This window comes from Pseudomonas sp. UBA6753, assembly GCF_002453565.1.
Classification (GTDB): domain Bacteria; phylum Pseudomonadota; class Gammaproteobacteria; order Pseudomonadales; family Pseudomonadaceae; genus Aquipseudomonas; species Aquipseudomonas putida_Z.
The window spans coordinates 1-51032 of the sequence record NZ_DKHD01000021.1; the positions used below are offsets into that span (position 1 = coordinate 1).

General features: G+C 64.7%; 53 protein-coding genes, 1 pseudogene and 1 riboswitch. Of the genes and pseudogenes, 22 read left to right on the forward strand and 32 right to left on the reverse strand.

Annotated elements, in window-relative coordinates; translation table 11 throughout:
* Window positions 1–182: 182 nt before the first annotated feature.
* A complete protein-coding gene (locus B2790_RS07875; RefSeq protein ID WP_085592015.1) occupies window positions 183–626 on the reverse strand; it encodes a winged helix-turn-helix transcriptional regulator in 444 nt (147 codons plus the stop codon).
* Between the two features lie 102 nt (window positions 627–728).
* Between B2790_RS07875 and B2790_RS07880 the strand changes: the two genes are divergently transcribed.
* Window positions 729–1934 carry an MFS transporter gene (locus tag B2790_RS07880; RefSeq protein WP_286918574.1) on the forward strand — a complete coding sequence of 402 codons (1206 nt, stop codon included), beginning with the start codon at window positions 729–731 and terminating at the stop codon, window positions 1932–1934.
* Here the strand turns inward: B2790_RS07880 and B2790_RS07885 are convergent.
* The 5 genes from B2790_RS07885 to B2790_RS07905 all read right to left on the reverse strand — a co-directional run bounded on the left by B2790_RS07885 (window position 1922) and on the right by B2790_RS07905 (window position 5908).
* Window positions 1922–2605 (reverse strand): OmpW/AlkL family protein, encoded by a 684-nt coding sequence (locus tag B2790_RS07885; RefSeq protein ID WP_046615944.1) that lies wholly within the window; start codon window positions 2603–2605, stop codon window positions 1922–1924. The two genes, B2790_RS07880 and B2790_RS07885, sit on opposite strands and share 13 nt — an antisense overlap.
* A 109-nt stretch (window positions 2606–2714) precedes the next feature.
* Window positions 2715–3227: a DUF3299 domain-containing protein gene (locus tag B2790_RS07890; RefSeq protein ID WP_025337514.1), complete on the reverse strand. Its 513-nt coding sequence runs from the start codon at window positions 3225–3227 to the stop codon at window positions 2715–2717.
* Between the two features lie 126 nt (window positions 3228–3353).
* Window positions 3354–4619, reverse strand: coding sequence for an ABC transporter permease (locus B2790_RS07895; RefSeq protein ID WP_274078670.1), 1266 nt, complete (start codon window positions 4617–4619; stop codon window positions 3354–3356).
* Window positions 4619–5329: an ABC transporter ATP-binding protein gene (locus B2790_RS07900; protein ID WP_137162874.1), complete on the reverse strand. Its 711-nt coding sequence runs from the start codon at window positions 5327–5329 to the stop codon at window positions 4619–4621. Before B2790_RS07900 ends, B2790_RS07895 begins: the two co-directional genes overlap by 1 nt.
* Window positions 5330–5908: a DUF2796 domain-containing protein gene (locus tag B2790_RS07905; RefSeq protein WP_286918575.1), complete on the reverse strand. Its 579-nt coding sequence runs from the start codon at window positions 5906–5908 to the stop codon at window positions 5330–5332. It lies immediately after the preceding gene.
* A gap of 130 nt (window positions 5909–6038) precedes the next feature.
* Between B2790_RS07905 and B2790_RS07910 the strand changes: the two genes are divergently transcribed.
* The gene (locus B2790_RS07910; RefSeq protein WP_286918576.1) at window positions 6039–6383 is read left to right on the forward strand and encodes a hypothetical protein; all 345 of its coding nucleotides are present in this window, start codon (window positions 6039–6041) and stop codon (window positions 6381–6383) included.
* 138 nt (window positions 6384–6521) lie between these two features.
* Here the strand turns inward: B2790_RS07910 and trxA are convergent, their stop codons facing one another.
* The 3 genes from trxA to B2790_RS07925 are packed head-to-tail and all read right to left on the reverse strand — an operon-like array spanning window position 6522 to window position 8550.
* A complete protein-coding gene (gene trxA, locus B2790_RS07915) occupies window positions 6522–7394 on the reverse strand; it encodes a thioredoxin (protein WP_025337519.1) in 873 nt (290 codons plus the stop codon).
* Window positions 7395–7425: 31 nt separating this feature from the next.
* Window positions 7426–8097, reverse strand: a complete 672-nt coding sequence (locus B2790_RS07920) for a class I SAM-dependent methyltransferase (protein ID WP_137162877.1) — start codon at window positions 8095–8097, stop codon at window positions 7426–7428.
* A complete protein-coding gene (locus tag B2790_RS07925; RefSeq protein ID WP_025337521.1) occupies window positions 8098–8550 on the reverse strand; it encodes a YbaY family lipoprotein in 453 nt (150 codons plus the stop codon).
* A gap of 106 nt (window positions 8551–8656) precedes the next feature.
* Here B2790_RS07925 and nrdR point away from each other — a divergent pair, with 106 nt between their 5' ends.
* The 12 genes from nrdR to B2790_RS07985 all read left to right on the forward strand — a co-directional run bounded on the left by nrdR (window position 8657) and on the right by B2790_RS07985 (window position 17450).
* Entirely contained in the window at window positions 8657–9121 is a 465-nt protein-coding gene (nrdR, locus tag B2790_RS07930; protein WP_003255402.1) for a transcriptional regulator NrdR, read from the forward strand.
* A 2-nt stretch (window positions 9122–9123) separates the two neighbouring features.
* Complete coding sequence (gene ribD, locus B2790_RS07935) at window positions 9124–10254, forward strand: bifunctional diaminohydroxyphosphoribosylaminopyrimidine deaminase/5-amino-6-(5-phosphoribosylamino)uracil reductase RibD (protein WP_286918577.1); 1131 nt, start codon at window positions 9124–9126, stop codon at window positions 10252–10254.
* 42 nt (window positions 10255–10296) lie between these two features.
* Complete coding sequence (locus tag B2790_RS07940) at window positions 10297–10962, forward strand: riboflavin synthase (RefSeq protein ID WP_003255399.1); 666 nt, start codon at window positions 10297–10299, stop codon at window positions 10960–10962.
* A gap of 18 nt (window positions 10963–10980) precedes the next feature.
* Complete coding sequence (gene ribBA, locus B2790_RS07945) at window positions 10981–12072, forward strand: bifunctional 3,4-dihydroxy-2-butanone-4-phosphate synthase/GTP cyclohydrolase II (RefSeq protein WP_016484697.1); 1092 nt, start codon at window positions 10981–10983, stop codon at window positions 12070–12072.
* Between the two features lie 92 nt (window positions 12073–12164).
* A complete protein-coding gene (gene ribE, locus B2790_RS07950) occupies window positions 12165–12641 on the forward strand; it encodes a 6,7-dimethyl-8-ribityllumazine synthase (protein WP_003255395.1) in 477 nt (158 codons plus the stop codon).
* Window positions 12638–13138, forward strand: coding sequence for a transcription antitermination factor NusB (gene nusB / locus B2790_RS07955; RefSeq protein WP_003255393.1), 501 nt, complete (start codon window positions 12638–12640; stop codon window positions 13136–13138). Before ribE ends, nusB begins: the two co-directional genes overlap by 4 nt.
* Before the next feature lie 18 nt (window positions 13139–13156).
* On the forward strand, window positions 13157–14125 hold the full coding sequence (thiL, locus tag B2790_RS07960) for a thiamine-phosphate kinase (protein ID WP_286918578.1): 969 nt from the start codon (window positions 13157–13159) through the stop codon (window positions 14123–14125).
* The gene (locus B2790_RS07965) at window positions 14122–14625 is read left to right on the forward strand and encodes a phosphatidylglycerophosphatase A family protein (protein WP_004376077.1); all 504 of its coding nucleotides are present in this window, start codon (window positions 14122–14124) and stop codon (window positions 14623–14625) included. The genes thiL and B2790_RS07965 overlap by 4 nt, the downstream gene beginning before the upstream one ends.
* Window positions 14626–14641: 16 nt before the next feature.
* Entirely contained in the window at window positions 14642–15385 is a 744-nt protein-coding gene (locus tag B2790_RS07970; RefSeq protein ID WP_286918579.1) for a substrate-binding periplasmic protein, read from the forward strand.
* 219 nt (window positions 15386–15604) lie between these two features.
* Window positions 15605–16222 carry a GTP cyclohydrolase II gene (gene ribA, locus B2790_RS07975; RefSeq protein WP_003260612.1) on the forward strand — a complete coding sequence of 206 codons (618 nt, stop codon included), beginning with the start codon at window positions 15605–15607 and terminating at the stop codon, window positions 16220–16222.
* Window positions 16219–16638 carry an MFS transporter gene (locus B2790_RS07980; RefSeq protein ID WP_075044459.1) on the forward strand — a complete coding sequence of 140 codons (420 nt, stop codon included), beginning with the start codon at window positions 16219–16221 and terminating at the stop codon, window positions 16636–16638. Before ribA ends, B2790_RS07980 begins: the two co-directional genes overlap by 4 nt.
* Window positions 16638–17450 carry a cobalamin-binding protein gene (locus tag B2790_RS07985; protein WP_286918580.1) on the forward strand — a complete coding sequence of 271 codons (813 nt, stop codon included), beginning with the start codon at window positions 16638–16640 and terminating at the stop codon, window positions 17448–17450. Before B2790_RS07980 ends, B2790_RS07985 begins: the two co-directional genes overlap by 1 nt.
* Window positions 17451–17582: 132 nt before the next feature.
* On the opposite strand, the gene dxs is transcribed toward B2790_RS07985, so the two are convergent.
* The 4 genes from dxs to ribB all read right to left on the reverse strand — a co-directional run bounded on the left by dxs (window position 17583) and on the right by ribB (window position 21641).
* Window positions 17583–19478, reverse strand: coding sequence for a 1-deoxy-D-xylulose-5-phosphate synthase (gene dxs / locus B2790_RS07990; protein ID WP_274078666.1), 1896 nt, complete (start codon window positions 19476–19478; stop codon window positions 17583–17585).
* Between the two features lie 188 nt (window positions 19479–19666).
* Window positions 19667–20554: a (2E,6E)-farnesyl diphosphate synthase gene (gene ispA, locus B2790_RS07995; protein WP_286918581.1), complete on the reverse strand. Its 888-nt coding sequence runs from the start codon at window positions 20552–20554 to the stop codon at window positions 19667–19669.
* Complete coding sequence (locus tag B2790_RS08000) at window positions 20551–20793, reverse strand: exodeoxyribonuclease VII small subunit (protein WP_003255380.1); 243 nt, start codon at window positions 20791–20793, stop codon at window positions 20551–20553. Before B2790_RS08000 ends, ispA begins: the two co-directional genes overlap by 4 nt.
* Window positions 20794–20990: 197 nt before the next feature.
* Complete coding sequence (ribB, locus tag B2790_RS08005) at window positions 20991–21641, reverse strand: 3,4-dihydroxy-2-butanone-4-phosphate synthase (RefSeq protein ID WP_137162882.1); 651 nt, start codon at window positions 21639–21641, stop codon at window positions 20991–20993.
* 80 nt (window positions 21642–21721) lie between these two features.
* Window positions 21722–21863, reverse strand: a riboswitch (FMN riboswitch).
* Between the two features lie 91 nt (window positions 21864–21954).
* Between ribB and B2790_RS08010 the strand changes: the two genes are divergently transcribed.
* The 4 genes and pseudogenes from B2790_RS08010 to B2790_RS08025 all read left to right on the forward strand — a co-directional run bounded on the left by B2790_RS08010 (window position 21955) and on the right by B2790_RS08025 (window position 25504).
* Window positions 21955–23160 (forward strand): RtcB family protein, encoded by a 1206-nt coding sequence (locus B2790_RS08010; RefSeq protein ID WP_286918582.1) that lies wholly within the window; start codon window positions 21955–21957, stop codon window positions 23158–23160.
* 374 nt (window positions 23161–23534) lie between these two features.
* Window positions 23535–23775, forward strand: a pseudogene (locus B2790_RS08015) (hypothetical protein).
* 156 nt (window positions 23776–23931) lie between these two features.
* A complete protein-coding gene (locus B2790_RS08020; RefSeq protein ID WP_085693275.1) occupies window positions 23932–24195 on the forward strand; it encodes a DUF3077 domain-containing protein in 264 nt (87 codons plus the stop codon).
* Between the two features lie 199 nt (window positions 24196–24394).
* Window positions 24395–25504: an NAD(P)/FAD-dependent oxidoreductase gene (locus B2790_RS08025; RefSeq protein ID WP_286918583.1), complete on the forward strand. Its 1110-nt coding sequence runs from the start codon at window positions 24395–24397 to the stop codon at window positions 25502–25504.
* A gap of 19 nt (window positions 25505–25523) precedes the next feature.
* Here B2790_RS08025 and B2790_RS08030 read toward each other — a convergent pair whose 3' ends face one another.
* From B2790_RS08030 to B2790_RS08110, 17 genes are all read right to left on the reverse strand, one after another.
* On the reverse strand, window positions 25524–26201 hold the full coding sequence (locus B2790_RS08030) for a c-type cytochrome (RefSeq protein WP_286918584.1): 678 nt from the start codon (window positions 26199–26201) through the stop codon (window positions 25524–25526).
* A gap of 9 nt (window positions 26202–26210) precedes the next feature.
* The gene (locus tag B2790_RS08035; protein ID WP_286918585.1) at window positions 26211–27158 is read right to left on the reverse strand and encodes a copper resistance protein B; all 948 of its coding nucleotides are present in this window, start codon (window positions 27156–27158) and stop codon (window positions 26211–26213) included.
* Window positions 27148–27492, reverse strand: a complete 345-nt coding sequence (locus B2790_RS08040; protein ID WP_286918586.1) for a hypothetical protein — start codon at window positions 27490–27492, stop codon at window positions 27148–27150. Before B2790_RS08040 ends, B2790_RS08035 begins: the two co-directional genes overlap by 11 nt.
* Window positions 27489–29249, reverse strand: coding sequence for a copper resistance system multicopper oxidase (locus B2790_RS08045; RefSeq protein ID WP_286918587.1), 1761 nt, complete (start codon window positions 29247–29249; stop codon window positions 27489–27491). Before B2790_RS08045 ends, B2790_RS08040 begins: the two co-directional genes overlap by 4 nt.
* Before the next feature lie 332 nt (window positions 29250–29581).
* Window positions 29582–30778, reverse strand: coding sequence for an ABC transporter permease (locus B2790_RS08050; RefSeq protein WP_286918588.1), 1197 nt, complete (start codon window positions 30776–30778; stop codon window positions 29582–29584).
* Window positions 30778–31989, reverse strand: a complete 1212-nt coding sequence (locus tag B2790_RS08055; RefSeq protein ID WP_286918589.1) for an ABC transporter permease — start codon at window positions 31987–31989, stop codon at window positions 30778–30780. Before B2790_RS08055 ends, B2790_RS08050 begins: the two co-directional genes overlap by 1 nt.
* Window positions 31989–32675: an ABC transporter ATP-binding protein gene (locus B2790_RS08060; RefSeq protein ID WP_039614639.1), complete on the reverse strand. Its 687-nt coding sequence runs from the start codon at window positions 32673–32675 to the stop codon at window positions 31989–31991. Before B2790_RS08060 ends, B2790_RS08055 begins: the two co-directional genes overlap by 1 nt.
* Window positions 32672–33823, reverse strand: a complete 1152-nt coding sequence (locus B2790_RS08065; RefSeq protein ID WP_286918590.1) for an efflux RND transporter periplasmic adaptor subunit — start codon at window positions 33821–33823, stop codon at window positions 32672–32674. Before B2790_RS08065 ends, B2790_RS08060 begins: the two co-directional genes overlap by 4 nt.
* Before the next feature lie 432 nt (window positions 33824–34255).
* Window positions 34256–34957 (reverse strand): XRE family transcriptional regulator, encoded by a 702-nt coding sequence (locus tag B2790_RS08070; protein ID WP_286918591.1) that lies wholly within the window; start codon window positions 34955–34957, stop codon window positions 34256–34258.
* Window positions 34958–35315: 358 nt separating this feature from the next.
* Window positions 35316–35843, reverse strand: coding sequence for an inorganic diphosphatase (gene ppa, locus B2790_RS08075; protein ID WP_003255365.1), 528 nt, complete (start codon window positions 35841–35843; stop codon window positions 35316–35318).
* 93 nt (window positions 35844–35936) lie between these two features.
* Window positions 35937–36752 (reverse strand): zinc-dependent peptidase, encoded by an 816-nt coding sequence (locus tag B2790_RS08080; protein WP_025337546.1) that lies wholly within the window; start codon window positions 36750–36752, stop codon window positions 35937–35939.
* A gap of 9 nt (window positions 36753–36761) precedes the next feature.
* Window positions 36762–37409, reverse strand: a complete 648-nt coding sequence (locus tag B2790_RS08085) for a DedA family protein (protein WP_025337547.1) — start codon at window positions 37407–37409, stop codon at window positions 36762–36764.
* Between the two features lie 250 nt (window positions 37410–37659).
* Window positions 37660–38118 (reverse strand): GNAT family N-acetyltransferase, encoded by a 459-nt coding sequence (locus tag B2790_RS08090; protein WP_003257044.1) that lies wholly within the window; start codon window positions 38116–38118, stop codon window positions 37660–37662.
* A gap of 108 nt (window positions 38119–38226) precedes the next feature.
* Window positions 38227–39045, reverse strand: coding sequence for an ethanolamine ammonia-lyase subunit EutC (gene eutC, locus B2790_RS08095; RefSeq protein ID WP_025337548.1), 819 nt, complete (start codon window positions 39043–39045; stop codon window positions 38227–38229).
* 8 nt (window positions 39046–39053) lie between these two features.
* Window positions 39054–40448, reverse strand: coding sequence for an ethanolamine ammonia-lyase subunit EutB (locus B2790_RS08100; protein ID WP_025337549.1), 1395 nt, complete (start codon window positions 40446–40448; stop codon window positions 39054–39056).
* Between the two features lie 46 nt (window positions 40449–40494).
* Window positions 40495–41943: an ethanolamine permease gene (gene eat, locus B2790_RS08105; RefSeq protein ID WP_025337550.1), complete on the reverse strand. Its 1449-nt coding sequence runs from the start codon at window positions 41941–41943 to the stop codon at window positions 40495–40497.
* 226 nt (window positions 41944–42169) lie between these two features.
* Window positions 42170–43690 (reverse strand): aldehyde dehydrogenase family protein, encoded by a 1521-nt coding sequence (locus tag B2790_RS08110; RefSeq protein ID WP_025337551.1) that lies wholly within the window; start codon window positions 43688–43690, stop codon window positions 42170–42172.
* 256 nt (window positions 43691–43946) lie between these two features.
* On the opposite strand from B2790_RS08110, the gene B2790_RS08115 reads away from it, so the two are divergent.
* The 4 genes from B2790_RS08115 to B2790_RS08130 all read left to right on the forward strand — a co-directional run bounded on the left by B2790_RS08115 (window position 43947) and on the right by B2790_RS08130 (window position 48246).
* On the forward strand, window positions 43947–45920 hold the full coding sequence (locus B2790_RS08115; protein WP_286918592.1) for a sigma-54-dependent Fis family transcriptional regulator: 1974 nt from the start codon (window positions 43947–43949) through the stop codon (window positions 45918–45920).
* Between the two features lie 66 nt (window positions 45921–45986).
* Entirely contained in the window at window positions 45987–47336 is a 1350-nt protein-coding gene (mpl, locus tag B2790_RS08120; protein ID WP_075044477.1) for a UDP-N-acetylmuramate:L-alanyl-gamma-D-glutamyl-meso-diaminopimelate ligase, read from the forward strand.
* Window positions 47333–47962, forward strand: a complete 630-nt coding sequence (ubiX, locus tag B2790_RS08125) for a flavin prenyltransferase UbiX (protein WP_013970698.1) — start codon at window positions 47333–47335, stop codon at window positions 47960–47962. Before mpl ends, ubiX begins: the two co-directional genes overlap by 4 nt.
* Entirely contained in the window at window positions 47959–48246 is a 288-nt protein-coding gene (locus B2790_RS08130) for a YceK/YidQ family lipoprotein (RefSeq protein ID WP_025337554.1), read from the forward strand. Before ubiX ends, B2790_RS08130 begins: the two co-directional genes overlap by 4 nt.
* A gap of 88 nt (window positions 48247–48334) precedes the next feature.
* Here the strand turns inward: B2790_RS08130 and B2790_RS08135 are convergent, their stop codons facing one another.
* Window positions 48335–48979 carry an oxidoreductase gene (locus B2790_RS08135; RefSeq protein WP_075044479.1) on the reverse strand — a complete coding sequence of 215 codons (645 nt, stop codon included), beginning with the start codon at window positions 48977–48979 and terminating at the stop codon, window positions 48335–48337.
* Window positions 48980–49006: 27 nt separating this feature from the next.
* The gene (locus B2790_RS08140) at window positions 49007–50740 is read right to left on the reverse strand and encodes a C13 family peptidase (protein WP_274078657.1); all 1734 of its coding nucleotides are present in this window, start codon (window positions 50738–50740) and stop codon (window positions 49007–49009) included.
* Between the last annotated feature and the right edge of the window lie 292 nt (window positions 50741–51032).

The following is a 51032-nucleotide window of genomic DNA, read 5'->3' on the forward strand; positions in this document are numbered from 1 at the left end:
CAACTTCTTGGGGGCAGTCCAAGAGCGAGTACGCGGTCCCTGTGGGAGCAACTGTCTTGTGCTGCCTGTACTGGCCCTATCGCCGGCAAGCCAGCTCCCCAAGTGATAGCCCATGGCTTGAGGTCAATGCGGTCGAGGTGGGAGCTGGCTTGCCGGCGATGGGCTGCGCAGCAGCCCCAGAATCACTCATGCCGCACCACTTTTCGCAGGCAGTCCCCGGCCGCCAGCACCCGCCCATCCCGGGCCCGCACCTGCAGTGTTTCCAGCGCCTGCCCCGTATCACCATCCACCAACTCCGAACGCACCTCGCCCGCCTCGAACAGAAACCGCTCCCCCCACTGCCTCAAGCCAACCACCACCGGGAATACCGATCGCCCTTTCTCGGTCAGCACATATTCCTTGTAGGCACTGCCATCCGACGCCGGCTGCAGCGTCAGCAGCCCGCTCTCCACCAGCCACTTCAGCCGTGAGGCGAGGATGTTCTTCGCCAGCCCCAGGTTCTTCTGGAATTCACTGAAGCGCCGCAGGCCATCGAAGGCGTCGCGCAGGATCATCAGCGCCCAACGGTCTCCCAGCACCTCCAGGGCCCGGGCGACGGGGCATTGCGCATTGTTTTCATCGAGCATGGACGGGGCCTTTCGTGATCATCTGGTTGCAGATTAAAACCACATTTGCTAAATAGCCAGCATGTGGTTTCAATTCGAAACCAGATTGACGAGGCCAGCCCGATGAACCCTGCACTGACACGCTGGATAACCCTGCTGCTGGCCATCACCAGCGCCATGGCCGTGGCGACTGTGTATTTCGCCCAGCCTCTGCTCGAGTCGATGGCCGCTGACCTGGGCGTGGCGCAGCAGCAGATCGGTTGGGTAGTGGGCGCGACCCAGGCGGGCTATGCCCTGGGGTTGTTGCTGATCGTGCCGCTGGGGGACCTGATAGACCGCAAGCGCCTGTTGCTCGGGCAGTTGCTGTTCTCGGCCCTGGCGCTGGTTGGGGTAGGCATGGCGCCCAACTGGGCGCTGTTGCTGCTGGCCCTGGCCATCACCGGGCTGATGGCGGTCATGGTGCAGGTGATGGTGGCGCATGCAGCGAGCCTTGCCGCCCCCGGCCAGCAAGGGCAGGCCGTGGGCACCGTCACCAGCGGCATAGTGCTGGGCATTCTGCTGGCGCGGCTGGTCTCGGGCGGGCTTGCCGACCTGGCTGGCTGGCGCAGCGTGTACCTGATTGCCGCAGGGCTGTTGATGCTGCTGGCCCTGGTGCTGTGCCGCAGACTGCCCGCGGGGCAACCGGTGTCGCTGCGGTCTGGCTACCGGGCGCTGATCGTTGCCCAGTTCAGGCTGTACCGGCACGACCGGCTGCTGCGTCAGCGCGGGCTGTTCGGCGTGTTGATCTTCGCTGCGTTCAGCGTGCTCTGGAGTGCCATGGTCATGCCTCTGAGTGCCGAGCCACTGGCGCTGAGCCATACCGAGATCGGTCTGTTCGGCCTGGCGGGTGTTGCCGGCACATTGGCGGCAGCGCGCGCCGGTCGCCTGGCCGACCAGGGGCTGGGGGAGCGCACCACCGGTCTGGCGCTGGTTCTGCTGGTGCTGTCATGGCTGCCCACGGCCTTCGTCGGGCATTCACTGATGGCCTTCGGGTTGGGTGTGCTGATGCTGGACTTTGCCGTGCAGGCGGTGCATGTCACCAACCAGAGCCTGCTGCTGGCCGGGCGTGGTGCAATGGCCAGCCGGTTGATCGGCGCCTACATGTGCTGCTATTCGCTTGGCAGTGGAGTGGGGGCAGTGCTGGCGAGCTGGGTGTATGCCCATTGGGGTTGGGCAGCGGTGTGTGGGCTTGGGATGGGCATCAGCGCGGTGGCGCTGGGGTACTGGCTATTGCTGCAACGCGCGAGGGCGGCCGAAGCCGCCCTGCAGTGTTCAGGTCAGAACTTGTAGCCAAGGCCGACCATGTACACCCACGGGTCGACATCGACGTCGACCTTGGTCTTGCTGTAGCCCAGTGCGCTCGGGCCGTTGACGCTGGCCTTGGTGTCGATGTCGACGTACCAGACCGATGCGTTGACCAGCAAGTTGTCGGTGATCATGTAGTCCATGCCCAGCTGGCCGGCGATGCCGACCGAGTCTTGCAGCTTCAGGTTGCTGAAGCCCTGCTGCTTGCGTGCACTACTGAGGTCTTCGTCGAAGAACAGGGTGTAGTTGATGCCGACGCCGGCATACGGCTGGAACTTGGAAGTCGGTTCCATCGGGTAGTACTGCAACGACAGGGTCGGTGGCAGCTGCTTGATGTCGGCGAGCTTGCCGTCCAGGCCGCCGCCCAGGCCTTTGACGCCGACGGTGTGCTTGAACGGGGTGGCAGCCAGCAGCTCGAGGCCGATATGGTCGGTGAGCATATAGGCGAAGGTCAGGCCCAGTTGGGTGTCGCTGTCCAGAGTCGCCTTGGTGCCCGAGACTTTGTTGCCGTCGAATTTCAGGTCGCCGCTGCTTTCGTTGGGAGCTGTGGTAATGGCACCTGCGCGGACGATGATATCGCCTGCCTGGTGGGCGTGGGCGACAGGGGCAGCGAGCGCCAGGGCCGCGAGGGCGGCGCTGAGCAAGGACTTGTTCATGGAAGCTCCCAGAGGACGTGAGTAATCGAGTAGTCCAATGGTACGGATGCCGTTAAACAGAAAGTTTGACCCAGCTCAAAGAAGCGTCGTCACGAATTCGAAACAGTTCTCATCTCAGCTCATAAGCGTATATTTTCTCGGCTTCCATCTGGTAGCCGGCATCGGCCAGTTCGCTGCTGGAGGCTCTAACCTGCAGCTTTCCCTCGATCCAGTAGGGCTGGTAGAGGTCTTCTACGCGCACGCCCATTTCGCTGAAGATGTGCACGATCTGGTTCGAGGGTGGTGGTGGCACGTGGATGCACGCGCCGTAGTAGGGGACCAGCAGGAATTCGGTGGTGCGGCCTTCTTCGCTCACCTCCAGCGGCACGATGTAGCCGGGCAGTTTGATCTGCTGGCCGTCGAGGCTTTTTACCACCGGGGCGTCGGGTGCCTGCTGGCGCGCCGGTGGGGCGGACTCGGCGGACAGGGCGTTGCTGAGCTGCGACATGTCGTGCAGCGGCGCGAGTTGGGGCGGGATGACCGGGGCGCCTTCGGGGATGAGGGCGGGCCAGTCAAGTTCGCGGGGTTCCGAGGCCCACAGAGGCATCGCTACTGTGAGCAGCAGGATCAGCAGCGTATGCAGTGCTGGCCTCTTCGCGGGCATGCCCGCTCCCACAGGGTTCACCACAGGCTTCGAACCTTGTGAAAGGCCTGTGGGAGCGGGCGCGCCCGCGAAGAAGGCAGTGAGGTATTGGATCATTGCACGCCCTCAGAGGTGAATGGACAAGCCATCGGCCAACGACTGCCGATAGGCCCGCCACGCCGGCACGCTGCCCATCAACAGTGCAGCTCCCAGGATGATAGCCAGCAACGTCCATTCATGAGCGCTCGGCATGGCCAGCGGCAAATACAAACCATAGTTGGCTTGCACATACCCCTGTGCCAGGGCGATTCCCGCATACAGCAAGCCAAGCCCGGCAGCGATCCCGACCGCCGCCAGCGACAGTGCCTCCAGCACCAGCAGCCCTGCGATATGCCACGGCCTGGCGCCAACCGAGCGCAATATCGCCATCTCCCTGCGGCGTTCGTTGAGGCTGGTGAGAATCGCCGTAAGCATGCCGATCAGGCCAGTCAGCACCACGAACAGCGACACCACGAACAACGCCTGCTCCGCGGTGCCCATCAGGCTCCATAGCTCCTGCAGGGCTACCCCGGGCAGGATCGCCAGCAACGGCTCGCTGCGGTATTCATTGATCTCCCGCTGCAGGCTGAATGTCGCGATCTTGCTGTTCAGGCCGAGCATGAACGCAGTGATGGCGGCAGGCTGCAGGTCCATGGTCCGTGCCTGCTCGGCGCTGATACGCCCGGCGCCACGGGCCGGCACACCGTTGTGCCAGTCGATGTGGATGGCTTCCATGCCGCCCAGGCTGATATGCAGCGTGCGGTCGACCGGCGTACCGGTGCGCTTGAGCACACCGACCACGGTGAACGGTTTGTCATCGTGCTTGACCAGGCTGATCGCGGCCACGCCGTGGGCAAGCACCAGCTTGTCGCCCAGCTTGTAGTGCAACGCCTCGGCCACTTCGGCACCCAGCACTACCTCGAACGGATCATCGGCAAACGCGCGGCCCTGGTTCAATTCCAGGTGCTGGCGGCGGCCGTACTGGTAATGGCTGAAGTAGTCGCCGGTAGTGCCCATCACTCGATAACCACGGTGCGAGTCGCCCAGCGAGATGGGGATGGCCCATTTCACCCGCGGGTCCTTGGCGTAGTGCTCATAGCTGTCCCAACGGATGTTGTTGGTGGCGTTGCCGATGCGGAACACCGAGTACAGCAGCAGGTTCACCGAGCCGGAGCGGGCGCCGACGATCAGGTCGGTACCGCTGATGGTGCTGGCGAAACTGGCCCGGGCCTCGGTACGGACCCGTTCCACGGCCAGCAGCAGGCACACCGACAGGGCGATGGCGAAGGCGGTGAGGAATGCGGTGAAGCGGCGGTTGGCCAGGCTGGCCAGGGCAAGGCGGAGCAGGTACATCAGGCCTCCCGGGGCTTGGCGGCACGGTTGAGTTCGGCCAGCGACAGGTGGCGGTCGAACAGCGGCGCCAGGCTCTGGTCGTGGCTGACGAACAGCAGGCTGGCACCGGCGGCGCGGCATTCATCGAACAGCAGGCGGATGAACGCTTCGCGGGTGTCGGCATCCAGCGCCGAGGTCGGTTCGTCGGCGATCACCAGTTCGGGTTGGCCGATCAGTGCGCGGGCGGCAGCGACCCGTTGCTGCTGGCCGATCGACAGGCTGTCGGCGCGGCGGGCGAGCAGGGTGGGGTCGTCCAGGCCCAGGTGGGCCAGCAGCGTGCCGGCTGCCTGGTCGACACTGCCATGGCGCTGCTCGGCGCGGGCCTTGCGGCTGCGCGAGAAGCGGCAGGGCAGCTCGACGTTTTCGCGTACCGAGAGGAACGGCAGCAGGTTGAACTGCTGGAAGATATAACCGGTGTGGTCGACCCGGAAGCGGTCACGGGCGCCTTGGCCCAGGCGGCCGAGGTCCTGGCCGAGCAATTGGATGCGGCCCTGGCCCGGTACGTTCACCCCGCCCAGCAGGCCCAGCAATGTGGTCTTGCCACTGCCGCTGGGGCCCTTGAGAAACAGGGCCTCGCCAACCTCCAGGCGGAATGCCGGAATATCCAGCAGCGCTGGCTGGCCGGGCCAGGCGAACACCAGGTCATGCAGTTCGATCAACGGCTGGCGCATTCAGAACGCGACCGCGGCCTTGGCCGGTGTGGTTTCCACGCCTTTCTGGCCATTGGGGCCGATCAGTTGAACGGTGATTTTCTGGGTAGCCGGGAATGCCTTGAACAGCGGAGCGAGGTCCACCTGCGTCAATTTGTCGGGGTTGGCGCAGGTCAGCTGGTAATGGGCGCCGATGTCGCTGTGCTGGTGCTCGTGCTCGTGCTCGTCACCATCGTCGTCGGCTTTCGGGGCATCACCGAACAGCGGGCTTTCCAGTTCCTGCTGGTCTTCCTTGCAGCCAGCGGCAGCGGGCAGGCCGAACAGCTTCAGTGGCTGCCCCAGCTGCTGGCGCACAGCCGCGACCTTGGCCTTGTCGGCGTCGCTGTTGGCGGCGTGTTCGAAGCCGACCAGGTTCATTGCCGGGCTGTCCAGCTCCAGCTCCAGGGTGTTGCCATCGAGCACGGCGTTGAGCTTGGCCACGCCATGCTCGTGGGCGCCGAGGGTGCCGTGGGCGTGGTCGTGATCATGGTCATCATCGTGGGCTTGGGCCACGGCCAGGGGCAGCAGGGCGAAGGGCAGGGCGAGCAACAGGCGACGCATGGACGACTCCGGAGCGGGCGGGAAGATTGGGTTATGTTATAACAACTTTTCCGGATGCTGCCAGCCTGCGTGGCGCAGGTTTCATGTTGGGGTAGGATGGTGGCATTGACTTGGGTTCAGGGAATGCGGCATGAGAATTCGTGGACAGATTGGTGACTGGCCTGTGGATCTGACCTTCGAGCTGGCGCCTGAAGAGTGGGCGCAACTGGGGCGGCAGATCGAATTGCCCGCGGTGGCGCAGAATGCAGCAACGGAAACCGTGGCGACAACTCGTCAGGATGACGGGCAATGGACTGCGGCACGTGAGGTGTTGCGCTTGGCGGGGCAGATGAGCGGGCCGGAATTGCTGGACCGGCTGGAAGGGCTGGCCGGAAGTACGGCGGCGGGTAAACGGCTGCTGGTGCGCTTGCGGCATAGCAGTGAAGTCAAGGTGGAAAGTGGCGTGGACGCGCCGGTGTATCACTGGGTGGGATAAATCTGTATTGCCTGTGCTGGCCTCGTTCGCGGGCTTGCCCGCTCCCACAGGTATACCACCGGTATTGAATTCAGTGCGTACCCTGTGGGAGCGGGCGTGCCCGCGAACGAGGGCAAAGCCCTCGCAATAGGCCTCAGGTCAGAACATCGCCGCCGACAACTTGCGACGATACACGCCGACCAGCGGGTGATCACCGCCCAGCAGCTCGAACACCTGCAGTAACGCTTTCTGCGGCAGCCCGTTCTCATAACCACGGTTACGCTGGAACAGCTTCAGCAACCCTTCCAGCGCCGCTTCATACTGCTGGCGCGCCAGTTGCTGGATGCTCAGCTGATAGGCCGCCTCGTCATCCTGCGGGTTCTGTGCCAGGCGGCTTTTCAGGTCGGCCACTTCCGGCAGGCTGGCTGCCTGGCGCAGGAAGGTCAGCTGGGCCTTGGCGCCGGCCAGCGCGGCCTTGTGCTCGTCGGTCTTGACCGCATCCAGCACCACCTGGGCTTCACCCAGCTCCCCGCGCTCGGCCAGGCAACGGGCATACAGGATCAGCGCCTCGGCATTGCTGTTGTCCTCACCCAGCAGTGCCTGCAACAGTGCTTCGGCCTCGGCAAAACGGCTTTCGGCAAACAGCCCCTTGGCCTGCTCCAGCGGCGATGCGCTGGGGGCGGCGGGCAGTTGCACGTGTGGCTCGAGCATGGCGCGGATCGCCGATTCTGGCTGCGCACCGGCAAAGCCGTCCACCGGCTGGCCGTCCTTGAACAGCACCACGGTCGGCAGGCTGCGGATGCCGAACTGGGCAACCACCTGTTGCTCCACGTCACAGTTGATCTTGGCCAGCAGCAGCTCGCCCTGGTAACCCTCGGCGATCTTCGCCAGCAGTGGCATCAGTGCCTTGCACGGTGCGCACCACTCGGCCCAGAAGTCCACCAGCACCGGTTTGTGGAAGGAGTTCTCGATAACCAGTTGCTGGAAGGTGGCATCGGTAGCGTCGAAAATGTAAGGCGTGTCTTGGGTCATCGCGACTCTCGCAAACTCGTGGATAACACCACTATAAGGTGTCGCGGCTGGCGTGGTACAGGCTGACCCGGCGGAATTCGTGCGGCTCGGCCAGGTCCGGCAGGGTCAGCGCTTCCAGCACGCCCAGCTGCTGGTACAGCGGGTGGCTGAAGTCGCGTACCCGCGAGTCGGCCACCAGCGCCTGGCGCCCGCGGCCGAGGAAGGCATCCAGCAGCGGCAGGTTGGCGCGGTCGTACAGCACATCGGCAACCAGGATCAGATCGAAGCGGTCGTCTTCGGCGAAGAAATCGCTGCTGTAGCCCAGTTCCACCCCGTTCAGCGCGGCATTCGCGCGGCAGGCATCGAGTGCCAGCGGGTCGAGGTCGCAGGCCACCACTTCCAGCGCACCGGCACGGGCGGCGGCAATACCGGCGATACCGGAGCCAGCGCCAAAGTCCAGCACGCGCTTGCCGGCTACCCATTCCGGGTGCTCGGCCAGGTAACGGGCCATGGCCAGGCCGCTGGCCCAGCAGAAGCTCCAGTAGGGCGGTTCTTCAAGAATGCGCTGGGTCTCTTCGCTGCTGAAGGCGCGGTCCATGTTCTGGTCGTCGATCAGCCACAGCTTGAGGTCGCAGCCGGGCAGCTCGCTGACGACAAGACGCGCTTCGCCGATCAGACTGCTGAGGGCCTGTTGCAGGGGCTGTTGTAGGGAGACTGGCGCCACTTACGGCGCCTTCTCGAAACGCAGCGGGCCGATGGCCTGGGTCTGGGCCTGGGTAATGCGCACCGGCGGCAGGTGCATGATCAGCTGGCCAGAGCTGCTGGCGCGGCCGCGCAGCTCTACCCGGGCACCGGCGGGGAAGGCCTCGGGGTTGAAGCGCAGTTGGTAGGGCAGGGCCTGGCCGGTGCCGGTCAGGTTGCTGCTGGCCAGCAGGCGTTGTGGGCGGTCGCGTTCATCGATGACCAGCAAGGCCAGCTCCACGTCGGCACCGGCCGGGATTGCCAGCAAGGTGCCGCTCAGCTCGCGCTGGTAGGCCGGCAGCGGGCCCAGTACTGCGGCCGGCTTGGCCGTGCGGGCTGGCGTGGGTGCCGGAGGGGTGTCGGGCTTCGGCCTGTCGCTGCCGCAGGCGGCGAGCAGGGCGGCGCAGCACAGCACGACGAGCGCTCGGTAGTGCATGGGGTAGTCCTTCACGGGCAGATTTCCCATGGATGTTAACCCCTTTGGCTTGTCTTGCCAGTGGGATGCGCTACCATGGCCCTCCCTTTTTTTGTTGCCTGCCACCATGCACTGTCCCTTTTGCGGTGCCAACGACACCAAGGTCATCGACTCTCGCCTCGTCGCCGAGGGCGAGCAGGTGCGCCGCCGCCGTGAATGCGTCGCCTGCGGCGAGCGCTTCACCACCTTCGAAACCGCCGAGCTGGTGCTGCCCCGGCTGATCAAGCAGGACGGTACGCGCCAACCCTTCGACGAAGAAAAACTGCGCGCCGGCATGCAGCGGGCACTGGAAAAACGCCCGGTCAGCGTCGAGCGCCTGGAAGCTGCGCTGGCGCATATCAAGAGCCGCCTGCGTGCCACCGGCGAGCGTGAAGTCAAATCGCTGGTGGTGGGTGAGATGGTCATGGCCGAGCTGCGCAAGCTCGACGAAGTGGCCTATATCCGTTTTGCCTCGGTTTACCGCCGCTTCCAGGACCTCGACGAGTTCCGCGAAGAAATCGACCGCCTGGCTCGCGAGCCGGCTAAAGAGTGACCATGTCCAGCCAAGCTGCCATCCTCGACGCCCACTACATGGCCCGCGCGCTGGAGCTGGCGCGCAAGGGCCTGTACACCACCCACCCGAACCCGCGCGTAGGCTGCGTGATCGTGCGCGATGGCGAGGTGGTCGGTGAAGGCTGGCATGTGCGCGCCGGCGAGCCGCATGCCGAAGTGCATGCCCTGCGACAGGCTGGTGAGCGTGCCCGTGGCGCCTGTGCCTATGTCACCCTCGAGCCGTGCAGCCACCATGGCCGCACGCCGCCGTGCGCCGAAGCGCTGGTCATGGCCGGGGTAGCACGGGTGGTAGCCGCCATGCAGGACCCCAACCCGCAAGTGGCGGGGCAGGGCCTGCGGCGCTTGGCCGAGGCCGGTATCGAAGTGGCCAGCGGCGTGCTCGAGGCCGAGGCCCGCGCACTCAACCCCGGTTTCCTCAAACGCATGGAACATGGTCTGCCGTTCGTTCGCGCCAAGCTGGCCATGAGCCTGGATGGCCGCACCGCCATGGCCAGTGGCGAAAGCCAGTGGATCACCGGCCCGGCCGCCCGTTCGGCGGTGCAGCGCCTGCGCGCCCGCTCCAGCGTGGTACTGACCAGCGCCGCCAGCGTGTTGGCCGATAACGCGCGGATGACCGTGCGCGGCACCGAGCTGGGCCTGGACGCCGAAACCACCGCCTTGGCACTCAGCCGCACACCGCTGCGCGTGCTGGTCGATGGCCGCCTGCGCCTGCCGCTGGATGCACCGTTCTTCCAGGCTGGCCCGGCGTTGGTGGTGACCGCTGTCGCAGATGACCCGCGCTATGCCGCTGCCGGCCACGAACTGCTCAGCCTGCCGGGTGACAATGGCCAGGTAGACCTGCCGGCGCTGCTGCAGGCCCTGGCAACCCGTGGCGTCAACGAAATCCTGCTGGAAGCCGGTGCCGGCCTGGTCGGCGCCTTCGCCCGGCAAGGCCTGATCGACGAGTACCAGCTGTTCGTCGCCGGCACTTTCCTCGGTTCCCAGGCCCGCCCGCTGCTGGACTGGCCACTGGACAAGATGAGCGAAGCGCCGCGGCTGAAAATTACCGAAATGCGCGCAGTGGGCGATGACTGGCGGGTCACGGCCATCCCCCTGCCGGCGCCCGGCGTATAATGCCAGGCTTGCCCCGCGCAAACCGTTTTTGAGGAAGACCCCATGTTCACCGGCATCATCGAATCCATCGGCACCATCCGCAGCCTGACCCCCAAGGGTGGCGACGTGCGCGTCTACGTCGAAACCGGCAAGCTCGACCTGGGTGACGTCAAGCTCGGCGACAGCATCGCCGTCAACGGCGTGTGCCTGACCGCCGTCGAACTGCCGGGTGACGGCTTCTGGGCCGACGTCAGCGTCGAAACCCTCAAGCGCACCGCCTTCATCGACCTCAAGAGCGGCAGCAAGGTCAACCTTGAAAAAGCCCTGACCCCCACCACCCGGCTGGGCGGGCACCTGGTCAGCGGCCACGTCGACGGGGTCGGCGAAATCATCTCGCGCAGCGATAACGCCCGCGCCATCCAGTTCCGCGTGCGTGCACCGAAGGAACTGGCCAAGTACATCGCCCACAAGGGTTCGATCACCGTCGACGGCACCAGCCTGACGGTCAACGAGGTCAATGGCGCCGAGTTCGAGCTGACCATTGTCCCGCACACCCTGTCCGAAACCATCATGGCCGACTACCGTGCAGGGCGTCGGGTAAACCTTGAGGTCGACCTGCTGGCCCGTTACCTGGAGCGTCTGCTGCTGGGTGACAAGGCCGCCGAACCGAGCAAGGGCAGTGGCATTACCGAAAGCTTCCTGGCCGCCAACGGCTTCTTGAAATCCTGATTGAGAAGGGGGTGCCGCGTGGCGCTCAACAGCATCGAAGAACTGGTCGAAGACATCCGCCAGGGCAAAATGGTCATCCTCATGGATGACGAAGACCGCGAAAACGAAGGCGACATCATCATGGCAGCCGAGTGCTGCCTGCCCGAGCACATCAACTTCATGGCCAAGCACGCCCGTGGCCTGATCTGCATGCCGATGACCCGCGAGCGTTGCGAAACGCTGAAGCTGCCGCTGATGGCGCCGCGCAACGGCTCGGGCTTCGGCACCAAGTTCACCGTGTCGATCGAAGCCGCCGAAGGTGTCACCACCGGCATCTCCGCCGCTGACCGTGCCCGCACCGTGCAGGCGGCCGCTGCCAAGGACGCCAAGGCCGAAGACATCGTCAGCCCTGGCCACATCTTCCCGCTGATGGCCCAGCCTGGCGGTACCCTGGCCCGTGCCGGCCACACCGAGGCCGCGTGCGACCTGGCGCGCATGGCCGGTTTCGAGCCGAGCGGCGTGATCTGCGAAGTGATGAACGACGACGGCACCATGTCGCGCCGCGCCGAGCTGGAAGTGTTCGCCGCCGAGCACGGCCTGAAGATCGGCACCATCGCCGACCTGATCCACTACCGCATGATCCACGAGCGCACCGTGCAGCGCGTCTCCGAGCAACCGGTGGAGAGCGAGCTGGGCGAGTTCAACCTGGTCACCTACCGCGACGCGGTGGAAGGCGACGTGCACATGGCCCTGACCCTGGGCAAGATCTGCGCCGAAGAGCCGACCCTGGTGCGCGTGCACAACATGGACCCGCTGCGCGACCTGCTGCTGGTCAAGCAACCGGGCCGCTGGAGCCTGCGCGCCGCCATGGCCGCCGTGGCCGAGGCCGGCAGCGGCGTGGTATTGCTGCTGGGCCACCCGCTGGACGGCGACGTGCTGCTGGCGCACATCCGCGAAAGCGCGGGCGATGCACCCGCCAAGGCACCGACCACCTACAGCACCGTGGGTGCCGGTTCGCAGATCCTGCGTGACCTTGGTGTGCGCAAGATGCGCCTGATGAGTTCGCCGATGAAGTTCAACGCGATATCCGGATTCGATCTGGAAGTTGTAGAATACGTGCCCTCCGAGTGACTTGAGGCGGCAGTGACGCCCTCCAGCTCGAGTCCATACCCCTGTCGAGGCCGCCAGCATGCGGCCTCGCTCTTGAAGATGAGAATATCGGAATGACCCTGAAGACCATCGAAGGTACCTTCATCGCCCCCAAAGGTCGCTATGCTTTGGTGGTTGGCCGCTTCAACAGCTTCGTCGTCGAAAGCCTGGTAAGCGGTGCCGTTGACGCCCTGGTACGCCACGGTGTCAGCGAAAGCGACATCACCATCATCCGTGCCCCGGGTGCATTCGAAATCCCGCTGGTGGCACAGAAGGTCGCCCAGCAAGGCGCCTACGACGCGATCATCGCCCTGGGCGCCGTGATCCGTGGTGGTACCCCGCACTTCGAATACGTGGCGGGCGAATGCACCAAGGGCCTGGCCCAGGTGTCCATGGAGTTCGGTGTTCCGGTGGCCTTCGGCGTACTGACCGTCGACTCCATCGAACAGGCCATCGAGCGTTCCGGCACCAAGGCCGGCAACAAAGGTGCTGAAGCAGCCCTGTCCGCTCTGGAAATGGTCAGCCTGCTGGCGCAGTTGGAGGCCAAGTGATTAGCGACGAAAGCGATCGTTTCAACCCGCGCGATCCAAAACCTGCGGATGCCGGCAAGCCATCGAAGAGCGCCAAGCGCCGCGAAGCCCGCAAGCTCGCGACCCAGGCACTGTACCAGTGGCACATGGCGCAGCATTCGCTGAACGAGATCGAAGCGCAGTTCCGGGTCGATAACGATTTCACCGATGTCGACGGTGCCTATTTCCGCGAGATCCTGCATGGGGTCCCGGCAATCAAGGGCGAAATCGACAAAGCCTTGGTGCCGTGCATGACCATCGCACTGGAAGAGCTCGACCCGGTCGAGCTGGCCGTGCTGCGCCTGTCCACCTGGGAACTGATCAAGCGCGTTGACGTGCCGTACCGCGTAGTGATCAACGAAGGCGTGGAACTGGCCAAGGTCTTCGGCGCCACCGACGGCCACAAGTTCGTCAACGGCGTGCTGGACAAGCTCGCCCCGGCCCTGCGCGAAGCAGAAGTCAAGGCGAACAAGCGCTGATCCTGGCGCTTGCGGACCATGGGTGAGTTCGAGCTGATCAGCCATTACTTCGCCGCCGCGCCCTGTGCGCAAGGCGGTGAAGGCGTGGCCCTGGGCATCGGTGACGACTGCGCCCTGCTGAGCCTTCCCGCCGGCGAGCAACTGGCGGTGTCCACCGACACCCTGGTTGCCGGAGTGCATTTTCCGGCGGTGTGCGACCCCTGGTTGCTCGGCCAGCGATCGCTGGCCGTGGCGGCCAGCGATCTGGCTGCCATGGGCGCCACCCCCATCGGTTTTACCCTCGCCCTGACCTTGCCCGAGGTCAGCGCCGACTGGCTGCAAGCCTATGCCAGCGGCCTCAACCGCGTGGCCGGCCACTGCCAGCTGAGCCTGATCGGTGGCGATACCACCCGTGGCCCCCTGAGTATCACCATGACCGTGTTCGGCCGGGTTCCGGCGGGGCAGGCGTTGCGCCGTGACGGCGCTCGCCCGGGCGACCTGCTGTGCGTTGGTGGCGAGTTGGGTAACGCGGCGGGTGCCTTGCCGCTGGTGCTGGGCCAGCGCCAGGCTGATGCCGTGCTGGCGCAACCGTTGCTCGACCATTACTGGTCGCCATCGCCACAGTTCGCCCTGGGCCAACTGCTGCGCGGGCGTGCCACCTCGGCGCTGGATATTTCCGACGGCTTGCTGGCCGACTGCGGGCATATCGCCAAGGCCTCCCGTGTGGCGCTCGAGGTGAACCTGGAGCAGGTACCGGTGTCAGCCGCTCTGCATGGGTTCCTCGGTGCCGAGGCGGCCGTGCAGGCGGCGCTGACCGGTGGCGACGACTATGTGCTGGCGTTCACCTTGCCGCCAGCCGAGCTTTCATCCCTGCAGGCACAAGGCCTGGCGGCGTTCCATGTCATCGGGCGGGTGCTCGAAGGGCAGGGTGTCAGCCTGCGCGACCGGCAGGGCCAGGACATCACCCCGCGGCAACGCGGCTATCAACATTTTAGGGAGACACCGTGACCGATCACCCCAACCAGGTGCCTGCGGAGTTCGTTCCGCCTTCGGTCTGGCGCAACCCGTGGCACTTCATCGCCTTCGGTTTTGGTTCCGGCACCTTGCCCAAGGCGCCGGGCACCTGGGGCTCGCTGGTGGCCATACCGTTCATCCCGCTGTGGCAGATGCTGCCCGACTGGGGCTATTGGCTGTTGCTGGGCGTGAGCATGCTGTTCGGCTTCTGGCTCTGCGGCAAGGTCGCCAATGACCTGCGCGTGCACGACCATGAAGGTATTGTCTGGGACGAGATCGTCGGCATGTGGATAACCCTCTGGCTGGTGCCGGAAGGCTGGCAGTGGCTGCTGGCGGGGTTCCTGATGTTCCGCTTCTTCGACATCCTCAAGCCGTGGCCGATCCGCTGGGTCGACCGCCATGTGCATGGGGGCGTCGGGATCATGCTCGACGATATCCTGGCCGGCGTGTTTGCCTGGCTGGGGATGCAGGTTCTGGTGTGGGCGGTTGCCTGATACAGGGAGCGTGTGAATGGCCATGAGGACGGTGCTGCTGGCAATGCTGCTGAGCGTTGCCCCGTGGGCGGCGGCTGCCGAAGGTGTGCCGAAGCAGATCCACCTGGTCAGCGAAGAGTGGCTCGACTACACCAACGCCGACGGTACCGGGGTGGCCTGGGACGTGCTGCGCAAGGTGTTCGAGCCGGCCGGGGTCAAGGTGGTGACCCAGAGTGCGCCTTACAGCCGTGCGATCGGGCTGGTCAAGCGTGGCGAGGCTGACGCCTGGGTAGGCTCGTACAAGGACGAGAACGACGACAACCTGTACCCGCGCTGGCACTTCGACATGGACCACATCTACGCCCTGGGGCTGGTCAGCAAGCCTGTGCCTACCCAGCAGACCATAGGCCATTACCGCCTCGCCTGGGTGCGTGGCTACGACTTCGGCAGCTACCTGCCCAATGTGCATGACTTTCGCGAAGTCCAGCGCCGCGAAGGCATTTTGCCGATGCTCGAGCATGACCGCGTGGACTACTACATCGATGCGCTGACCGAGATCGATTACGTGCTCGGCCAGACCTCCCAACCCGAGCGCTTCCGTCGCACCCATGTGGCCGAGCTGCCGCTGTACCTGGCCTTTGCCCGCAACGACCAGGCCAAGGCCCTGCGCGACCTGTTCGACAAGCGCATGGCCGATCTGGTACGCAGTGGCGAGCTGAAGCCGATCTTCGAGCACTGGCAGCAGCCGTATCCGTTCAGCCCGAATAGCAAACCGCATTGACCTGTGGGAGCGGGCGTGCCCGCGAAGAATCTACCGCGGTGGGAGGCACCGGCTACGCCGGTGTTCGCGGGCATGCCCGCTCCCACAGGGTTGAGTACAGACCTCTGCTAAGCATCGAACTTTTCGATCTTAAGCCACGGTATTCAGCCAGCCCACATCCCCCAACCTGCTGATACAATCGGCGCACGAGAAATTTTCAACTTATTCCAGGAGCACAACGTGCCCGTCGTCTTTGTTGCCGCCTCTAAACTCCCGACTCCCTTCGCGACCTTCACCATGCATGGCTTCCTCGACGAAGCCACTGGCCGTGAGCACGTGGTGCTCAGCCTGGGTGACATCGCGGACGGCCAGCCGGTGCTGGGGCGCCTGCACTCCGAGTGCCTGACCGGCGATGCCCTGTTCAGCCAGCGCTGCGACTGCGGCTCGCAGCTGGAAGCCGCGCTGCAGGCCATCGCCCGTGAAGGCCGTGGCGTGCTGCTGTACCTGCGCCAGGAAGGCCGTGGCATCGGCCTGCTGAACAAGATTCGCGCCTACGAGCTGCAGGATGGTGGCGCCGATACCGTCGAGGCCAACGAGCGCCTGGGCTTTGCCGCCGACCAGCGCGACTACGCCATGTGCCTGCCGATGCTGGAGCACCTGGGCGTGAAGTCGCTGCGCCTGATGACCAACAACCCGCGCAAGGTCAAAGCCCTGACCGACATGAACATCGTCGTCGCCGAGCGCGTACCACTGCACACCGGGCACAACCCGCACAACCGCTACTACCTGGCAACCAAGGCCGGCAAGCTGGGCCACATGCTGGGTAACGAGCACCAGGGCGAGGTGCCTCAGGCGTGACCCGCGCCGAGGTCAAGCGGCGCCTGGCGCTGGCCTGGTGGCAGTACCTGGCGGTGGGCCTGGTGCCGCTGCCAGTGATGGCCTGGGCCTTCGGTGGCGGTGATGCGCTGGCCTCGGTGCTGGCCATGCCACTGTTCATTGCCGGTGCGGCGACCATGTTCCTCAGCCTGCCGCGCTTCGGTGCCTACAAGCGCGCCCTCATCGCCACATCCAAGGTGCTCGGCACTGGCGAAGAGCCTGCCGCCTGGATCGAACTGGCGCGGGTGCGGCGCCTGGCCATGCTGTATGCCTGCTTCCCGGCCTGGGTCGCCGCCTTGTCGGTGCTGGTCGGCCTCGAGGCGGTGCCGCAGATCCTGCTGGCGTTGTCCACCGCAGTAGTGCTGTACCTCTATCGCATTCCACGCCAGCTCGGCTGATGCGCCTGCTGCCTGGCCTGCTGGCGCTGTTCGCCTGTTCCGCACTGGCCGCCGAACCCCTGCGGGTGGTCAGCCTGGCCCCATCGATGAGCGAGATCATGCTCGAACTGCAGGCCGATGACCTGTTGGTAGGTGTGCTCGACGGTGGCGAACGGCCGGCGGCGCTGCACGAGCTGCCCTCGGTGGGGCGCCAGGGGCAACTGGACCTCGAACGCCTGCTCAGCCTGCGCCCCGACCTGTTGCTGCTGTGGCCGGGCAGCGTGCCGCCGGCCCAACGTGACCAGCTCAAGCGCCTGGGTATCGCAACGTACAGCGCAGAACCTCATGACATCGACCAGCTGATCGAGCAGATCGAAGCCATCGCCGAACGTATCGGCCGTGCCGAACAGGGCCATCGGTATGCCCAAACCCTGCGTGACCGGCTGCGGCAGCTGCGCCAGCAGTATCGACGGGACGAGCCCCTGCAGGTGTTCTACCAGGTCTGGGACCGACCGCTGTATACGCTCGGTGGCCGGCAGGTGGTCAGCGATGCCCTGGCCGTTTGCGGCGCGCGTAATGTCTTCGCCGATCTCACCCAGCCGGCGCCGCAGGTGAATGTGGAGTCTGTGCTGCTGCGCAACCCGCAGGTCATTCTGGCGGGTGATGAGGCGCAGTTGGCGAGTTGGAAGGCCTGGCCGCAACTGCGTGCGGTTGCCGATGATCGTTTACTGGTGGTGCCCGACAAAGGCCTGGAGCGGCCTAGTGGGCAGATGATCGAAGCTACGGCGCGCTTGTGTGCGCTGCTCGAGTCTAAAGCGCCAACGCCCAGGTGAGGTTCTGCGAGGGCTGCGCCCTCGATCGCTGGCAAGCCAGGCTCCCACAGGGATAGCGCATGACTGGAGGCTGGCGCGGTCGAGGTGGGAGCTGGCTTGCCGGCGATTGGGCCGCAAAGCGGCCCCCGGGGATTACAGGCCGAGCCTGGCCATCCGAGCCTTCACCGAAGCCCCGATCCCGGCCGCATCAAGCCCACACTCAGCCAGCATCTGCGCAGGCTTGGCATGCTCGACATAGATATCCGGCAACCCCAGGTGCAGCAGCGGTTTCACGATCGCCTGGCTAGCCAGGAACTCACCCACAGCCGCACCGGCACCGCCCATGATGGCGTTTTCTTCGATGGTCACCAGCAGCTCATGGCTTGCGGCCAGTTCCAGCACCAGTGCCTCGTCCAGCGGTTTGACGAAGCGCATGTCGACCACGGTAGCGTTGATCTGCTCAGCCACCTGCATGGCCTCGGCCAGTTGCACGCCGAACACCAGCAAGGCGACTTTTTCGCCCTGGCGACGGACCACGCCCTTGCCGATTTCCAGCGGTTCCAGGTCACCGCTGATCGGCGCGTTCGGGCCAGTGCCACGCGGGTAGCGCACAGCCGCCGGGCCGTTGTACAGGTGGCCGGTGCTGAGCATCTTGCGCAGCTCGTTCTCGTCGCTTGGGGTCATCACCAGCATGCCCGGGATGCAGCGCAGGTACGACAGGTCGTAGCTGCCCGCATGGGTCGGGCCGTCTTCGCCGACCAGGCCGGCGCGGTCGATGGCGAACAGCACGTCGAGGTTCTGTACCGCCACGTCGTGGATCAGCTGGTCGTAGGCGCGCTGCAGGAAGGTAGAGTAGATCGCCACCACCGGCTTGCTGCCCTCGCAGGCCATGCCGGCCGCCAGGGTCACGGCATGCTGCTCGGCGATCGCCACGTCGAAGTAACGCTCCGGGTAGCGCTCGCTGAAGTCGACCAGGTCGGAGCCTTCCTTCATCGCCGGGGTAATGCCCACCAGGCGGTTGTCGGCGGCAGCCATGTCGCACAGCCACTGGCCGAACACCGCCGAGTATTTCGGGCCGCTGGCTTTCTTCGGTGCGGCGGGTTTGTCGGCCGGCTCCAGCTTGGTGATGGCGTGGTAGCCGATCGGGTCGATCTCGGCCGGGGCGAAGCCCTTGCCCTTCTTGGTTACCACGTGCAGGAACTGCGGGCCCTTGAGGTCACGCATGTTGCGCAGGGTGGCGATCATGGTCGGCAGGTCGTGGCCGTCGATCGGGCCGATGTAGTTCCAGCCCAGTTCTTCGAACAGCGTGCCCGGCACCAGCATGCCTTTGGCGTACTCCTCGGTGCGGCGGGCGATTTCCCAGGCGCCCGGCAGGCGCGACAGCACTTTCTTGCTGCCTTCGCGCATGCTCGCGTAGGTGCGGCTGGAGAGGATCTTGGCCAGGTAGTTGGACAGGCCGCCGACATTGCGCGAAATCGACATGTCGTTGTCGTTGAGGATCACCAGCATGTCGGCGTTGACTTCCTGGGCGTGGTTCAACGCCTCGAAGGCCATGCCGGCGGTCAGCGCGCCGTCGCCGATCACCGCTATCGACTTGCGGTCGCTGTTCTGCAGGCGGGCGGCAATGGCCATGCCCAGTGCGGCGCTGATCGAGGTGCTGGAGTGGCCGACGCCGAAGGTGTCGTACTCGCTCTCGCTGCGGCGCGGGAATGCGGCGATGCCGTCCTTCTGGCGCAGGCTGAGCATGCGGTTACGGCGCCCGGTGAGGATCTTGTGCGGGTAGGCCTGGTGGCCCACGTCCCACACCAGCCGGTCGTCGGGGGTGTCGAAGACGTAGTGCAGGGCGATGGTCAGCTCGATGACACCCAGGCCGGCACCAAAATGCCCACCGGTCTGACCCACGGTGTAGAGCAGTTCCTGGCGCAGTTCGTCGGCCAGGGTCTCCAGGTCGGCTTCGGCCAGCCGGCGCAGGCCGGCAGGCGTGTCAGCGCGGTCGAGCAACGGCGTGACCGGGCGTTCGCGGGGGATCTCTTGAAACGTCGTGGGCATCAGGCGAGTCGTTATAGGTGTGTGAAGACGCGGCAGTTTACCCCATTGTAGGAAATACTGCCCATTCAGACGGGTGTCGCATGGGGCTGCTGTGCAGCCCTTCGCGGGCAAGCCCGCTCCCACAGGTGCAGCGCTGTCCTGTAGGAGCGGGCGTGCCCGCGAAGGGCCGCACAGCGGCCCCAATCAAATCAGTTGCGGCGTTCGACGATGTAGCGTGCCAGCGCTCGCAGCGGCTCGGCCTTGTCGTCGAACCCACTCAGTGCGACCAGCGCCTGGTCGCGCAGTTCGATCGCATAGGCCTTGGCCGCTTCCAGGCCCAGCAGTGCCGGGTAGGTCGGTTTGTCACGGGCGATATCGGCCCCCTGGCGTTTGCCCAGGGTGGCGGTGTCGCTTTCCACGTCGAGGATGTCGTCCTGCACCTGGAACGCCAGGCCGATGGCCTGTGCATAGGTCTGCAGGGCATCCAGTTGCGCCTGTTCGGCGCGGGCGCTGGCCAGGGCGCCGAGGCGCACGCTGGCTTCGATCAGCGCACCGGTCTTGTGCCGGTGCATGAACTCCAGCGCCTGCTGGTCCAGCTTCAGGCCAACCGAGCCCAGGTCGATGGCCTGGCCACCGACCATGCCTGCCGGGCCGGCAGCCTTGGCCAGGGCCTGGACCATGGCCAGGCGAATGCTGTCGGCCTGCGGGCTCAGGTGCGGGTCGAGCAGGGCGCTGAAGGCCAGGCTCTGCAGACCGTCGCCGGCGAGGATCGCGCAGGCTTCATCGAAGGCTTTGTGGGTGGTCGGCTGGCCGCGGCGCAGGTCGTCGTCATCCATGGCCGGCAGGTCGTCATGCACCAGCGAGTAGGCGTGGATCAGTTCCACCGCACAGGCAGCGCCGTTGGCTTGTTCGGCCGGGGCGCCCAAGGCTTCGCAGGCCGCGTAGGCCAGCAGCGGACGAACGCGTTTGCCACCGTTCATCACGCTGTAGCGCATGGCGGCGTAAAGGCGTTCGAGTTCCTTGGTCGGGGCGACGAACAACGGTTCGAGGGCGGCGTCGACCCGCGCCTGGCAGCTGGCCTGGTAGGTGCCGATCATGCTTCCGGCTCCGCGTCGAAGGGCTGTGCTGCCAGTTCGCCGTCGCGTTCCAGCAGGATCTGCACCTTCTGTTCGGCCTGGGCCAGGGCGCCCTGGCAATCGCGGGTCAGGGCGATGCCTTGCTCGAAGGCGGCCAGCGACTCTTCCAGCGACAACTCGCCGTTCTCCAGGCGCTCGACCAGTGCTTGCAGGTCTGCGAGGGATTGCTCGAAATCGAGGGAGGCTTTTTTGCGGGCCATGGCGACTGTCTCGGTGGCATTCAGAACGGCGCGACACTAGCAGAGCGGGGCGGGGGGAGCAAACTTCAGGGGCAACGCTGTTGGTTTCAAGGGCCTTTTCGCGGGCTTACCCGCTCCCACAGGTTCACCACAGGCCTTGAAGACTGTGATGTTCCTGTGGGAGCGGGCAAGCCCGCGAATGGCCCCAAGGTAGCCTGTCAGGCTGGCTCTGCTTCCAGCTCCAGCATGGCCTCACGGTACCGCGCCAGTTCCTCGATGGTCAGCACCGGCAGATTGTATTGCCGCGCATACACCGCCACCTGTTCGCCACGGGCCATCGTGCCATCGGGGTTCATCAGTTCGCACAGCACTGCCGCCGGGCGCAACCCGGCCAGGCGTGCCAGGTCCACCGAGCCTTCGGTGTGGCCACGGCGGGTCAGCACCCCGCCATTGCGGGCGCGCAGCGGGAACACATGCCCCGGGCTGACGATATGGCGCTGCTCCGCGGTGGAGCGCAGTGCCGCGCCAATGGTGGTGATGCGGTCCTGGGCGGACACCCCGGTGGTAATGCCTTCCGCCGCCTCGATGGTGACGGTGAAGCCGGTGCCATGGCGGGCCTGGTTGTTCTGCACCATGGGTGCCAGTTGCAGTTCGTCGACGGTGGCCTCGTCCAGGCACAGGCAGACGATGCCGCTGCAATCGCGAATCATCATGGCCATGGTCTGCAGCGAGATGTTCTCGGCGGCGGCGATGATGTCCGCTTCGTCCTCGCGGTCGTCGTCGTCGAGCAGCAGTACAGGGCGCCCGGCCTGGAAGGCGGCGATGGCAGCGCTGACATTGGGGAATTGCGGGTGGTGCCTGGTGGACATGAAACGCTCCTCGTGAATGATCGATGAACGTCTCGGGGCGAACAAAATGCGCGCGCAGGGGCGCCCGGATGGCCCCTGCCTGACGCCTTCTTTCATCCGGACTATGACCGTCGGCTCTGGAGTCTCACCAGATCTGCTGACCCCCGGCATGGCCGGGGCGCTCGCGGGCTCATCTTTCGATTTACCGCCGGTGGGGACTTTCACCCCGCCCTGAAGACCCGCCAAGCATACAGCACATTGCCACCTCGCTGGCAACCCACGGCTCTACGACCTTTGGCGGTATCATTCGGCTATGCATTCGAGGAACAGCCCCATGGACATTCTCCAGGTTGCCGGCGGCAAGCCGGTCAAGTTGTGGACCGACGGCGTACCGGTGGAAGACGACGCCCGCAAGCAACTGCTCAACACGGCCAGGATGCCGTTCATCTTCAAGCACCTGGCAGTGATGCCGGACGTGCACCTGGGCAAGGGCTCGACCATCGGCAGTGTGATACCCACGGTTGGCGCGATCATCCCCGCCGCGGTGGGGGTGGATATCGGCTGCGGCATGATCGCCGCGCGCACGTCGCTGCACGCCCGCGACCTGCCGGACAACCTGCATGGCCTGCGCAATGCCATCGAGCACGCCGTGCCGCATGGCAAGACCTTCGGCAAACGTGACCAGGGCGCCTGGGCCGATGTGCCGGCCAAGGCGGACAAGGCCTGGGGGCAGTTGGCCGGGCGCTTCAAGGCCATCACCGACAAGTACCCGCGCCTGGAGAAGACCAATAATCGCCATCACCTGGGGACGCTGGGCGGCGGCAACCACTTCATCGAGGTGTGCCTGGACGAGGCTGACCGCGTCTGGTTCATGCTGCACAGCGGCTCCCGGGGCGTGGGCAATGCCATCGGCAACCTGTTCATCGAACTGGCCCAGGCCGACATGCGCCAGCACCTGGCCAACCTGCCGGACAAGGACCTGGCGTATTTCGAGGAAGGCAGCCGCCATTTCGCCGACTACGTCGAAGCAGTGGAGTGGGCGCAGGACTACGCCAGGCAGAACCGCGAGCTGATGATGCTGGCGGTGGTCGGTGCGGCTCGCAAGGCGCTGGGCAAACCGTTCGAGGCCAGCCTGGAAGCGGTGAACTGTCACCATAACTATGTGCAGCGCGAGCAGCATTTTGGCCGAGAGGTGCTGGTGACGCGCAAGGGGGCGGTGTCGGCGCAGAAAGGGCAGTTGGGCATCATTCCCGGCTCGATGGGGGCCAAGAGCTTCATCGTGCGAGGGCTGGGCAACGAGGAATCTTTCTGTTCCTGCAGCCATGGTGCCGGCCGGGTGATGAGCCGGACCAAGGCCAAGAGCCGCTTCACCGTGGAAGACCAGCGGCGGGCCACGGTGCATGTGGAATGCCGCAAGGACAAGGAGGTGATCGACGAGATCCCCATGGCCTACAAGGACATCGATGCGGTGATGCGCGCGCAGCAGGAATTGGTGGAGGTGGTGCACACCTTGCGGCAGGTGGTGTGTGTGAAGGGCTGACGGTTTTACCGAGATGTCCCTTCAATCGAGCCGCGGTTTGACTTCTGATAATCAGATTTTTCCCGTTGCGCGTAGGCCATTTCTGAAATAGCTTCCTAGCGCCCTTGAGCCATTGCGGTGGTGTTCCTGGCGGACTAGTGTGGCCCAGTCGTTGCCAAATCAGCGACCGGGCCTGCAAGCCTGTCCAGAGCAAAATGCCGATCACCGATGCCAATGGCATGCCATTGCGCGCGCTTAATGGTGGCTGCGTACGGGAGGTTTTCGAACCTGCCGGATTTTGCTCTCTGCCGGTCTTGCAGACCCGTACGTGGCTGCCACCCATCACACTGCAAGTCATGAGTGGCAGCTCTAGCCAACCTATAGAGAGTGTCAACATGCTTAAGATTGTCCCCGATCCACCCCACGATATTCATTCCCTTGAAGACACCCTGATCCACCACGGACTACGCGCTGTGCGCTGCGACCGTTGTGCATCAGGCCATGCTGCTGCAGCCCAAGTCGCCGGCGTCGGTTTTGATGATGACGTCGATGCATGAACTGGAGACGCTGCGGGCTTTGCTGGAGTCGGCATTGATTCAGGTGCAGACGCCCGCTGGGCCCAGGACTTTGCACTAGGGCCTAAGCAATGTGTTGCCTGTTCCGGCCTCTTCGCGGGCTCGCCCGCTCCCACAGGATCTTCACGGTACTCAAGACTTGCACAGTACCTGTGGGAGCGGGCGTGCCCGCGAAAGGGCCAGAGCAAGCAGTCGAGAACTTTCAGGGGATTCAAAAATGACCACAGAAGACACCCATTTCACTGTCGGCAAGACCACGTTCTACCAAGGCGAACATGGCACCCACCCACTGTTCCGCATCGAGCCCGGTATCCCCTGCCGCGATGCCCGCGAACAATCTTCGGAGTTGATGGGCTATGTCCGCGAACTGACCATCACCGGCCTGATGGATGAGAAGCCGATGATGATCTGGGCTGCGCACTACCTGAGTGCGATGGCCAAGGCGCTGATGGATGATGCTGAGTTGGGTATGAAGCAGTGAGTATTTGCCTTCAGGTTGTGTGAAGGCCGCAAGGGGTTCGCCTTGGCAATTTCAGCGCCTATGAGACCGAGCGCCGCCCGCGCGGCGCTCGGTCTCATAGGCGCTGCAAACCTGTCGGTATACACCTGATCGCCCGCTTGATTAGAGTGGCGCCTGGGGTAATACAGGCCAGTCCAGCCTTTCGGCAAGCGAGGTGCAGGTGAGCGTTGATATCGAGTGTGTGGTGGTCGGGGCCGGTGTGGTCGGCCTGGCGGTGGCGCGCGCCTTGGCCCAGGCTGGCCATGAAGTGCTGGTGGTGGAGGCGGGCGAGGGCATTGGCGTCGGGGTCAGTTCGCGCAACTCCGAGGTGATCCACGCCGGCCTGTATTACCCCGATGGCAGCCTCAAGGCGCAGCTGTGTGTCGAGGGCAAGCAACGCCTGTATGCCTATTGCGACAGTCGGGGCGTTGAATACCAACGCCTCGGCAAACTGATCGTCGCCACCGATGCGGCCCAGGTCGAAGGCTTGCAGCGCCTGCTGGAGCAGGGCCGGCGCAATGGTGTCGATGACCTGCAATGGCTCGACGCCGACCAGGCGCGTGAGTTGGAGCCGGCGCTGTCATGTGTCGCCGCGCTGTGGTCGCCGTCCACCGGCATCATCGACTCCCACGGTTTGATGCTCGCCCTGCTGGGTGACGCCGAGGCTGCGGGCGCCACCTTGGTACTGCATACCCCACTGCTTGCCGCGCGGGTGATCGAGGCCGGTTTCAGCCTGGACATGGGCGGTGCCGAGCCGATGAGCCTGACCTGCCAGCGGCTGGTCAACTGCGCCGGGTTATCGGCAGTTGAAGTCGCTGGGCACATCACCGGCCTCGACCCGGCCCATGTGCCCCAGGCCTATTTATGCAAAGGCAGCTATTTCAGCCTGAGCGGTCGTGCGCCATTTCGGCACCTGGTGTACCCCGCACCGGAACACGCCGGCCTGGGCGTGCACATGACCCTCGACCTGGGCGGCCAGGCGCGCTTCGGCCCGGATGTGGAGTGGGTGGAACATATCGACTACCCGGTAGACCCCCGGCGCGGCGACAGCTTCTATGCCGCCGTACGGCGCTATTGGCCCGACCTGCCCGACGCCAGCCTGCAACCGGCCTACAGCGGCATCCGCCCGAAAATCAGCGGCCCGCTGGACCCGGCGGCGGACTTTGTCATCAGTACGCCCGCCGAGCATGGTGTGCCGGGGCTGGTGAACCTGTTTGGCATCGAGTCACCGGGGTTGACCAGTTGCCTGGCATTGGCGGATCGCGTGCTGCGTACCCTGCGTGACAACTGAAGGCAATGCGAAGCTGCCTTCAGTCTTTATGCATGTGCTGTTTGCCATCGCGATGAGTATGGGCCTTTGAATGCCCCTCATCATGCTGGCCTGCGCCCGAGGCCTGCTCACCATGGTGGTCAGGCACGTTGCCGCGGTGCTGGCCTTCATGGTTGTGCATTTCACTTTCGCCACCACCATGCTGGTGGCCGCCACTGGCCGCGACCATCGTTTTGTATTGTTCGGCGTTCAACTGGGGTAACTGGTCCAGGAAGGCGACGATGCCCCAGATGTATTCATCGCCCATGCTCTTGCCCCAGGCCGGCATGCCGGAGGCCTTGATGCCGTGCTTGATGATCCAGAACGCCGCAGCGGGGTCGCCACCAATCCCGCTTTTGGCCAGGTTGGGGGGCGATGGATACAGTGCCTGGCTGAGCTCGGTCTTCTCGACGCCAGGGGCAAGGTGACAACCGATGCACATGGCGTTGTAGTTACCGGCGCCGGTACCAATCAGCGCTTCATCTTTCAGGTCCGGCACCTCGATGTCCCTGGCCCGTACGGCGATCGATCGGTCCCGTGCCATGGCCAGAAAGGCATGCACGGCGGGGAAATGGGGATCATCGGCCCCGACGTTAACCAGGCCGGAGTACGCAGCACCCAGTACGGCCACGCTGGCCACTGCGCCTGCTGCTACAAGCGTTGTTATTGTTCTTTTCATGTCTGGTTCTCAAAACCACATGCGGATACCGGCCACGAAACGCGCTTCATCCACATCACCACCCTCGTCGCGGATGAAATCGGCGGTTTTGCCGTAGGAGCGGTTCCAGGTGATGCCGATGTAGGGGGCGAACTGGCGGACTATTTCATAGCGCAGGCGCAGCCCGACTTCGGTATTTGCCAGGCCGGAACCGACGCCGCGCACAGGGTCGTTCTTGCCATAGAAATTGGCTTCAGCGGTCGGCTGCAGGATCAGGCGGTTGGTCAGCAGAATGTCATAGTCGCCTTCCAGGCGCGCGGCAGTCTGGCCGTTCTCGCCAATGAACGCGGTGGCTTCGGCTTCGAAGTCGTAAAGCGCCATGCCCTGGATACCGAACGCCGCCCAGGTCTGGGGGGATTCAGGCTTGAAGTCCTGGCGCACCCCGGCAACCACATCCCACCATGGGCTGATCGAGCGGCCGTACAGCAGCTGCAATTCGGCATCCTCGGTGACACCGTTGGTACGTTCACCTTCGGAGCGGACCCACAGCCGGTTGATATCGCCGCCTATCCAGCCAGAAGCATCCCAGGCCAGCGTGCTGCCTTCATCGGCATCCTGGTATTCGAGCTGGTCCAGCAGGAAGAAGCTGTTGATAGCACTGTCGTGCATCTGATGCCCGCCCAATGGGGGGAAGGCTGCCTGGCGGTCGGCATCGGTCAGCACCGGGATCGGGGTACGGCTGGTCGTCGGCGTATCCGCCGTGCCGTGGTTCATTTTCGAATGGTCCATGGCTTCATGGTTCATGGCTCCATGATCCATGGACCCATGATCCATGCCCGGCATGCTGCCATGATCCATCTTGCCGTGGTCCATCATCGAATGGTCCATTTCTTCAGCGGCGAAGCTGGGCACAGCGCCCAGCACGCCGAGCGAAACGGTCAATGCCAGCAGCGATGGACGTGCCAGGCTATTGAGCATCTTTCCCTGCCTCAGCTTTGTCGCTGCCATGCGATTCCATCATCTTGCCGTGGTCCATGCCTTGCATCGAGCCATGGTCCATTCCTTTCATGGCGTCATGGTCCATACCCTTCATCGAACCGTGGTCCATGCCCTTCATGGCGCCATGATCCATGCCCTTCATCGAACCATGGTCCATGCCTTGGGCGCCCTTGGCTTTTGCGCCATCGGCAGGCTGCTGGTTGTCGCCGGACCACGACGGCGGGGCATATACGGCAAACAGGCCGGCCATCACGGCAGAAAGGAAAAACGCGCTTCGTTTCATTGGTTTGCTCATCTCGGAACTCCAGTTCATTCGTCCACACGGACTTCGCGGAACATGCCCATTTCCATGTGGAACAGCAGGTGACAGTGATAGGCCCAACGTCCTAAAGCATCTGCAGTGACGCGGTAGCTTCGTTTTGAGCCAGGCGGCATGTCGATCGTGTGTTTGCGCACCATGAAGTTGCCGTTCTCATCCTCCAGGTCGCTCCACATGCCATGCAGGTGGATGGGGTGGGTCATCATGGTGTCGTTGACCAGGGTGATGCGCAGGCGCTCGCCATACTTGAGGCGCAGTGGCTCGGCATCGGAAAACTTGATGCCGTCGAAGGACCAGGCGAACTTCTCCATGTGGCCGGTGAGGTGCAGCTCGATTGTGCGACCCGGCGCGCGGCCGTCCGGGTCCGGGAAGGTGCTGCGCAGGTCCGCATAGGTCAGCACACGGCGGCCGTTGTCACGCAGGCCGATGCCTGGATCGCCCAGTTTTGGTGTCGGGGTCATGGTCTGCATGTCGACCAGGGGGTTGTTGGTCTCGGAGTCTGGGTGGCTCTGCATGGGCGCGCTGGTACCAGCCATGTCGCCATGGTCCATGCCGGCCATGCTGCCGTGATCCATGCCTGCCATGTCGCCGTGATCCATACCGGCCATGCTGTCGTGGTTCATTCCGCCATGGTCCATGCCCATATCGCTCATGGAAATGATCGGCCGTGGATCGACAGCTGGAACAGGGGCTTGCAAGCCTTCGCGAACAGCCAGGGTGCCCCTGGCATACCCGGTACGGTCCATGGATTGAGCGAAGAGGGTGTAAGCCTGCTCGCTTTCGGGCTCGACGATGACATCGTAGGTTTCGGCAACGGCGATGCGGAACTCGTCGACCGCAACGGGTTTGACATGCTGCCCATCCGCCGCGACAACAGTCATCTTCAGGCCGGGAATTCGCACATCGAAATACGTCATGGCCGAGCCATTGATGAAGCGCAGGCGGATTTTCTCGCCCGGCTTGAACACGCCCGTCCAGTTACCGTCCGGGGCCTGGCCGTTCATCAGGTAGGTGTAGGTGTAACCGCTCACGTCAGCGAGATCGGTGGGGCTCATTTTCATCTCGGCCCACATCTTGCGGTCGGCTACCGCGGCGGACCAGCCCATTTCGCTCACATCGTTGACGAAATCGCCCACCGTGCGCTTGTGGTAGTTGTAGTAGTCGGACTGCTTCTTGAGCTTGGACAGCACCCGTGCAGGGTCTTCATCCGTCCAGTCGCTGAGCATGACCACGTAGTCTCGGTCATAGGTGAATGGCTCAGGCTCCTTCGCATCGATGACCAAGGCGCCATAAACCCCGACCTGCTCCTGGAAACCGGAATGGCTGTGGTACCAGTAGGTGCCGTTCTGCTGGACCTTGAACTTGTACTCATACATGCCGTCTGGGGCGATGCCATGGAAGCTCAGGCCCGGCACGCCGTCCATGTTCGCCGGCAGGATGATGCCGTGCCAGTGGATGGAGGTGTCCTGCTGCAAGCGGTTGCGCACACGCAGCGTGACGGTATCGCCTTCGCGCCAGCGCAGGATGGGCCCGGGAATGGAGCCGTTGATGGCCATCGCTGTACGTGCAGTGCCGGTAATGTTGACCGGCAGCTCACCGATGTAGAGGTCGAAGTCGGTGCCGCTCAGCACATTCGGTTGGCCGGGGCTGGTCACGGCCCAGACCGGCGTGCGCCACAAGCCCAGCCCGCCAAGCAGTCCGGTAGCGGCCAGGCCTTTGACGAAGGAGCGTCTGGTGGTTTTGCTTTGCATGCCGTTGCGTCCAGTCAGTCGAAAAGTTGCTGGTGTTCAGGCGGTTGAACGCCCCAGCCCGTGGGGCGAGAAGCCCCACAATCTTCCCTAACGCTAGCGGACCTGCGCTGTCAGCTGGCTGAGCTTCAGATTACTTTTCTGTCAGCTTGTGGTGGGTATGACTGATGAAGCGCATGGCATGCAGAATCTGGGGCCGCTTTGCGGCCCTTCGCGGGCGCGCCCGCTCCCACAGGGATGGCGCTGTAGCCAGGAGATGCGCAAGTCCTGTGGGAGCGGGCGTGCCCGCGAAGGGCTGCAAAGCAGCCCCATCAAGGGGCTCTTTGGCCTGGCCGCTACTCGATGTGCAGTGCCGCCACCGGATGCAAGCGGGCCGCCCGCACGGCCGGGGCCAGGCCGGCGAGAATGCCGAGCACTGCCGCCAGCAGCAGCGCCAGCAGCAGAAACAGCGGTTGCAGCGCCAAGGGCAGGCTCGGCATGGCCAGGTGCAGTAGCCCCAGCAGCATGCCCATCAACAGCAGGCCAAGCAGGCCGCCGGCCAGGGACAGCAGCGTCGCTTCAGCGAGAAACAACCCAAGTACCTGCCGCGGACTGGCGCCAATCGCCCGCAACAGGCCGATTTCTGCCGTGCGCTCGCCCACAGTGGTCGTCATGATGGTGAGAATGCCGACGGCGCCGACCAGCAGCGAAATGCCCCCCAAGGCACCAATGGCCAGGCTCAGGGTGCCGAGAACGCGGTTGAAGCTGCGCAGCATGTCGTCCTGGGTGGTCAGGCTGAAGTCCTCCGCACCGTGTCGTTCGCCGAGCACCTCGCGAATCTGCCGGCTCAACGCCCGTGAAGTGGTACCGGCGCCAAACACCACATGGGCTTTGACCACCCCGGTGCGGTTGAACAGGCTTTCCGCCCAGTCCACCGGGATGTAGGCGATATCGTCGAGGTTGAAACCGAGCAACTGGCCTTTCTCCGCCATCACGCCGATCACCCGGAAACGTACGCCGCCGACGCGGATCAGCTCACCCAGCGGGTTGCGCGCCCCGAACAGCTCGGTACGCAGCTGATGGCCGAGCACCACATAGGGCGGCGAACGGCCGTCACGGGCCGGGGGCAGGAACTCGCCCAGGCTCAGTTGCATGCGCCAGGCCTGCGCCATCTGATGGCCGCCACCGAGAATGTCGCTGCGCCGGCTCAGTTGACCGAACTGGATATTCCCGCTGCCCTGAATGATCGGCACCGCCGCCTCGACATGCGGCAAGCGCCGCAGGGCGTCGGTGTCACTGATGGTCAAGGGTCGCACGCTGCCGAGCAGGCCGCCGAGGCCGCTGGTCTGGGTCTTGCCCGGGCGCACGGTGATGATCCGCGTACCAAACTGCGAGAAGTTCTCCAGCACATAGCCGCGCACGCCTTCGCCTATGGCCGTGAGCAGCGCCACGGCGGCTATGCCGATCGCTACCCCGAGCAGGGTCAGCAGGCTGCGCAGCGGGCGGCAGGTCAGCGCCGAGCTGGTCAGCCGGAAACCATCTTGCCAGCGCATCAGTGCGCCCCCGGCGGGCGTAGCGCCGCCACCGGCTCCAGCGCCGAGGCCCGAGCGGCCGGCAGCCAGGCGAACAGCAGCGCCGTGCCGAGTGCCAGCAGCACGGCGCCAGCCCGCGCCCACCAGGGGGCATAGAGCGGCAGATGGAACGCCAGGCGCCCCAGCCAGAGCAAGGTTTCGGCCAGCAGCAGCCCTGCCAGTGCCCCTGTCAGGGCCAACAGCGCCGCCTCACCGAGGAACAGCAGGCGCAGCTGCGCCGCCGTCACGCCTATGGCTTTGAGCAGGCCGATCTCGGCGCTGCGCTGGCTTACTGCAATCCAGGTCACGTTCATGATCAGGATGCCTGCCACCAGCAGGCTGATCGCGGCAATGCCAGCCACCGCCAGGGTCAGCACCGCGAGTATCTGGTCGAAGGCGCTGAGCAGGCTGTCCTGGCTGACCAGGGTGACGTCCTCCTCACCCTCGTGGCGCTCCTTGAGCGCGGCGAGTATCAGCTGCTTGCTACGGTCGAGAAAGCTCGGACCATGCACCTCGACAAACACCCGCGACAAGCCCTCGCTATTGAACAAGGCCTGGGCGCTGGCCACCGGGATGATCAACATCTCGGCGAAATCCATCCCCAGCGATTCGCCCCGCTCATCGAGAATGCCGACCACCCGGAAGCGCCGGTCGCCAGCGCGCAACCATTCCCCCAGGGCCGGGCGAGCCCCGAACAGCTCGCGCCGGAGTTTGCCGCCGATCACGCAGACGGCCTCGGCCTGCTCAGGGTCCAGCGTCGGCAGGGGCTGGCCTTGTACGACCGCCAGTTGGCGAATGGCGAAGAAGTCCCGGGTGGTGCCCAGCGTCAGCACCTCACGATTGCGGTTGCCGACTATCACCTCCATCTGCCCGGCCTGCTGCGGCGCGACCCGGCGGATGCCCGGCAACCGGGTGATGGCCTGGACATCCTGCAAGGTCAACTCGTGTGGCGTCAGGCCGGTGAGCGGCGGCATGCGCCCGGTGGTTTCCTTGCGCCCCGGGAAAACGATGAGGATGTCGCGCCCGAGCAGCGAGAACTCGTTCAGGACGAAGGCCCGCGCGCCCGCGCCAAGACCGGTGAGCAGGTTGACCGCGACCACCCCGATAGCGATGGCCAGCAGTAGCATCAGGCTGCGTGAGCGATGCCCACGCAAGGCACCTAGCCAGAAACCCAGGGTATCGGCAGCGCGCATCAGGCCAGCGCCCACTGCGGCGCAATACTGTGGATCCGCCCGTCACGCATGTGCAGCTGGCGCTGTGCACGGGCGCCCAGGTTGGCATCGTGGGTTACCACTATCAGGGTCAGCCCCTCGCCGTTGAGCTCCTCCAGCAGGCTGAAGACCTCTGCGCCGGCCTGGCTATCGAGATTGCCGGTGGGTTCGTCGGCCAACAGCAGCGCCGGTTGCATGACCATCGCCCGGGCGATCGCCACGCGTTGGCGCTGGCCACCGGACAGCTCGGCCGGGCGGTGGGCAATGCGCTCGCCCAGCCCCAGGCGTGCCACCAATTGGCTGCTGCGCTTGCGCCGTTGCGCCGCACCAATGCCGGCGAGGACCATCGGTAGCTCGATGTTTTCCAGCACCGTCAGCCGTGCGATCAGGTGGTAGGACTGGAACACGAAACCTATCAGCCGGCTGCGCAACTGGGCGCGGCGCGCCTCGCTCAGCGCCGCCGTGGCCTCGCCCTGCAGCCAGTATTCGCCGGCGCTCGGCGCGTCGAGCAGGCCGAGGATGTTCAGCAAGGTCGACTTGCCCGAGCCCGACGGGCCCATCACCGCCATGTAGTCACCGGCGGCGATGTCCAGGTCCAGGCCATCCAGCCCCATCACCTGCTGTTCGCCCAACTGGAAGCTGCGGCTGCCGCCGCGCAGGCGGATCATTTCTCGGTCTCCGCGGCATCCACCGGGATCACCGCCACGGTATCCTTGAGCCCTTCCTGCTCGTGGCTCGCGACTATGCGTGCGTTCTCGTCCAGCCCTGCAAGCACCTCGGTCCAGCGCCAGTTGCTCAGCCCGGTTTGCACCTGCACCTCGCGCAACACCCGGGCGCTCGGGTCATATCGCAGCACGCGCTGCCCCTCCAGCAGGGTCTCGGTGGGGATGCGCAAGGCGCCCGCGTGCTGCTCCAGGAGGATCTCGACATCGGCGCTATAGCCGGTGAGCAGGGCCAGGTCTGCCGGCGGCTGGTCGAAGCGCACCTCGACATCGACGGTGCGCGCCTGCTTCTCCAGCTCGCGCACATAGGGCGCGATGCGGCTGACGCGACCGGTGAAATGCTGACCACGGAAGGCATCCAGGCTGATCCGTACGGCGGTTCCGGGGTGAACCCGGGCAGCGTCCACCTCATCGATCGGTGCCTCTACAAACAGGCAGCTGTCGTCGATCAGGTCGACTGCCGGCGGCGTGGGAATACCTGGCGGCGAAGGGGTGACGAACTCGCCGAGTTCGCCGTTGATTTCTGCGACGATGCCGGCGAATGGTGCACGCAGGGTTGTCTGTTCCAGCAGTGAACGCTGCAGCTGCAGGCTGGCGTCGGCCTCGCGGATCAGCACGGCACTGGCACTGCACATCAGCTTCGCCAGGTTGGCCTTGGTCGCCGCCTGATCGAGGCGATCGGCGGCAATCAACTTGCGGTCGGCCAACTGGCCCAGGCGATCAAGGTCGCGTCGGTCCAGCAGAGCTTGCTGGCAGCGCTGTTCGCGGGTGTTGCGCTGGGCCTCCAGCCGCGCCTCGGCTTCCTGTAGCCTGGCCTGTTGCTCGTCCTGCCGCAGGCGCATGAGCACCTGACCCGGCTGGACCCGTTGGCCTTCGCTGACCAGCAACTCGGCAACCTGGCCGCCGACATTGAAGGACAGGTGCGAGCGTCGACAGGACTTCAGCGTACCCGCGCGCGTGTTGGCTACCACCGTCTCCACCGGCCCCCGCTCAACTTCCAGCAGCCTGACCGGCAACGGCTGCGGTCGACTCAACCAGCCGCCCAACACCACGAGACAAGCCAGTATCGACGAGCCAATCAATAATTTGCGCATGGACTACACCTCCTCCCATATGGCTTGAGCCTAGATCAGGAGGGTGAAAGCTCCACGCGAAACGTCATTTATCCGACGATTTTCGGATGAGCGTTAGTTTAGTGTCAGATAAATGGCGAATGAGATTTTTTTCGCTCACGCAACGGCGATTGCCCGGCCATGGGAAGGCTGCAGAAAGTTTCAGAGGATGAGAATGGCGGGCATTAAAAAGCCGGCTTGTGGCCGGCTTCTCGGGGACGCTTCCGACTAATTTATGGTAAGCCGCAATCGCCTTAACTGTGTGGCCATCAAGGGCCTGAAAGAGATGGCAGATGCCCGTGTGGGATATCGCCGAGCCCTCTGGACCGCGGCTCGCGCCGGTCGGGGCTGAATGTGCGGCGTAGCATACAAGGGCGCGCGCAGGATGCCCAGCAAAAAATGGCACAGGTTGTTTCAGTCGGGCCGTTGCTGGCGGAAATGCGACCAGTGGAACACCCAGCCCAGAATCTCCAGCCCTTGTGTCTGGCGCTGGGCGGTGGTGTAGCGTTCGACCGCATAGTTGCGCCGATCATGGCTGTGCAGGTACAGCGTGCCGTGCTGGCCGAGGCTGAGGTTGTTCACCCTGAGCACGCCGTTGTGCAGCAGGGCATAGGTTTCGCCCTCGAACACCTGGGTCATGCCCAGGTCGATGGCCAGGGTGGCCTGCAGCGGAATCAGCGGTGTCATGTTGCTGGCGGGCATCGCCAGGCAGATGGCGTTGTCGGCATGCACTCCCAACTCTTTCAGGGCTTTTGCGGGCAGGCACATGTGCTTGCCCGCCACGGGCGACAGCAGGCCGTTGTGCAGTTCGTAAAAGGGCACCTTCAGTGCCCGGCCGCCTTGCGCCGACAGCGGCGTGCGCGGGTTGGCGGGCGCCGGCCCTGGCGGGCAGCTGCGCAGGATCGGGTTGTGGTGCTTGGGGCCTTCGCCCGTGCGTAACCAGCGACGATGCACGCAGAACAGGTCGGCCATTTCGTCCAGCCGGGCCAAAGGCACGCCGCGCTTGAGCCAGTTGTTGACGTGCTGGGGGGTGACGCTGCGCTGGGCGGCGAAATCGGAAGAGGTCAGGCCACATTCGTGGAGGAGGGCTTTGAGTCGGTCGCCGGATGTGTTCATGGCGGCGAGTGTAGCGGCGGGGTGCCGGCAAGGATATGAACCAGATGTTGATGGGGCTTGTGTGAAAAGCGCCTGTTTGTAGGGCGTGGGAGTAGGACTGCGTAGGATTTTTTACTCTCCTAAGCAAGTGCACGGTTCCTGTGGGAGCGGGCGTGCCCGCGAAGAGGCCAACGCGGTGGCTGGCACCGGCTGCGCCGGTGTTCGCGGGCACGCCCGCTCCCACAGGGATCGCGCCAGCAATTAGAATTTGAGCAAGGCAGTTGCTTCTGCGCAGGCAGGTCATCCAGTGCCAGGGCGACCAGCCATCCCTCAGGCATAAAAAAACCCCGCCGAGGCGGGGTTTTTCATGCAACCGGCATCAGCCCTTGTAGGCAGCAACCGATTTGGTGATCGCGGCACGGGCGGCGTCAGCGCCTTCCCAGCCTTCGATCTTGACCCACTTGCCCTTCTCGAGATCTTTGTAGTTGGCAAAGAAGTGCTCGATCTGCTGGATCAGCAGGGCTGGCAGGTCAGTGTATTCCTTCACATCGACGTACAGCTGCGAAAGCTTGTCGTGAGGAACAGCGATGACCTTGGCGTCGCCGCCGCCGTCGTCGGTCATGTTCAGCACGCCGACCGGACGGGCGCGGATAACCGAACCTGGGGCTACCGGGTAAGGGGTAACGACCAGCACGTCCAGCGGATCACCGTCATCGGCCAGGGTGTTCGGGATGAAGCCGTAGTTGGCTGGGTAGAACATCGGGGTAGCCATGAAACGGTCGACGAACAGGGTATCGCTGTCCTTGTCGATCTCGTATTTGATCGGCGCGTGGTTGGCCGGGATCTCGATGGCGACGTAGATGTCGTTCGGCAGGTCTTTGCCCGCCGGAATCTTGCTGTAGCTCATTGGGCAGTGCCCCCGTGTTTGACCAAAAAAGTGGCGGCGATTATAGGCACATTCTGCATGGGCATGCCACGCCTGGCCTGATGTGCGGCCCCGTCAGGCGTGGCTTTCGCGGTATTCCGGGTGTTCGGCCTGCAGCCGGCACAGGCGCGCCAGCGGGTCCTGGCGGTAGAACAGCGACAACTGGCGGTAGACCTGTGGATAAGCCTGTTGCAGCAGGTCGGGGGCACTAAAGAAGTACTCGCTGGTGACGGCAAAGAACTCCGCGGGGTTCTCCGCGGCATACGGGTCGATGGCGGTTTCGGCGTCGGGGTTGGCGTCCAGCTGGCGGTTGAGGTCGTCATAGGCCTGTTGCATGGCGGTTGCCCATTCATCCACGGGCATGCCGCTGTGCAGCGGCGGCAGGCCGTTGGCATCGCCATTGAGCATGTCGAGCTTGTGCGCCAGTTCATGGATGACCAGGTTGTAGGCCTCCCAGCCACCGCTTGCCAGCACGCCGTTCCAGGCGAGGATGATCGGGCCCTGCTGCCAGGCCTCGCCGCTGTGCTCGCCGTCCCATACGTGCTCCACGCCACTGGCATCGCGGTGGCGCTGGGGGCTCTTGAAGTCGTCGGGGTAGAGGATGATTTCGTGGAAACCCTGGTACCAGTTCAGCTCGCCCAGGTGCAGCAGCGGCAACTGTGCCTGGGCCGCCAGCAACAGGCGCTGCTCGTCGTCCGGCTCGACGCCGGGCAGGCAGGTAAGGTGCTTGTCGAGCAGGAACAGGATGCAGGCTTCACGCAGCCAGCGATCTTCTTCGTCCGTGATGCCGTCCAGCATCGGCAGGCGCTCGCGCACGGCCTGCCATTGCTGGGGGGTGATGGGGTAGCGCGCCAGGGTGCGCTTGCGCCGCCAGGCGCTGAACGACCACATCGGCAGGTTTCAGTGGGCCTTGGCCGTGCGGCCCAGGCGGCCACGCAGCAGGCCGAGGATCATCGGCACCAGCGACAGGATGATGATGCCCACCACCATCAGCGACAGGTGCTGCTTGATGAATGGCACGTTGCCGAAGAAGTAGCCCAGGGTCACCAGGCCGCCGACCCACAGCAGCGAACCGGCGACGCTGAAACCGAGGAAGCGCGGGTAGTGCATGTGGGCGATGCCGGCGACGAACGGTGCAAAGGTGCGCAGGATGGGCAGGAAGCGCGCCATGGTCACGGTCTTGCCGCCGTGGCGTTCATAGAAGTCGTGGGTACGCTGCAGGTAGTCGCGACGGAAGATCTTCGAGTTGGGGTTGTTGAACAACCGCTCGCCGGCCGTGCGGCCGATCACGTAGTTGGTGCTGTCGCCGAGGATTGCGGCGGCCATCAGCAGGCCGGCCAGCAGCAACGGGTCCATGCCGCCACCGGCGGCCACGGCGCCGGCAATGAACAGCAGCGAATCACCGGGCAGGAAGGGCATGACCACCAGCCCGGTTTCACAGAAGATCACGGTGAAGAGGATGGCGTAGATCCAGGGACCGTAGTTGGTGACCAGCAGATCGAGGTAGGCATCGAGATGCAGGATAAGGTCCAGCGGGTTGAAATCCATGTACAGCACCTGTGTTCTTGGGCGTAGGCTCGGTTACCTGGGGATGGGTAAATTTTCACACATGACAGGTGGGCCATTATACGGCTAAGTCAGGAACATGCCCGGGGAGTTTGTAGCGGGGGGTTACGGCAGGGGGTATTCCTGTACCGGCCCTTTCGCGGGCATGCCCGCTCCCACAGGGATATCACTGCTTCCTAAGGCTGTGCTGTACCTGTGGGAGCGGGCGAGCCCGCGAAGAGGCCGGTGCAGGTCAATCCTGGCTGATCGGCAGGATATAGCTCTTGAACTCGTTATCCTCACGAAACCCGATGGATTCGTAAGTCTTGTGCGCTACCTCATTGTCCGCACTGGTCGACACCCGCATGCGCACGGCGTTGGTTTCCTTGGCCATTTTCTTCGCCTCGCGCATCAGGTGGTCGGCCACCAGCATGCGCCGCGAGTCCTCGGCCACATAGATATCGTTGAGAATCCATACCCGCTTCAACGACAGCGATGAGTAGCTTGGGTACAGCTGGCAGAATCCCAGCAGTTTGCCGTCGTCATCATCGGGTAGCGCCAGGTAGATCACCGACTCATCCCGCTTCAGGCGCTTTTCCAGGAAACTGCGCGAGCTGTCAGGGTAGGGTAGCTGCCCATAGAACTCACGGTATTTGACGAACATCGGCGTGAGCAGGTCGAGGTGTTCCAGGGTTGCCTTGATGATGCGCATGTGCGGCCCTCAGAGTCCATTAGGGGAAACAGCGGATTGCCATCAGCCTTCAAGGGCATGCTGCCCAATGCGCGGTGCAAGTGCAATCCGCCTTCCGTGACATGTTTTTTACCCTTTGCCGAGCAGGAAGTTACCTTTCTGGCCGGTGCTGTGTTCACTCTCCAGGCTATGGACCTCGGCTTCGTCCTTCAGATTCACTCCGGAAAGCTGGCGCCGGCAGGCTTCGCGCATCAAGTACAGCAAGCGGTGCGCCGCCATGCCATAACTCAGGCCCTCCAGGCGGATGTTGGAAATGCAGTTGCGGTAGGCATCGGTCAGGCCGACCTTCGGTGCATAGGTGAAGTACAGGCCAAGGCTGTCGGGCGAGCTGAGCCCCGGGCGTTCGCCGATCAGCATCACCGTCATTCGTGCGCCCAGCAGTTCACCAACCTCGTCGGCCACTGCCACGCGGCCCTGCTGCACCAGCACCACCGGGGCGCTGGTCCAGCCATCGGCGGCGGCCTGTTCCTCGAAACGCGCCAGGAACGGCAGGGTGTGGCGGTGCACGGCCAGTGCCGACAGGCCGTCAGCGACGACGATGGCCAGGTCGACCCCGCCGGGGTTGGCCTGGGCGTGCTGGCGCAGCGCGGCAACCGAATCTTCGTTCAGCCGTCGCCCCAGGTCCGGGCGTTGCAGGTACTGGTTGCGGTCGCTGGCGGCGCTGTGCAGCACCAGGCTTTCGCGCCCGCGGTCACTCAGCTGTGTAGCCAGGCCGGCATGGTCGAAGGCCAGGTGCACGGCGTCGCGGGCCTGGGCGTGGGCAAACTGGAAGTCCAGCTGCGCACCGGTCGGCAGGCTGGTGCCGGTGCGGCCCAGGGCTATGCGCGCCGGGGTCAGGTTGCGCAGGGCCAGCCAAGGGTTGTCGGGGGTAGGCGTGCGGTGGTCCATGGTCATCCCTATGCAAGCTGTGCCAAGGCCTGGCGGAAGGCCGGCGGCAGGTTGTCACCAAAGCGCACCCGGCCATCGGCCTGGGTGAAGATGCCGGTGCGGGCCAGCCATGCCTCGAATTCCGGCCCGGGCTTCAGGCCCAGGGTCTGGCGCGCGTACAGCGCGTCGTGGAACGAGGTGGTCTGGTAGTTGAGCATGATGTCGTCGGAGCCGGGGATGCCCATGATGAAGTTGATCCCGGCCACGCCCAGCAGGGTCAGCAGGGTGTCCATGTCGTCCTGGTCGGCCTCGGCGTGGTTGGTGTAGCAGATGTCGCAACCCATCGGCACTCCCAGCAGCTTGCCGCAGAAGTGGTCTTCGAGGCCGGCGCGGATGATCTGCTTGCCGTTGTACAGGTACTCCGGGCCGATGAAACCGACCACGGTGTTGACCAGAAACGGCTTGAAGTGGCGGGCCACGGCATAGGCGCGGGTTTCACAGGTCTGCTGGTCGACGCCGTGGTGGGCGTTGGCCGACAGCGCGCTGCCCTGGCCGGTTTCGAAGTACATCAGGTTCTGCCCGAGGGTGCCGCGTTTCAGCGAAAGGCCCGCTTCGTAGCCTTCCTGCAGCACGTTCAGGTTGATGCCGAACCCGGCGTTGGCCGCCTCGGTGCCGGCGATGGACTGGAACACCAGGTCCAGTGGCACGCCACGGTTGATCGCCTCGATCGAGGTGGTGACGTGGGTCAGCACGCAGGCCTGGGTGGGGATGTCGTAGCGCTGGATGATGGCGTCGAGCATTTCCAGCAGGGCGCAGATCGAGGCGATGCTGTCGGTGGCCGGGTTGATGCCGATCATGGCGTCGCCGTTACCGTACAGCAGGCCGTCGAGAATGCTGGCGGCGATGCCGGCTGGCTCGTCGGTGGGGTGGTTGGGCTGCAGCCGGGTCGACAGGCGCCCGCGCAGGCCCATGGTGCCACGGAACCGGGTGACCACGCGGATCTTCTGTGCCACCAGCACCAGGTCCTGCACGCGCATGATCTTCGACACCGCGGCGGCCATTTCCGGCGTCAGCCCGGGTGCCAGGTTGCGCAGGCTGTCCTCGTTGGCCTCTTCGCTCAGCAGCCAGTCGCGCAGGCCACCCACGGTCAGGTGGCTGACCGGGGCGAAGGCCTGGGCATCGTGGGTGTCGATGATCAGGCGCGTGACTTCATCATCCTCGTAAGGGATCAGCGCTTCGTTGAGGAAATGCGTCAGCGGGATATTGGCCAGGGCCATCTGCGCGGCGACCCGTTCGCCGTCGTTGCTGGCCGCGACGCCCGCCAGGTAGTCCCCCGAGCGGGCGGGGCTGGCCTTGGCCATCACTTCCTTGAGGCTGTCGAAGCGGTAGACCAGGTGGCCGACCGTGTGTACGAAACTTGCCATACAGACTCTCCAGAGCCGCGGGTTGCCCCGCGGCGGGTGGCGGCGATCAGTGCAGGGCCTCTTCGGCCTTCTGAATCGCGGCGAATTCCTCTTCCGGTGTACCCGCGACCAGGTGGTGGCGGCTGTAGAAAGCAAAGTAGGCAATTAATACCGCATAGATCACTGCGGCGCCAATCACCACCCGTGGGTCGACCAGGAAACCGGCGACCACGGCGATGCAGGCCAGTACCAGTGCCAGGCCCGAGGTGAAGATGCCACCGGGGGTGCGGTATGGGCGCTCCATCTTCGGCCGGCGGATGCGCAGGGTGATGTGCGCTGCCATCATCAGCACGTACGACAGGGTAGCGCCGAACACCGCCACCAGGATCAGCAGGTCACCCTGGCCGGTCAGCGACAGGGCAAAGCCGATGATCCCGGGGATGACCAAGGCCAGTACCGGGGCCTTGCTCTTGTTGGTTTCCGACAGCTTGCGCGGCAGGTAGCCGGCGCGGGACAGGGCGAAGATCTGCCGGGAGTAGGCGTAGATGATCGAGAAGAAGCTGGCGATCAGCCCGGCCAGGCCGACCAGGTTGACGAAACCGCCCATCCAGGTGCTACCGCCGTAGGCTTTGGACAAGGCCTCTACCAGCGGGTTGCCGGACGCTTTCAGTGCTTCGGAGCCTGCGCCGCCGGGGCCGACCACCAGGATCAGCAGGGCGAAGGCCAGCAGCACCAGCATGGCGCCGATCAGGCCGCGTGGCAGGTCACGCTTGGGGTTCTTGGTTTCTTCGGCAGCCAGCGGCACGCCCTCTACGGCGAGGAAGAACCAGATGGCATAGGGGATGGCCGCCCACACGCCGACATAGCCGAACGGCAGGAAGCTGCTGGCGCCCACGGCGTCCGTTTTGGCGATGTCGAACAGGTTGGCTGCATCAAAATGGGGCACCATGCTCACCAGGAACACGGCCAGGGCGATGGCGGCGATGGCGGTGATGATGAACATCAGCTTCAACGCCTCACCCACGCCAAAGATGTGGATGCCGATAAACACGATGTAGAACGCCAGGTAGATCATCCAGCCGCCGATGCCGAACAGTGACTGGCAGTAGGCGCCGATGAACACCGCGATGGCGGCGGGGGCGATGGCGTACTCGATGAGGATCGCCGTCCCGGTGAGGAAGCCGCCCCAGGGGCCGAATGCGCTGCGGGCAAAGCCGTAGCCGCCGCCTGCGGTGGGGATCATCGACGACAGTTCGGCCAGCGAGAAGCACATGCACAGGTACATGGTGGCCATCAGCAGGGTGGCGAGGAACATGCCGCCCCAGCCGCCCTGGGCCAGGCCGAAGTTCCAGCCGGCATAGTCGCCGGAGATGACGTAGGCCACGCCCAGGCCGACCAGCAGGACCCAGCCGGCGGCACCTTTTTTCAGTTCACGTTGCTGGAAATAGTCCGAGCCGACTTTTTCGAAGTCGACGGAAGAGCCTGCCGGCGAGCCGGCGGAATGATCGCTTGGCATAGATTCACCTGTTGTTTTTCTTGGTGGCCGGACTGGTTCCGGGCCGATGGTGATGGGTACTGCAGGAAGCGAGCCAGAGCGGTTGGTGCACGGTTACCGCTCTGGGTTTTGTATATGCAGGCCTGGCCTCTTCGCGGGCTTGCCCGCTCCCACAGGGACTGCACAAGTTTCAAGACCGGTGCAATACCTGTGGGAGCGGGCGAGCCCGCGAAGGCCGCGACGCGGTTTAGAAGAAGCCCAACGGATTGATGTCGTAGCTCACCAGCAGGTTCTTGGTCTGCTGATAGTGGTCGAGCATCATCTTGTGCGTCTCACGCCCGACCCCCGACTTCTTGTAGCCACCGAACGCGGCATGCGCCGGGTACAGGTGGTAGCAGTTGGTCCACACGCGCCCGGCCTTGATCCCACGGCCCATGCGGTAGGCACGGTTGATGTCGCGGGTCCACACGCCGGCACCCAGGCCGAACTCGGTGTCGTTGGCGATCGCCAGGGCTTCGGCTTCGTCCTTGAAGGTGGTGACGCTGACCACCGGGCCGAAGATTTCTTCCTGGAACACGCGCATCTTGTTGTTGCCCTTGAGCAGGGTCGGCTGGATGTAGTAACCGGTGGCCAGCGAGCCTTCCAGTTTCTCGACCTTGCCGCCGGTCAACAACTCGGCGCCTTCCTTCTGGGCGATGTCGAGGTACGACAGGATCTTCTCGAACTGCTGTTGCGAGGCCTGGGCGCCGACCATGGTGTCGGTGTCCAGCGGGTCGCCGCGCTTGATCTGCAGCACCTTCTTCATCACCACTTCCATGAACTGCGGGTAGATCGACTCCTGTACCAGTGCCCGTGACGGGCAGGTGCATACCTCGCCCTGGTTGAAGAACGCCAGCACCATGCCTTCGGCCGCCTTCTCGATGAAGCTTGGCTCGGCTTGCATGATGTCTTCGAAATACACGTTCGGCGACTTGCCGCCCAGTTCGACGGTGGACGGGATGATGTTCTCGGCGGCGCATTTCATGATGTGCGAGCCGACCGGGGTCGAGCCGGTGAAGGCGATCTTGGCGATGCGCTTGCTGGTGGCCAGTGCTTCACCGGCTTCGCGGCCAAAGCCTTGCACCACGTTGAGCACGCCTTTTGGCAGCAGGTCACCGATCACTTCCAGCAGCACGGTGATGCCCAGCGGGGTCTGTTCGGCCGGCTTGAGCACCACGCAGTTGCCGGCGGCCAGTGCCGGGGCAAGCTTCCAGGCGGCCATCAGGATCGGGAAGTTCCACGGGATGATCTGCCCGACCACGCCCAGCGGCTCGTGGATGTGGTAGGCCACGGTGCCTTCGTTGATTTCCGCGGCGCCGCCTTCCTGGGCGCGGATGCAGCCAGCGAAGTAGCGAAAGTGGTCGACCGCCAGCGGAATGTCGGCATTGAGGGTTTCGCGGATCGGCTTGCCGTTGTCCCAGGTTTCGGTGATTGCCAGCAGTTCGAGGTTCTGCTCGATACGGTCGGCGATCTTCAGCAGAACGTTGGAGCGGTCCTGCACTGAAGTGCGGCCCCAGGCGTCGGCCGCAGCGTGGGCGGCATCCAGGGCTTTATCGATGTCTTCGGCAGTGGAGCGAGGGAATTCAGCGATCAGCTTGCCATTCACCGGGGAGGTATTTTCGAAGTACTGCCCCTTTACCGGAGGAACGAACTCACCACCGATGTAGTTGCCGTAGCGGCTCTTGAAGGAAACCTTCGCGCCTTCGGTACCGGGATGTGCGTAACGCATGGTGTGTCTCCTGGCTATTGTGTTTGTTAGGGAGTTGGAAAGCGTAGAGCAAAGGTTGGGCCAGCGTTTCGAGCACCAGGCAAATCAATGACTTGGCTCGGTTCTTTGGGCCTGGCCCACGGTCGCTGTGCCAGCGCCGGTACGCGCGGGGGGTGACACTTTGTGCCATTTGCGACACGTAACCGGAGGGTGCATTGCAAAGCCTTCCCGGGTGGAGGATGCTGGCGGGACTCTCTATCTGCGGAGAACTACAACAATGCAGAGCAATCATTTCAGTCGCCATGCCCAGCAAGTCCATACCGTCGCCCATGGTGGGGCCGGGGAGGGCGGCAGTGACCCGTCCATCGCCCGCTCCTGGCTGCGCTGCCTGGAGGACTACCACCTCGACCCGTCGGTGATCGAGGCTCCGGTGGTGCTCGAGCATGGGCGCCTGCTGGAAAGCCGCGAGCGCCTGCGCCAGGTGCTGCAGATTGCCGACCATGAAATGAACAGCCTGCACCAGCAGCTTTCCGGGGCCGGCCATGCAGTGCTGCTGACCGATGCCCGTGGGGTGATCCTGAATTGTGTCAGCGCGCCGACCGAGCGGCGCAGCTTCGAGCGCGCCGGCCTATGGTTGGGCGCTGACTGGAGCGAGGCGCGCGAGGGCACCAACGGCATCGGCACCTGCCTGGTCGAGCGCCAGGCGCTGACCATTCACCAGAACGAGCACTTCCGTGGTCGCCACACCGGCCTGACCTGCTCGGCCAGCCCGGTGTTCGACCCGCATGGCGAGCTGCTGGCAGTGCTGGATGTGTCTTCGGCGCGGCCCGACGTTTCCCGGCAAAGCCAGTTCCACACCATGGCCCTGGTCAACCTGTCGGCGAAGATGATCGAAAGCTGCTACTTCCTGCGCCATTTCGAACAGCAATGGCTGCTGCGTTTTCACTTGCAGGCCGAGTCGGTCGGCCTGTTCAGCGAAGGCCTGCTGGCGTTCGACGGTGACGGGCGCATCTGCGCCGCCAACCAGAGCGCGCTGAACCTGCTGGGCACGGTGCGTGGTGGCGTGCTGGGCAAACCGCTGGAACGCTTTTTCGCTTGCAGCCACGACGAACTGTTCAGCCGCGCCACGCCCGGTGGCAGCACGGCCTGGCCGCTGCATACCCTGGACGGGCGCCAGGTGTTCGCCAGCCTGCGTGGCCAGGCGCGCGCACCGGTGTGGTCGGTGCCGGCCGCCCAGCCGCGACCCGCACGGGAAGTGGAACCGCTTATCTGCCTGCTCGACCCGGCCTTGCAGAACGACTTCCGCCGCAGCGTGCGGGTGTTCGAGCGCGATGTGCCGCTGTTGCTGCGCGGCGAGACCGGCTGTGGCAAGGAGGCCTTTGCCCAGGCCGTGCACCAGGCCAGCGAGCGGCGCAGCAAGCCGTTCGTCGCCATCAACTGCGCCTCGATCCCGGAGAGCCTGATCGAGAGCGAACTGTTCGGCTACCGCGGCGGCAGCTTTACCGGTGCGCGCAAGGAAGGCATGCGCGGCAAGCTGCTGCAGGCCGATGGCGGCACCTTGCTGCTGGACGAGATTGGCGACATGCCACTGGCCCTGCAAACCCGCCTGCTGCGCGTGCTGGAGGAGCGCCAGGTGGTGCCGATCGGTGGCGAGCCGCAGGCGGTCGATGTGCGCATTGTCAGCGCTACCCACCGTGACCTGCTGGAACGGGTGGAGCAGGGCAGTTTCCGCGAGGACCTGTATTACCGGCTGAATGGCCTGGAAGTGGCATTGCCTGCGGTGCGCGAGCGCAGTGACAAGGCGCAGTTGCTGGACTTTCTGCTGCGTCAGGAGGCGCAGGGAGAACCGATCGATATCGAGCCCAGGGCGCGGCAGGCACTGCTCGACTTCGCCTGGCCGGGCAACGTGCGGCAGATGCGCAACGTGCTGCGTACCCTGGTGGCACTTTGCGAAGACTCCCGCATCGTGTTCCCTGATCTCCCCGCCATTGTTCGCGAGGGCTTCGCCCTCGATCGCCGGCAAGCCAGCTCCCACCTCGATCGCGGTGGCTTCAGGCCATGTGCAATCCCTGTGGGAGCCGGCTTGCCGGCGATAGGGCCTGCCGCGTTGGAGGATGCCGAGCGCCATGCGCTGCTGGCGACCCTGGAGGCAAAACACTGGCACCTCACCCGTGTCGCCGAGCACTTGGGCATCAGCCGCAATACCTTGTATCGAAAACTGCGCAAACACGGCATCACCAGGGCCGACTGAGCGAAACATCTGGTGCGATTTGTCGCGCCCTGGGCTACCCTGCCTCGATGTTTTGCGAGGTCGACCATGCATATTCACATTCTCGGTATTTGCGGCACTTTCATGGGCTCGCTGGCGGTGCTGGCCAAGGAACTTGGCCACCGCGTCACCGGCTCGGACGCCAACGTCTATCCCCCGATGAGCACCCAGCTCGAAGCCCAGGGCATCGAGCTGACCCAAGGCTATGACCCGGCCCAGCTGGACCCGGCGCCAGACCTGGTGGTCATCGGCAACGCCATGTCGCGTGGCAACCCGGCGGTGGAGTACGTGCTGAACAAGGGCCTGCCCTATGTTTCCGGCCCGCAGTGGCTGGCCGACCACGTGTTGCAGGGCCGCTGGGTGCTGGCCGTTGCCGGTACCCACGGCAAGACCACGACCAGCAGCATGCTGGCCTGGGTGCTGGAACATGCCGGCATGAGCCCGGGCTTCCTGATTGGCGGTGTGCCACAGAACTTCTCGGTATCGGCGCGCCTGGGCGATACGCCGTTCTTCGTGGTCGAAGCCGACGAGTACGACAGCGCCTTCTTCGACAAGCGCTCGAAGTTCGTCCACTACCACCCGCGCACGGCGATTCTCAACAACCTTGAGTTCGACCATGCGGACATTTTCCCCGATCTGGCCTCGATCGAGCGGCAGTTCCACCACCTGGTGCGCACTATCCCCAGCGAAGGCCTGGTCATCCACCCCACCACCGAGCTGGCGCTGGAACGGGTGATCGGCATGGGTTGCTGGACCCCGGTGCAGACCACCGGTGAAGGTGGCCAGTGGCAAGCCCGTCTGCTCAGCCCCGACGGCTCGCGCTTCGAAGTGCTGTTCGACGGCGAAGCGCAGGGCGTGGTGGACTGGGCGCTGACTGGCCAGCACAACGTCGCCAACGCCCTGGCTACCCTGGCAGCGGCGCGCCATGTAGGCGTGGTGCCAGCCATGGGCATCGAAGGCCTGAGCGCCTTCAAGAGCGTCAAGCGGCGCATGGAGAAGGTTGCCGAAGTGCAGGGCGTGACCATCTACGATGACTTCGCCCACCACCCGACCGCCATCGCCACCACCCTCGACGGCCTGCGCAAGCGCGTCGGCGAGGCCCCGGTGATCGCCGTGATCGAGCCGCGTTCCAACTCGATGAAGCTCGGTGCCCACCGTGACGGCCTGCCGGAAAGCGTCAACGACGCCGACCAGGTGATCTGGTACGCCCCGGCCAACCTTGGCTGGGACCTGGCTGCCACCGCCGCGCAATGCAAAGTGCCCAGCGTGGTGGCCGACAGCCTCGAAGCGATCATCGAGCGGGTCAAGGGCCAGGCTCGCCCAGGCACCCATGTGGTGATCATGAGCAACGGCGGTTTCGGCGGCCTGCACGGCAAGCTGGCCGAGGCACTGAAGTGAGCGGGCCGGAACGCATCACCCTGGCCATGACGGGCGCCTCTGGCGCCCAGTATGGCCTGCGCCTGCTCGACTGCCTGGTGCGCGAGGACCGCGAGGTGCACTTCCTGATCTCCAAGGCCGCGCAACTGGTGATGGCTACCGAGACGGACGTGGTGCTGCCGGCCAAGCCACAGGCGATGCAGGCCTTCCTCACCGAATATACCGGCGCTGCCGACGGGCAGATCCGCGTGTATGGCAAGGAGGACTGGATGTCGCCGGTGGCCTCGGGCTCCGGCGCCCCGGCGGCAATGGTAGTGGTGCCCTGTTCCACTGGCACCTTGTCGGCGATTGCCACTGGTGCCTGCAACAACCTGATCGAACGTGCTGCCGACGTTACCCTCAAGGAGCGTCGCCAGCTGATCCTGGTGCCGCGCGAGGCGCCGTTCTCCACCATCCACCTGGAGAACATGCTCAAGCTGTCGCAGATGGGCGCGGTGATCCTGCCGGCGGCGCCGGGCTTTTATCACCAGCCGCAGACCATCGACGACCTGGTCGACTTCGTGGTGGCGCGCATTCTCAACCTGCTGAACATTCCCCAGGACATGTTGCCGCGCTGGGGTGAGCACCACTTCGGGGTGGATGATTGAAGCGAGCGCTGGCGGGTTTGCTGGCGCTGGTGCTGCTTGGTGGCTGCGCCACGGTGCGCACGCTGGATGCCAACAAGCCCGGGGCACCGGTGGTGTATGCCGGTACCCGGTTGGACTTGTATGTGATCAATGGCGGGTGCTGCCCGCGGGATCATTACGGGGCTGATGCGCCGGCGTACCCGGGGCTGGACCTGCCGGGGAGCATGTTGCTGGATACCTTGTTGCTGCCGTTGTCGCTGCTCACGGCAGCCGGTGTAGGCTTCCAGGCCACTGGCGGCCTGTAAGGGCCCTTTCGCGGGCACGCCCGCTCTACAGGGATCACTGTACCTGTGGGAGCGGGCGTGCCCGCGAAGAGGCCATCACAAGTGAAGCCTAATTCTTGCCCAACCTGCGCAACTCATCCGACTCCACAATCCGCACACCGTCCTCTTCCTCCAGCGCCAGCCGCCACAGCGCCCGGGCCAAGGTACAAGCCTCGATCCCCCGATACTTCCCGGGTATCAGCTTGGCAAACGGCGAAGCCAATTGTTCGCCGAGCCGCGGTTCGACCCGCTCGCCCAGCAGCAACGATGGCCGCACGATGGTCAGCTGCGGCCAATCCTGGGCCTTGAGTGCCTCTTCCATCTCGCCTTTGACCCGGTTGTAGAAAACCGACGATTTCGGGTCGGCGCCCAACGCACTGACCACCAGCAGATGCCGTGCGCCCAACTCCCGGGCGCGCTTGCTGAACGCCACAACCATGTCCAGGTCCACCGCGCGGAAGGCCGACTCGGAACCGGCCTGCTTCAGCGTGGTGCCCAGGCAGCAGTAGGCGATATCGACCCGCCCGGCCAGCTGTGGAAGGAACACCGCCGGGTCGCCTACCGGGTTTTCCAGGTGCGGGTGCTCGGCCAGTGGCCGGCGGGTTGGCGCCAGTACGCGGGTGATGGTGGGCTCGTTGAGCAGGCGGTCGAGCAGGTGTTCACCTGTCAGACCCGTGGCACCGGCAAGCAGGACATGCTGAGGCGTCAAATACATGATGTCTCTCCCTTGTTACACACAAGCTTAGTGGTTGCCGGGCGTTTGCGCCTGTTCCCCCACGTTGGCCTGTGCGGCGTTACGCAATGCTTCTTCGGCCTGTTGGCGGCGCAGGTGCTGCCAGTGCTCAAGCACATTCGGCGGCGCCCACAGCTGCGGTTCGGAGGCCTCGAAACCTTCCCTTTGTTCTCTTTCGGCAACGCTGGCGCGCGCCAGTTCAAACGCCTGTTTCAGGTCGTCGGTCTGGTTCAGCGCTTCGGCGAACAGGGCATCGCCGAAGTAGGTGAAATCGGCTTCTTCCGAGCAACCGAAGGACACGCGGTCGGCCCGGGCGGCGGTCATGATCAGCGTGCGCTCATCCTTGAGCGGGGCGATATAGCCCCCTGAATAGCACGCGGATATGACAATGACCTTGTCGCGGTCCTTCAGCGGTGCCAGGGCGCTGGCGAGTTCGTCGGCGGACAGGTCGGCCAGCTGCAGGCGCGGTTGGTCGAACACCAGCTGGTGGTCGTGGCTGCCATGGCTGGTGAGGTAGATGAACACCAGGTCTTCGGGGCCGCTGCGCTCGGCCAGGGTGCGGGCGGCGCGGGTAAGGTTTTCACGCGTGGCCATGGGGCGGGTGGTCATGTGATCGCGGTGGTTGACCAAGGTCACCTGGCCACGGGCGCCAAAGCGCACCTTGAGCATGTTGCTGACGTAGTCGGCTTCGCGCATGAACACGCTCTGCTGGCCATCGCCGCCCACCACCAGGCTGTACAGCTGGACTGCTGGCGCCGAGCGCGGTACCCGGGCCAGCGCTTCGTCCAGCAAACGGCCCTGGTTGAGCAGCGCCAGGTCCAGCGGGTCGGGCAACAGTTTGCCGTTCTGGTCGCGTACGCGCACGCCGTTGCTCCAGGTGCCGCTTTCGACCTTGCCGTTGGCCAGGATCAGCCGGCCCTGGCCGTGGTAGGCATCGTTGAGGAAGCCGCCGATGTATTTGCTGCCGTCAGCCAGTTGCAGGCTGCCCCGGCCCGACAAGCGCCAGTCGGCAAAGGTGCCCTTGTAGTGGCTGCCATCGCTGCCCAGCAGTTCGCCTTCGCCGACCAGCGAGCCGTCCTTGAATTCGCCGATCCACACATCACCATCGGCATTTTCGTAGCGGCCACGGCCTTCCAGGCGGTTGTCCTTGAACTCACCGATGTACTGCTCGCCGTCGACGCTCTCGTAGGTGCCGCTGCCTTCCAGCTGGCCGTTGATGAAGTGGCCGCTGAACTGGTTGCCGCTGGCATCGCTGCGCACCCCGGCACCGTTGGGCTTGCCCTTGGCGAACAGGCCCTGATAGCGGCTGCCGTCGGCCAGTTCCAGCTCGCCGGCGCCTTCGTACAGGTCGTCCTTGAACTGGCCGCGGTAGGTCTGGTCGGCTTGCTTGAGGGTGCCTTCGCCGTCGCGGCGGCCGTGGCTGAAGGTGCCGGCATAGTGGCTGCCCGGGGTGTTCAGCTCACCTAGCCCCTGGAACAGCCCTGCGGCGAACTGGCCGCGGTAGACCTCGCCGTTGCGGCCGTGCCATTCGCCCTGGCCGTGCCATTGGCCGTCCTTGAAGGTACCGGCGTACCAGCTGCCGTTGGGGTAGTCGATCCGTCCCTCGCCTTGCAGCAGGCCATCGACCACCTGCCCCCGGTACCGCCCACCGTCAGGCAGGCGCGCGTCCGGCGGGAGCAGCGATTCGCCATCGCCGCAGGCGGCGAGCAGCAGGACCAGGGTGACGGGGAGCAGTGAACGCATGGCGAGAACCGGGCAATAGGTCTGCCGAGTATGACGCAGAATGGGATCCTGAAACAGCGAAGGCATGTGCTGGCGCAGCTCTCGAGCCTGCACTGCATCCAAAAGCTGGCACGGAACCTGTGGGAGCGGGCGTGCCCGCGAACACCGGCGGAGCCGGTGCCATCCACCGAGCTGCCTGATTCGCGGGCACGCCCGCTCCCACAGGTTCCGCGGGGACTTTCAACTTTGCGTAATACCTGTGAGAGCAACTGTCTTGCTCAATTTCAAAAAGCTGGCGCGATCCCTGTGGGAG

Bases quoted from the DNA above. Each gene is read 5' to 3' on its own strand.
- B2790_RS08135 (WP_075044479.1), bottom strand. From the start codon at position 48,979: ATGTATTTGACGCCTCAGCATGTCCTGCTTGCCGGTGCCACGGGTCTG.
- B2790_RS08035 (WP_286918585.1), bottom strand. From the start codon at position 27,158: ATGCTCAATAGCCTGGCACGTCCATCGCTGCTGGCATTGACCGTTTCG.
- B2790_RS08060 (WP_039614639.1), bottom strand. From the start codon at position 32,675: ATGATCCGCCTGCGCGGCGGCAGCCGCAGCTTCCAGTTGGGCGAACAG.
- B2790_RS08065 (WP_286918590.1), bottom strand. From the start codon at position 33,823: ATGCGCAAATTATTGATTGGCTCGTCGATACTGGCTTGTCTCGTGGTG.
- B2790_RS08085 (WP_025337547.1), bottom strand. From the start codon at position 37,409: ATGGATTTCAACCCGCTGGACCTTATCCTGCATCTCGATGCCTACCTC.
- B2790_RS07940 (WP_003255399.1), top strand. From the start codon at position 10,297: ATGTTCACCGGCATCATCGAATCCATCGGCACCATCCGCAGCCTGACC.
- B2790_RS07900 (WP_137162874.1), bottom strand. From the start codon at position 5,329: ATGCGCCAGCCGTTGATCGAACTGCATGACCTGGTGTTCGCCTGGCCC.
- B2790_RS07880 (WP_286918574.1), top strand. From the start codon at position 729: ATGAACCCTGCACTGACACGCTGGATAACCCTGCTGCTGGCCATCACC.
- ribB (WP_137162882.1), bottom strand. From the start codon at position 21,641: ATGTCCACCAGGCACCACCCGCAATTCCCCAATGTCAGCGCTGCCATC.
- B2790_RS08070 (WP_286918591.1), bottom strand. From the start codon at position 34,957: ATGAACACATCCGGCGACCGACTCAAAGCCCTCCTCCACGAATGTGGC.
- B2790_RS08030 (WP_286918584.1), bottom strand. From the start codon at position 26,201: ATGAAAAGAACAATAACAACGCTTGTAGCAGCAGGCGCAGTGGCCAGC.
- B2790_RS07905 (WP_286918575.1), bottom strand. From the start codon at position 5,908: ATGCGTCGCCTGTTGCTCGCCCTGCCCTTCGCCCTGCTGCCCCTGGCC.
- B2790_RS08080 (WP_025337546.1), bottom strand. From the start codon at position 36,752: ATGTGGTCGTTCAGCGCCTGGCGGCGCAAGCGCACCCTGGCGCGCTAC.
- B2790_RS08055 (WP_286918589.1), bottom strand. From the start codon at position 31,989: ATGCGCGCTGCCGATACCCTGGGTTTCTGGCTAGGTGCCTTGCGTGGG.
- nrdR (WP_003255402.1), top strand. From the start codon at position 8,657: ATGCACTGTCCCTTTTGCGGTGCCAACGACACCAAGGTCATCGACTCT.
- B2790_RS08140 (WP_274078657.1), bottom strand. From the start codon at position 50,740: ATGCGTTCACTGCTCCCCGTCACCCTGGTCCTGCTGCTCGCCGCCTGC.
- B2790_RS07885 (WP_046615944.1), bottom strand. From the start codon at position 2,605: ATGAACAAGTCCTTGCTCAGCGCCGCCCTCGCGGCCCTGGCGCTCGCT.
- B2790_RS08115 (WP_286918592.1), top strand. From the start codon at position 43,947: ATGCAGAGCAATCATTTCAGTCGCCATGCCCAGCAAGTCCATACCGTC.
- B2790_RS08040 (WP_286918586.1), bottom strand. From the start codon at position 27,492: ATGAACTGGAGTTCCGAGATGAGCAAACCAATGAAACGAAGCGCGTTT.
- B2790_RS07895 (WP_274078670.1), bottom strand. From the start codon at position 4,619: ATGTACCTGCTCCGCCTTGCCCTGGCCAGCCTGGCCAACCGCCGCTTC.
- mpl (WP_075044477.1), top strand. From the start codon at position 45,987: ATGCATATTCACATTCTCGGTATTTGCGGCACTTTCATGGGCTCGCTG.
- B2790_RS08010 (WP_286918582.1), top strand. From the start codon at position 21,955: ATGGACATTCTCCAGGTTGCCGGCGGCAAGCCGGTCAAGTTGTGGACC.
- ribE (WP_003255395.1), top strand. From the start codon at position 12,165: ATGACCCTGAAGACCATCGAAGGTACCTTCATCGCCCCCAAAGGTCGC.
- B2790_RS08110 (WP_025337551.1), bottom strand. From the start codon at position 43,690: ATGCGTTACGCACATCCCGGTACCGAAGGCGCGAAGGTTTCCTTCAAG.
- B2790_RS07875 (WP_085592015.1), bottom strand. From the start codon at position 626: ATGCTCGATGAAAACAATGCGCAATGCCCCGTCGCCCGGGCCCTGGAG.
- B2790_RS07925 (WP_025337521.1), bottom strand. From the start codon at position 8,550: ATGCACTACCGAGCGCTCGTCGTGCTGTGCTGCGCCGCCCTGCTCGCC.
- B2790_RS08020 (WP_085693275.1), top strand. From the start codon at position 23,932: ATGACCACAGAAGACACCCATTTCACTGTCGGCAAGACCACGTTCTAC.
- ispA (WP_286918581.1), bottom strand. From the start codon at position 20,554: ATGATCGGCACCTACCAGGCCAGCTGCCAGGCGCGGGTCGACGCCGCC.
- B2790_RS08100 (WP_025337549.1), bottom strand. From the start codon at position 40,448: ATGGCAAGTTTCGTACACACGGTCGGCCACCTGGTCTACCGCTTCGAC.
- B2790_RS08000 (WP_003255380.1), bottom strand. From the start codon at position 20,793: ATGGCCCGCAAAAAAGCCTCCCTCGATTTCGAGCAATCCCTCGCAGAC.
- B2790_RS08045 (WP_286918587.1), bottom strand. From the start codon at position 29,249: ATGCAAAGCAAAACCACCAGACGCTCCTTCGTCAAAGGCCTGGCCGCT.
- B2790_RS08050 (WP_286918588.1), bottom strand. From the start codon at position 30,778: ATGCGCTGGCAAGATGGTTTCCGGCTGACCAGCTCGGCGCTGACCTGC.
- ppa (WP_003255365.1), bottom strand. From the start codon at position 35,843: ATGAGCTACAGCAAGATTCCGGCGGGCAAAGACCTGCCGAACGACATC.
- B2790_RS08090 (WP_003257044.1), bottom strand. From the start codon at position 38,118: ATGCGCATCATCAAGGCAACCCTGGAACACCTCGACCTGCTCACGCCG.
- B2790_RS07910 (WP_286918576.1), top strand. From the start codon at position 6,039: ATGAGAATTCGTGGACAGATTGGTGACTGGCCTGTGGATCTGACCTTC.
- eutC (WP_025337548.1), bottom strand. From the start codon at position 39,045: ATGGACCACCGCACGCCTACCCCCGACAACCCTTGGCTGGCCCTGCGC.
- ribD (WP_286918577.1), top strand. From the start codon at position 9,124: ATGTCCAGCCAAGCTGCCATCCTCGACGCCCACTACATGGCCCGCGCG.
- B2790_RS07985 (WP_286918580.1), top strand. From the start codon at position 16,638: ATGCGCCTGCTGCCTGGCCTGCTGGCGCTGTTCGCCTGTTCCGCACTG.
- trxA (WP_025337519.1), bottom strand. From the start codon at position 7,394: ATGACCCAAGACACGCCTTACATTTTCGACGCTACCGATGCCACCTTC.
- dxs (WP_274078666.1), bottom strand. From the start codon at position 19,478: ATGCCCACGACGTTTCAAGAGATCCCCCGCGAACGCCCGGTCACGCCG.
- thiL (WP_286918578.1), top strand. From the start codon at position 13,157: ATGGGTGAGTTCGAGCTGATCAGCCATTACTTCGCCGCCGCGCCCTGT.
- B2790_RS07970 (WP_286918579.1), top strand. From the start codon at position 14,642: ATGGCCATGAGGACGGTGCTGCTGGCAATGCTGCTGAGCGTTGCCCCG.
- eat (WP_025337550.1), bottom strand. From the start codon at position 41,943: ATGCCAAGCGATCATTCCGCCGGCTCGCCGGCAGGCTCTTCCGTCGAC.